Here is a 54406-nt window from a genome sequence, read left to right as displayed (position 1 = left end):
ATGATTCGCCATGTCCCATGGTCCCACCCCAACAACCGCTGAGGAACTTCAACCCCTAGGCACTAGGTAACGCCGGTTGGCGCATCATGGTACGCATGGCCCATCACCCCGGACGCGAACCGCTGGACGTCGCGGCCGCCCGCCTGCTGACCGAAAATCCTAACGGCACGTTCAGCATCCGCATACCCTGCGAAGGCAATCGAATCGTGACCGTCTCCGAGAAGGGCAACGCCAGGATCATCGCCATGGCCGCCGCCGCGCATCTGCGACTGCTCGAGTTGGAGGATAAGGAGTAGACGCCCGCTGTCACGACCCTGCGTCAAACTCGTCGTGAGCTGCGTTCAGCAGCAGTTCAGGTTCATCGAGACGATTCATCAGCTCGTCCTGCTGCTCAAAGTACGACGAAGGGACCAGCAGCCACAGCAATGCATCCTTCTCGGGAACGCCGGCCGCACGCGCAAGGTCGCGCATCACTGCAGTGCGTGGATCCAACAACAGTTCTCGGTGCGCCTCTGCCAGGTGACGCCACTTCCTTTCAGCGGCCCCTGGGTCATCCATGCGTCACAGTATGCGTCCGCGGGCAGGCACGTCTGTGAGCGGAAGCCGACGAAAGCTAGTCGAGCGCGTCAGCTGCCAACCGGTCCGCCTCATTGACGAGATGGCCGTAAGTGTTGACGGTGGTGGTGATGGACTCGTGGCCCAACCGCGCGGACACGACATGAATAGGCACGCCGGCAGCCAGCAACCAGGACGCATGCGTGTGACGCAGGTCGTGCAAGACGGGCCGCGCCAGAAGCACGCCCTGTCCGTCGAGCTCGACCATGGTTGGACCCCAGACATTCTCGTGGAACCACCCGTTGCGCAGATGCGCCCCTCCGGGACGGGTGTAGACAAGTTCCTGACGGCTCACGCCCTTCAGGTCGTTCTGCAAGCGAGCCGTGGCCGTCCGCGAGACGGTGACCTCGCGGTGAGATCGCGGTGACTTCGGAGTGCCCAGCTTCTCTCCGTCATCGGTTCGCTTCCACGCACGATGGACGCTGATCATAGCCCGCTCGTCCTTGAACCGGATGTCGCTGGGCCGCAGAGCGGTGGCTTCGGCGTAGCGCAATCCGGAAGCAGCGAGCAGGTGGATGAAACCGGACCAGCGCGGGTCGATGGTCTCGGCGATGACGTCCACCTCCGGGCGCGTGAGAAAGACGGCAGGACGACGAGGAGCGGACTTCGGCCCACGGATGCCCTTGGCCGGATTCTCGCTGATGAGGTGGTCCCCGACCGCTGTCTCCAATGCCGCGGACAGCAGGGCGTGGATGTTCTTACGCGTCTTGGGCGCTACTTCCAGGGCGTTGAACCAGGACGCGACGTCGGCGCGGGTCAGCCTGTCGACCGGCCGGGCTCCGAGAGCCGGGATGATGTGCTTGATGGCCATCCGGCGATATTTGCTGCGCGTTCCGGACTCAACGCCGGTCAGTCGTTCGATGTGTCCGGTAAGGACATCGCGGACCGCCGGGGACTGGGAACGCAGTTCGGACGCCACTCTGACGGCCAGCCGGAAGGAATTGTTGTTCGCATCGAGGAAGTCCTTGAGCATCTGTGCCTCGCGCCGATCGTCGAAGGTGCGGGACGTCTGGGTGCCGGTGTCCATGTCGCGCCACAGCACCGCCCAGGTCGTCGACCCGTCCTTGCGCACACGCTCTCTGATGCTTGCCATGAGGACGACAATAGCCCCGCCGTCAACAGGATTCGTTCTCCTGTCAACGACGGGGCTACCGTCTCCGGCCTGACCAGGCCGTTCCCTGTGCGCGAGGGGGGACTTGAACCCCCACCCTCTAATACGAGGACTAGCACCTCAAGCTAGCGCGTCTGCCTATTCCGCCACCCGCGCGAGTGGATCCAGGTCCGGTCCGCACCGTTTCCGGCCGCCTTCGCTGAACGCAACAGGAAATAAGTTACCACATGTACCTCGGGAGTTCACATCGAGCGCCGGCGGACGAGGCGGCCCGGCTGTCGGCCGTTCGGCGGGCACAACGATTCGGCCGCGAAGCTCCTGCACATCTTCCGCTGGGGACCCGAGGTCGGGTTGAATGTGGGGCGAGCAGCGCCCGGGTTTTCCAGCTGACCTGGTGCGATGCTCCCCCGTAAGGCCGTGCGTGCGCAGCCGGTGCGATTCCCCTCCACCGTGGCGCCACCGGCTCGCGGGGTGGCCGGGGACCCCCCTCCCCTGTGCCGGCGGCGGTCGTTGCCGACCCGCACCCCCTGGGGGTCCCCGGCGACCGCCGCCTCCTCCCGCGGACGCTGCCGCAGTCCGCGGGAGGCACGGGGCGTCACAGCACGGAGCCGTAGACCTCCACGGTCCGCTCGGCGATCGACGACCAGGAGAAGTGCTCCTCGACGCGGCGTCGTCCTGCCTCGCCCATGGCGCGGGCGCGCGCCGGGTCGGAGACGACCTCGGTGAGAGCGGCCGCGAAGTCGGCGACGAACCGCTCCGGGTCGAGCGGGGTGCCGGTGCCGTCCTGGACCTGTTCGAGCGCCACGAGCCGGCCGGTCTCGCCGTCGACCACGACCTCCGGGATGCCGCCGGTGGCGGAGGCGACCACGGCAGTGCCGCAGGCCATGGCCTCGAGGTTCACGATGCCCAGCGGTTCGTAGATGGAGGGGCAGGCGAAGGCCGTGGCGTTGGAGAGGATCTGGACGATCTCGCGGCGCGGCAGCATGCCCTCGATGAGCACCACCCCGGAGCGGGTGGCCTTCAGGTCGTGGATGAGGGCGTTGACCTCCGCCCCCAGCTCGGGGGTGTCGGCGGCGCCGGCGCACAGCACCAGCTGGACGTCCTCGGGCAGCAGCGCGGCGGCGCGCAACAGGTAGGGCACGCCCTTCTGCCGGGTCACCCGGCCCACGAAGGCCACGGAAGGCTTGGCCGGGTCGATGCCGTGGGCCTCGAGGACGTCGGTGTTCTCGTCGCGCTCCCAGCGGGTGACGTCAATGCCGTTGTGCACCGTCCGGACCCGGTCGGGGTCGACCTCGGGGTAGGCGCGCAGGATGTCGTTGCGCATCCCGTCGGAGACGGCGATGATCGCGGCGGCGGCCTCGTAGGCGGTCTTCTCCACGAACGAGGAGATGGCGTAGCCGCCGCCCAGCTGCTCGGCCTTCCACGGGCGCAGGGGCTCGAGGGAGTGGGCGGAGAGGACGTGCGGGATCCCGTACATCAGCGACGCCAGGTGACCGGCCATGTTGGCGTACCAGGTGTGGGAGTGCACGAGGTCCGCCCCGCCGATGTCCCCCACCATGGCGAGGTCCACGCCCAGGGTCTGCACCGCGGCGTTGGCCGAGGCCAGCTCGGCCGGGACGGGGTAGGCCCTGACCTCCGCCCCGTCGACCACCGGATCGCGCGGCGCGCCGAAGCAGCGCACCTTCAGATCGACCAGCGGGGCCAGGACCCGCGAGAGCTCGGACACGTGGACTCCGGCGCCGCCGTAGATCTCGGGCGGGAACTCCTTGGACAAGATATCGACTCGCACGATCCCGAGCGTACTGCAGGGGGCTCCGCACGGCGCGGGCGGCGCGGCGGGAACCGTCACCGGCTGTCATCCGGAGGACACGTGCGACCTTCCGTGGCACGGCTCACCTTCCTTAGCTGCTGTTAAGACACAATGAGAGCGCCCCCGGAGCGCGCCGGCGCCTCCAGCCGGCCGTGCTGCGACTGTTGCCGAAGAAGTCAGAGAGGTAGTCATGCCCCAACGAAAGAAGGTTCTCGCGATCGTGCTGGCCGGGGGCGAGGGCAAGCGCCTGATGCCCCTGACCGAGGACCGCGCCAAGCCTGCGGTGCCGTTCGGCGGGAGCTACCGGCTCATCGACTTCGCGCTGTCCAACCTGGTGAACTCCGGATACCTCCAGATCGTGGTGCTCACGCAGTACAAGTCCCACTCCCTGGACCGTCACGTGTCCGAGACGTGGAGGCTGTCCACGCAGCTGGGCAACTACGTCGCGACCGTGCCCGCGCAACAGCGTCGCGGCAAGGAGTGGTACCTCGGCTCCGCCAACGCGATCTACCAGTCGATGAACCTGATCGACGACGCCAAGCCCGACATCGTCGTCGTCGTCGGCGCGGACCACGTGTACCGGATGGACTTCTCGGCCATGGTGGACTTCCACATCGCCTCCGGCGCCCGGGCCTCGGTCGCCGGCGTGCGCCAGTCCATGGACATGGTGACCTCGTTCGGCGTCATCGAGACGGACCCCGACGACGTCACGAAGATCACCCGGTTCGTGGAGAAGCCGGAGTCCACCGCTCCCCTGCCCGACGACCCGAACGCGTTCCTGGCCTCGATGGGCAACTACGTCTTCGACACCGACGCCCTGGTCGAGGCGCTGCGGGTGGACTCGGCCCGGGATGACACCGCCCACGACATGGGCGGGGACATCATGCCGTGGTTCGCGGATCGCGGGGAGGCCGCGGTCTACGACTTCACGCACAACGACATCCCGGGCTCCACCGAGCGCGACCGCCAGTACTGGCGGGACGTCGGCACGCTGGACTCCTACTACGACTCCCACATGGACCTCATCCGTCCGCTGCCGGTGTTCAACCTCTACAACTACTCCTGGCCGATCTACACGCACGCGGTCCAGGCCCCGCCGGCCAAGCTCGTGCGCGGCCCCCACGGCGAGGGCGGGATCACCACGGACTCGATCCTCTCGGCCGGTGTCCTCGTCACGGGCGGGCGGGTGAGCGAGTCGGTGCTCTCGCCGAAGGTCCTCGTGCAGAACGACGCCACGGTCAACCAGTCCATACTCCTGCAGAACGTCCAGATCGGCGAGGGCGCAGTGGTCGATCGCTGCATCCTCGACAAGAACGTGGTCGTCCCGCCGGGAGTGCGCGTGGGCGTGAACCGCGAGGAGGACAAGGCGCGCGGGCTCACGGTGACGACCTCCGGCCTGACGGTGGCCCCGAAGAACTACCGCTTCGAGCAGTAGCGGCGCCCCGGCACCGCTCCACGAACGACGACGGCGCCGCCCCACCTCGCGAGGTGGGGCGGCGCCGTCGTGCTGTCAGGCGATCGGGCCACGGGTCGGCGGCCGCCGCGACGGGAACGTCGGCGCAGGACGTCACACGGCATCGATACGGCCCCCCTCCCTGCTGCACATCGGGGGACAGAGCGCTGGCGGTCCGGCGCACATCGGGGGACACGAGGGTGGGCCGGTGCCTCAGCCAGAGAGCAGCAGCGCGGCGTCGCGCCACGTCAGGGACCTGAGGCGACCTGGCTGCCCGCTACGACGAGGCGTCCTGGACTGAGGGCCGTCGGACTTTGTGTGTACATCATTTCGCATGTTCTTTGCTTAGATTAATGACTGATCAGTAACGCCCCTCAGACTTGACTGGAGAACACAGTGAACACTCATCTGGCCCGGGCCCTCTTCGTGGCACCGACGGCGACAGCCCTCACGTTCATGGGATTCACCGGCGCCCTTGCGGCTCCTCCCACCGCATCTGCCGACTCCTTCACGGGGACGCCTCAGGTGACCGTCGCCCCCGCCTCGGCCGAAGCCGCGGGCCTCCTGGTCGAGAGTTCGGCCCAGAACGGCAACGGCGGGGTCGGCAACGGCAACGGCGGCGGGAACACCGATGTCGGCGGCGGCAACAATGGCGTCGGTAACGGCAACGGCGGAGGCAACACCGATGTCGGCGGCGGCAACGGCAACGGCGGCAACAACGGCAACGGTAACGGCGGCGAGAACGGCAACGGCGGAGGCAACGGCAACGGCAACAACGGAGGTGGGAACGGCAACGGTGGCGGGAACGGGCAGGAGGGTCCGCCGGTCGTCGAAGAGCCGGTGATCGACCAGCCGCCGGTTGTCGACGAGCCCCCGGTCGTGGAGCCCCCGGTCGTCGAAGAGCCGGTGATCGACCAGCCGCCGGTTGTCGACGAGCCCCCGGTGGTCGAGCCGCCGGTCGTGGACCAGCCGCCCGTCGTCGAGCAGCCCGAGGTGCAGCCTCCGCTCCCCGAAGCCCCTGTGCTGGAGGAGCCGGCCGTGCAGCCCCCTCTCCCCGGATCCCCTGTCGTCGAGCAGCCCGAGGTGCAGCCCCCGCTCCCCGAAGCCCCTGTGCTGGAGGAGCCGGCCGTGCAGCCCCCTCTCCCCGGATCCCCTGTCGTCGAGCAGCCCGAGGTGCAGCCCCCGCTCCCCGAGGCCCCTGTGCTGGAGGAGCCGGCCGTGCAGCCGCCGCTCACCGAGGCCCCGGCTGCCGAGCAGCCCGCGGTGCAGCCGCCGGCCGCCGTCACGGTCGAGCGGACGCCGGCCCCGGTCGAGATCCCGGTGATCCAGCAGCCCGCCGCGCCGACGGCTCTTCCCGGGACGGCGGCCCCTGCTCCGGTGGCCACCTCCGTGGTGCCCACGAGCGTGAGCGTCCTGGCCGCGCCGGCCGGCATGCACGCCGTCGCCGCACCGACCACCGCACCGACCACCGTGCCGGTCAGCGCGCCGGCAGGCGTGCCGACCGCCGAGGACGCCGCACCCGCCACCGTGTTCGCCGACGTGCCCGGCGAGCATCTGGCGGACACCGGCGTCGGGAGCAACGTCCTGGTCGCCGCGGGACTGGGCACGCTCCTCCTGGCCCTCGGGATGATGCTGCGCCGGAGGACGGCGTGACGCGCGGGCCACGGCCGTGGAAGTGCTCGAGGACGGCGCCCGACGCGCGCCACGGCGTGCTGCGGACGAAGGACGTCCCGTCGGATCGGACGGTCCGCCCGGAGGGGGAGGAGCGCACGTGCTCAGGAAGGCCCGGGCGCCTCAGGTAGCCGCCCGGCAGGGGTCGAGCCGGTCCCCCGCTCCGCACGTGCCGGGTGCGTGGGGCCGGATCGCCCGGGCGGCGGGGGAACTGCTGATCACGATCGGCCTGCTGGTGGTGCTGTTCGTGGTGTGGCAGCTGTGGTGGACGAACATCGACGCCACCGAGACCCAGCAGGAGGTGGTGGCGCAGGTGGCGCGGGAGCTGGACGGCGCACCCGCTGCTGCTCCCCCGGCGGGTGCGGAGCCGGCCGGTGCGGAGCCGGCCGGTGGAGAGCCAGCAGATGGAGCACCCCCGGAGACCGCCCCTCCCGGCTACGGCGAACCGATCGGCATCGTCTACGTGCCGCGCTTTGGGAAGGACTACGCCCGTCCGCTGATCCAGGGCACCGGGGCGGACGTCCTGGACACCCTCGGCCTCGGGCACTACCCCTCCACGGCGATGCCGGGCCAGGTCGGCAACTTCGCCGTCGCCGGCCACCGGCAGTCCAACGGCAAGGTGCTGGACCTGATCCACACGCTGGAGCCCGGGGACAGGATCCACGTCCGCACGGCAGAGGGCTACTACACCTACGCCTATCGGAACGGCGAGATCGTGGCGCCGACCGAGACCCGGGTGCTGGCCCCGGTCCCGTCGGACCCGGGCGCAGCCGCCACGGAGCGCCTGCTGACCCTGACCACCTGCCACCCCCGGTTCGGTGACACGGAGCGGTTCATCGGCTACGCGGTCCTGGAGTCCTGGCGGCCCGCCACGGCCGGCCCGCCGGCCGAGATCACCGGCACGGTCGCCGCCGGGACGGAGACACAGACCGGGACACAGGCTGGAACACAGACCGGGACAGAGAGGAGCTGAGCCCCGTGTACGCGTGGATCTTCGCCCGGCTGCCCGGCCCCCTGTGGGTGCGGGTCCTGATCACGGCGCTGCTGGTGGCCGGCGTCGTGCTGGCGCTCATGGAGCTCGTCTTCCCGTGGGCGGCCCAGTACTCACCGCTGACCCGCGACGTGACGCTCGGCAGCGGCTGAGCGAGGGCCGAGCCTCAGGCGGTCTGCGTGACCTCGACCTTGACCAGGAGCGCGGAGGTGCCGCCCCCGCCGGTGACCATGCCCTTGAGCGGGGGCACGTCGGTGTAGTCGCGGCCGCGGCCCACGGTGACGTGGAAGTCGGTGAGCTTGGTGTGGTTGGTGGGGTCGTAGGCCCACCAGCCGTCGTTCCACCACTCCACCCACGCGTGGGACTCCCCCGGCACCGTCCGGCCGATCCCCGCCTCGTAGTCCGGGTGCAGGTACCCGGAGACGTAGCGGGCCGGGATCCCGATGTGGCGCAGCATGCCGATGCCCACGTGGGCGAGGTCCTGGCACACGCCCTTGCCCTCCCGCCACGCGGCCTCGGCGTCCGTGTGCACGCCCGTGACGCCGGGCACGTACTGCATGTGCCCGGCGATTTTTGCGAAGACCGCCGTGGCGGCCTCGGCCGGGTTGGCCGCGGAGGCGCGGATCTCGTCGGCGGCCGCATCGAGGTCGGGGCCGAGCCGGGTGAGCGCGGTCTGCGGGACGTGGTCGGACACCGCGTCGAGCACCTCGGGCACCGCGAGCTCCTCCCACGTCAGGCCGTCCGGCTCGTCGCCGGAGGCCCTGCGGTGCACCTCCACCGTGGAGGTCGAGTGGATCTCCAGGTGCTTGTGCCGGCCCTGGATGTCGAAGGCCGCGACCCGCGAGCCCCAGTAGTCGCGGTAGTTGCTGACGGTGGCGGTGCCGGGGCTCAGCGTCAGCTCCGCCTCGAGCACCACCTGCTCGTCGTCGGAGATCGGCGTCATCCGGGCCTCGTTGTAGGACTTGGAGACGGTGTCGTTGTAGTCGTAGCGGGTGATGTGGTCGATCTTGAGCCGGGTCACAGGATCCCTCCGAACCATGAGGCCTCGATGGCGTGCGAGAAGTACTTGGCGCCCACGGCCTCGGAGGCCTGCGCGCACGCCGCCTGGACGTTGTTGAGGTGCTCGGGCAGCACCGAGATGAGGTCCTCCGCGTGGTGGAACTCCAGCGCGGTGCGCGCCTCGCCGATGATCCGGCGGGCGTCGTCCTTGAACCCCACCCGCTGGATGCGCGGCTCCAGCTGGACGAGGATCTCCTCGGCCGTGGTCAGCGCGTGCAGGATCGAGCGCGGGAAGAGCCGGTCCAGCAGCAGGAACTCGGTGGCGGACTCGTCGCTGAACGTCCCGTAGCGGGTGCGCAGGAACGCCTCGTAGGCGCCGGCGCAGTGCAGGATCGACACCCAGGACATCCCGGCCGTGGTCGTAGAGCGCGTCCACAGCAGGCGGGAGGTCATGTCCGCGCGCTCGATCGCCGCTCCGAGGGACAGGAACATCCAGGACTCGTCGTAGGCCATGGTCATCTGGATCTGACCGCGCACCGTCGCCATCCGCTCGACGGTCCAGTGGCAGACCCGGAAGGTGCCGACGACGTCGCGCCGGTGCTGGCCCAGGCCGTAGTAGGTGGAGTTCAGCGACTCCCACATGGCCGAGGACACGGTCTCCCGGGCGCGGCGGGCGTTCTCGCGAGCCGCGTGCAGGGACCCCGAGATGGAGGTCAGGCAGTCCTTGTTCCAGGCGAGCTCGTGGATCAGGGACTTCACGCTGTGGTCGCCGTCCGCCGGCTCCACGCCCATGACCGCCATGATCCGGCGGACCTCCGCCTCCTGCTCCCCCAGCGGGAGCTGCGTGATCCGCTCCAGGTGCACGTCGAGGATCCGCGCGACACCGTCGGCCCGCTCCACGTAGCGGCCGATCCAGAAGAGGGATTCGGCGATCCGGCTCAGCACGAGGACTCCTTCCGGGCACGGGGCGCGGCGCACTGCCGCTGCTCCTGCACCTGTTGTTGCTGCTGTTGCTGTTGCTGTTGCTGCCCGCTGTCGCCCTCGTCCTGCCACGACGCGGAGACGGGCCAGGTGTGAACGGACGCGTCGGGGTCGGGGTGCCGCGCCTGTCCGGGGTCGAGGTCCTGGGTCTGCGGCTGGCCCAGCACCCAGGTGTCCTTGGAGCCGCCGCCCTGCGACGAGTTCACGATCAGGGAGCCCTTCTTCATGGCCACCCGGGTCAGCCCGCCGGGCAGCACGTAGACGTCGTCGCCGCTGTTGACCGCGAAGGGCCGCAGGTCCACGTGCCGGGGGCTGAACTCCCCCTCCGCGAAGGTCGGCACGGTGGACAGCTGCAGCACGGGCTGGGCGATCCACCCGCGCGGGTCCGCGAGGACCTTCGCCCGCAGCTCCTCCAGCTCCGCGGCGGTCGCCTGGGGGCCGATCACGAGGCCCTTGCCGCCGGAACCGTCGACGGGCTTGACCACGAGCTCGTCCAGGTGCTCGAGCACGTAGGCGCGCGCGTCGTCCTCCTCGAGCCGGTAGGTGTCCACGTTGGGGAGGATGGGCTCCTCCCCGAGGTAGTAGCGGATGAGGTCGGGCACGTAGGAGTAGGTGAGCTTGTCGTCGGCCACGCCGTTGCCGATCGCGTTGGCGATGGTCACGTTGCCGGCCCGGGCCGCGTTGACCAGCCCCGAGCAGCCGAGGACCGAGTCGGAGCGGAAGTGCAGGGGGTCCACGAACTCGTCGTCGATCCGCTTGTAGATCACATCCACGCGCTGCTCCCCGTCGGTGGTGCGCATGTAGACCTTGTCGCCGCGGACCACGAGGTCGCGGCCCTCCACGAGCTCCACGCCCATGAGCCCCGCCAGCAGGGTGTGCTCGAAGTAGGCGGAGTTGAACACGCCCGGGGTGAGCACCACGATGACGGGGTCCTCGACCACCTCGGGGGCGGTGGCGCGCAGCGCGTTGTAGAGGTGCCGGGGATAGGCCTCGACGGCGCGGATGGACTGGGACATGAACGCCTCCGGGAGGCCCTTGGCCATCGCCCGGCGGTTCTCGATGACGTAGGACACCCCCGAGGGCACCCGCACGTTGTCCTCCAGGACCCGGAAGACGCCCTGCTGGTCGCGGACCACGTCGATCCCGGCCACGTGGATCCGCACCCCGCCCGGCGGGCGGAAGCCCCACACCGCCCGGTGGAAGTGCGCCGACGACGTGATGAGCGAGCGCGGCACGATCCCGTCGGCCACGACCCGCTGCGCGCCGTAGACGTCGTCGAGGAAGCACTCGAGCGCCGTGACCCGCTGCTTCACGCCGCGCTCGATGACGTCCCACTCCGGCGCGGTGATCACGCGCGGCACGATGTCCAGCGGGAACGGGCGCTCCTCCCCCGCGAAGTCGAAGGTCACGCCGCGGTCGAGGAAGGACCGGGCCATGGAGTCGGCACGGGCGTTGACGTCGCTCAGCGAGAGCTCGCCCAGGACGTCGCAGACCTGGTCGTAGCCGGGCCTGAGCTCCAGGCCCGCGGCGAACATCTCGTCGTAGGCCGCGGCCGTGGCCATGTCGGCGGCGTAGTTCTCGAACAGATCGGACATGTCGGGCGATCACGCGCCTTTCCGGGGCTTCGGCGGTCTTTCCGTGAGTATGGCTCGACCACATTTCGCAGCCGTAACCAGATTGTGTCACGCGGCACCGCCGCAGGCCGGGGATGACGTGCCCCTACGATGGGTCGCGGGTCCGCACCCGCGGGCCGCGCCGCCGCCGACCGCGTTCCCGGAGGTTCCCCTTGCGCACCCGACCCGCCCCCGCCCGCCGCCTCGACGCCCAGGACGTGCCGGCCCGCGTCACGGTCGTCGTGGCCACCCGCAACCGCCGGGACGAGCTCGTCGCGTCCCTGGGCCGGCACGAGGCCCCGGTGATCGTCGTCGACAACGCCTCGACGGACGGCTCCGTCGAGGCCGTGCGCGCCGCCCACCCGCACGTGCACGTCGTGGAGCTCCCGCGCAACATCGGCGCGGCCGCCCGCACGATCGGCGTGCGCCTGGCCCGCACCCCGTACGTCGCCTTCGCCGACGACGACTCCTGGTGGGCCCCCGGCGCGCTCGCGCGGGCCGCCGCCGTCTTCGACGCCCACCCGCGGCTCGGGCTGATCGCCGGCTCCATCGCCGTGGGGCCCGAGGAGCGCCCGGACCCGCTCAACGCGGTGCTCGCCGCGTCCCCGCTCGGCATTCCCGCCGGCTGTCCCGGCCCCGCGCTGCTGGGCTTCGTGGCCTGCGGGACGCTCGTGCGCCGCTCGGCGTTCCTCGAGGTCGGCGGCTTCGACGACGTCGTCCGCTTCCCCGGCGAGGAGGAGCGCGTGGCCCTCGACCTGCACGACGCCGGCTGGCGCCTGTCCTACGTCCCCGAGGTCCGGGCCCACCACCACCCGTCCCCGAGCAGGTCGAGCCCCGGCCTGCGGCGCTCGGCCCTCGTGCGGAGCAGCGTCCTGACCGCCCTGATGCGCCGGCCCTGGCGGGTGGTGGCGCACGAGCTCTCCGCCGCGCTGCTCGGCGGGCGCGTCGGACGCCGCGGCCTGCGCCGCGCCCTCCCGCAGGTCCCGGCGGCCCTGCGCGCCCGGAAGCGGCTCACCCCGGCGACGGAGGCCGCGCTCGCCGTGCTGCGCGCACCCGCCCCGGCGGCTCCGGGCGCCGCCCCGGTCGCCGCTCCGGAGGCGACCCCGTGACCGACCCCGCCCCGCACACGCCGCAGCCCCCGGAGGACGTCCGACCCGACCCGCGCACGGCGGTCGTGATGATCACCCACAACCGCCGGGACGAGGCCCTCCTGGCGCTGTCCCGGCTGCGGGAGCTGCCGGAGCGCCCGCACGTCGTCGTCGTCGACAACGGCTCGGCGGACGGCACCGCCGAGGCGGTCCGGGAGCAGCACGCGTGGGCCGAGCTCGTGGCGAGCCCGGTGAACCTGGGCGCGGTGGGGCGCAACGTCGCCGTGGAGCGGGTGGACGCCCCCTACGTCGCGTTCTGCGACGACGACACCTGGTGGGAGCCCGGTGCCCTGCGCCGCGCCGCCGACGCCCTCGACGCCCACCCCCGGATCGGCGTGGTCACCGGCAGGATCCTCGTGGAGCCCGGCGCGCGGGAGGACCCCATCAACGCGGAGCTGCTGCACTCCCCCGTCGAGGGACCCGAGTGGCTGCCGGGACCGGCGCTGGGCAGCTTCCTGGCCGGCGCCTCCGTGGTCCGCCGCGCGGCCTTCCGCCAGGTGGGCGGGTTCAGCGAGCGGTTGTGGCTCGGCGGTGAGGAGGAGCTCCTCGCCGCGGACCTCGCGACCGCCGGCTGGGAGCTGTGCCACCTCCCGGACGTCGTGGTCCACCACCGGGCGTCGACGGTCCGCGACCCGGACCTGCGGCGGCGGCACGGGCTGCGCAACACGCTGTGGTTCATCTGGCTCCGGCGGCCGTTGCGGGCGGCGCTGCGCCGCAGCCGCGACGTCCTCGTCGGCGCGCCCCGGGACAGGGTGACCGCCCTGGCCCTGCTCGACGCCCTGCGCGGGGCGCCGTGGGTGCTGCGCGAACGGCGTCCCCTGCCGGACCGGGTCGAACGGCGGTTCCTGGCCCTGGAGGAGTCCCAGCGCACCAGCACGGCGCGCCGCTACGTCAGTTGACCCGGTCGCGGACGGCCCGTGCCAGGGTGCGCCGGCCTGCCGCACAGGACGAACTATGATCAGGATCAGCTCGTCCCCCGGCGCCGCGCGACGACGTGACGGGCCCACGCCCCGCCCGGCGCCCGCGCCGCGCCCCCCAGTCGCCGAGGAGCAGACATGACCGACGCCCACCGCTTCTTCCTCGACAAGGCCGACCCGGGCAGCTGGCGGGCGCTCAACGGCCTGTCCCGGAAGGTCCACGCCGCCGCCGAGGGCGCGGGGCTCACCCCTGCGGTGGTGGAGCTGATGAACGTGCGGGTCTCGCAGCTCAACGCCTGCGCGTACTGCCTGGACATGCACGTCCGCCTGGCGCTCAAGGCCGGCATCAGCGGGCAGCAGCTGGCCGTGCTGAGCGCCTGGCGGGAGGTGGACCTGTACACCGAGGTGGAGCGGGCCGCCCTGGCCATCGGCGAGGCCGCCACGCTGCTGCCCGACGACGAGACCCGGCTGGAGGAGCTCGCCACCGCCCGCGACGCCCTGACCGACGAGCAGTACTCGGCGCTGCAGTGGGCGGCGGTGACGATCAACGCCTTCAACCGGGTGTCGATCCTCTCCCGCCACCCGGTGCGGCACGACCCCGACCTCCGCTGACCGCGCCCGTCGTTTCCCGCACCGCACCGCCCGCACCGCCCCGCGCCCGTCCGGGGCCGACCCAGGAGACCGCCGTGGAGACCGATCCCAGCATCACCGTGCGCCACAACCCCGACCTGCTGCGCTACGAGGTCGTCGACGGGGACAGTCCCGTGGGCTGGACCGAGTATGTGCCGTTCGACGACCCGACGGGCCCGCAGCGGATCTTCTGGCACACCACCGTCGACGACGCCTACGCGGGGCGCGGTCTGGCCTCGAAGCTGGCCCGCTACGCGCTGGACCGCACCATCGAGGCCGGGCTGCCGGTCGTGGTGGTCTGCCCCTACATCAAGGGCTGGCTGGGCAAGCACCCCGAGTACGAGCCCCGCACGGTCCCCGTGCGGCCTGAGCACCTGGCGGTCGTCCCGCACGAGTGAGCCCCCGCTCGATCCTCCGCCGCCGGAGCGTCCGACCATGACGCCCCGGTGGGCCGCGAAGTGCACCGCCTGGCCCGAATGCGCACCGGAGGCGGTGGCCTGTTGCGTCCCGGCCCGGCCCGTTCCCATCATGAGCCTCAAGGAGGTGCCGCCGCGCCTCCGGGGCGGGTCGGGGCCGCACTGCCGGCCCCGACCCGCCCCGTTCAGAACCGACGCACGGTGGGGGGAACCGATGAGCGCGTGGACGGTCGAGGCGACGATCCGCACCGTGTGCCGTGTGGACGAGACCGCGGTCCGGGCCCTCCTGGACGACAGCTCGCCGGGCGCCTGCGTGCTCCGCAGCAGCGGGTCGCGGGGAGCCACCGTGGTGCTGCACGTGCAGGCGGACACGCACACGGCCGCGGGATCGGCCGCCCTGACGCTGCTGGCCGCCCGGGTGCTGCCGGTGCTCGAGGGGGCCGACCTCGTGGACCTCCGGATCACGGCGGAGGAGCCGGCCCCGGAGCCCGTGAGCACGGCCTGCCGGCCTGCGGGCACGTAGCCGGATCCCCGCGACGCAATTCCCGCTTCCGTCAGAAGGCACCTGTCAGCGACAGGGCGCCGCTCCCGGCCTGCGCCCGGTCGCCGCGCCGCGGTGCGCAGGGAGGGCTCGCCCCGGGCAGGCGGAGGTGAGCGTCCGCCCGGGAACGCTGTCCGGCGTGGTGGGTCACCAGGACGACGATCCGGTCGGCCAGGGCCGAGCGCAGATCCGCGATCAGGGAGTCGGCGGCGGGGGCGTCCAGGTGGGCGGTCGGCTCGTCGAGGAGCACGACGTCGGCGCGGGTGAGCAGCGCCCTGGCCACGGCGACGCGCTGGCGCTGTCCCCCCGAGAGGTTCCCGCCGCCGGGCCCGACCGGTGTGTCCAGGCCGTCGGGAAGGCCGTCCAGGAACGGGGCCAGCCCCACGCGGGCGAGGACCTCGTGCATCTCCTCGTCGGTGGGCCGGTCGTCCCTCCCGCGGGCGAGCAGGAGGTTGCCGCGGATCGTGGAGTCGAACAGGTGTGCCTCCTGCGGGCACCAGGCGAAGCGCTGCCGCAGCCGGCCGGCGTCGAAGGCGGTGCTGTCGAGGCCGTCGACCCGCCACGAGCCCTCCGCGGCGGGCAGGTGGCCCAGGAGGGTGGCCAGCAGGGTGGACTTGCCGGAGCCGGAGGGGCCCTCGACGACGAGCCAGTGGCCTCGCCGTACGGTGGCCCGGAGGTGGCGGAACGCCGGGGCCAGTGCCTGGGGCCAGGCCACGCCCAGGTCGTCCAGCGCCAGCTCCCGGATCGGGGGCGGGGCCGGCCCGGGAGAGGTCCCGGGCGCTTCCTGGCGGGCGGCTCCCGCGGTGACGGCACGGACCCTCCGCAGCGCCTCGGCCAGCGCGGGCCACTGCTGCACGGCGTCGACGACGCCCAGCAGCGGGTCGATCAGCCCCAGGGGCAGCAGCACGAGCGCGGCGACCACCGGTGCGGAGATCGTCCCGCCGGCGACGGCCCCTGCGGTCGCCGGCAGCATCAGCACGCTGGAGAGCGAGCAGGCCAGCACCACGACGGCCTCGCCCAGCCCCCGCGCCCAGGCGCCGGCCCGGGTGGCCGCCACCGCCCGCCCCTCGAGGTCGTCGAGGCGGGCGAGCACGTCCTCGGCCCGGCCGTTGGCCCGCAGCTCCCCGGAGGCGGCGACCATCGCGGCGAACCGGCGGATCACCCCGGAGCGCACCACGGTCAGGCGGCGGGCCGCGGAGCGGTCGGCCACCAGCGCCGTCAGGGGTCCGGCGCCGAGGCCGCCGACCACGGCGACCCCCAGCGCGGGGAGGGCCGGCGGGCACAGGATCCCCACGGCGAGGACGGCCGCGAGGGCGGTGCCGGCGCCGACCACCGGCGGCTGCAGCACCCGGGGCACCAGGTCGCGGACCCGGTCGGCCGCCGCCACCAGGTGCTCCAGCGCCGCGGCGCCGGTGGCCATGGCCCGCGAGGCCAGGCCGCAGGCGGCCAGCCCGGCCCACAGCCGCGCCCTGAGCTCGGTGGTGGCGGACAGGACGGCGTCGTGGGTGGTCAGTCGCTCGGCGTAGCGCAGCACGGCGCGGCCGATGCCGAAGAAGCGGACGCCGACGATCGCGACCATCAGGTACATGATCCCCGGCTGCTCGGCGGCGCGCACGATCAGCCAGCCCGAGAGCATGGTGAGGGCCGCCGCGAACAGGGCCGCCGCGGTGCCCAGGGCCGCCGCCCCGAGCCAGCGCCCGCGGGCGGGCGCGAGGAACACGGCGAGCTCGCGCAGGGCACCGCCCGAGGACCCCGCCGGTGCGGGGTGGGGCGACGGCCCGCGGTGGTCGGCGGGCGCCGGTCCCTCCGCGGCCCCGGTGTCGTCCTGGGGCGGGTGGGGCCCGCCGCCGTCGCGGGGGGCGGCAGGCGCGCCCAGCAGCACCTGCTGGTCGGCGAGGGCTGTGACCCCGGTCTCGTGGGAGGCCAGGACCACGGTGGTGGTGCCGCGCAGGCCGTCGATCAGAGCTTCGACGCGGCGCGCGGCGGCGGGGTCGAGGTGGGCGGTGGGCTCGTCGAGGAGCAGGAGGCGGGCTCCGGCGTCGAGGCGGACGAGCCCGCGCGCCAGGCCGAGCCGGCGCAGCTCCCCGGGACTGAGGCGGTCCGGGTCGGTGCCGGCCAGCGGGTCGAGACCGACCCGGCGGAGGGCGTGCTGGGCGGAGGCCGCGCTGGGGGCGTAGAGCCGGATCTCGTCGAGGACGGTGGCGCCCACGGTGTGGATGTGCTGGGGCACCCAGGCGAGCGAGCCGGGAACGACGCCGTGGACGGTTCCGTCGTGGGCCTCGACGGTCCCGGCGAGGACGCCGAGCAGGGTCGACTTGCCGCTGCCGCTGGGGCCTTCGACGCTGGTGATGGTGCCGGCCGGGAACTCGGCGTCCAGGCCGGCCAGCGCCGGGGCGGGGCGGTGCGGGTAGCGCACGACCAGTCCGCTGATCCGCACCGTGGGCGCGGCGGTGGCGGTGGGGACGGTGGGCGCGGCGGCGGTGTCCCGGCTCCGTTCGCCGGCCCGCCGGATGTCGGCGGGCGGTGGCGCGCTGACGATCTCGCGGGAGCGGTGCAGGGCCGCCATGCCGTCCTGGGCCGCATGGAAGGCCGCCCCGAGGTCCCGGAGCGGGGCGAAGCACTCCGGCGCGAGGATGAGGGCCACGAGTCCCACCAGCAGGTCCAGCTCGCCGTGGACGAGGCGCACGCCGACGAACACGGCCACCACTGCCACGGAGAGCGTGGCGATCAGCTCGAGCACGAGCGCGGAGAGGAACGCGGTGCGCAGGGTCGCCATGGTCGTCCGCCGGTGCTCGTCGGAGATGCGGCGCAGCGCGGGGGCCTGCTCGTCCATCCGCCCCAGGCCCACGAGGACGGGCAGGCCACGGGCGAGCTCGACCAGGTGGTGGGAGAGCCGCTGGAGGGCGGCGGAGGACTCCGCGGCCCTGTCCTGCGTGTGCCGGCCGACGAGGACCATGAACACCGGGATCAGGGGCACGGTGAGCACCACGACGAGGGCGCTGACCCAGTCGGCGGCCAGGATCCGGACCCCGACCAGCAGGGGCACGGTGGCGGCGGCGGTGGCCGCGGGCAGCACGCGCGCGTAGTACTCGTCCAGGGCGTCGAGGCCGACCGTGCCCACGGTGGTCGTGGCGCCGACGTCGTGGCTGCCCCCGGCCAGGACGCGGGCGGCGAGCGCCCGGCGCAGCCCCCGCTTCGCCTGCCCGGCGGCGCGGGCGGCGACGACCTGGGTGGTCCAGGTCGTCCCGGCGCGCAGCAGCCCGGCCCCGGCCCCCAGCAGGAGGGCCTGCTGCCAGGCCGCCGTGTCGCCGGCGATCGCTCCGACGACGCCGCGGGCGAGCGCCTCGGCCATGCCGATCAGGGCGAGGGCCTTGAGCGCGCCCAGCAGGCCGAGGACGAAGACCGCCGCGGGACCGCCCGGGCCCAGTGGGGGGCGCCTCATGCGCGCCGCGTCCCGGTGGCGCTCGCCCCGGTGCCGCTCGCCCCGGTGCCGCTCGCCCCGGTGCCGCTCGTGCCGGTGCCGCTCGTGCCGGAGGGGCCGGCGGCCGGCGCGGGCGTGCGCGCGACGGCGGCCGCGACCGGGTGGGGGGCGGGAAGGTGGTCGGTCGTCAGGCGCCGGCGGAACACCCAGTAGCTCCAGCCCTGGTAGAGGAGCACCAGCGGCAGCCCGATCCCGGCCACGACGGTGAGCACCCCCAGGGTGTAGTCGCCGCTGGACGCGTTGGTCACCGTCAGGTCGTTGGCGGCGTCGAGGGTGGAGGGCAGGACCACCGGGTGGACGTTGGCGAAGACCGAGGCGAGGCCGCAGCACAGGAACGCGGCGGAGCCGGCGAAGGCGCGGCCCTCGCGGCCCAGGCGGGCGCTGGTCCACCCGAAGAGCGCCGCGACGGCCGCCGCGCCGAGCAGGGGCCAGGTCCAGGTCTTGCCGTTGAGCAGCTGCACCGCGACCACCCAGCCCACGAACGGCACCAGCGCGGCGGGCCCGAGGCGGACGAGGAGACCCCGGGCCCGCAGCCGCACGGGGCCGTCGGTCTTCAGGGCCAGGAAGGCCGAGGCGTGCACGAGGCAGAACCCGACCAGGGCGAGCCCGCCGAGCACGGCCCAGGGGGTGAACCAGGCGAAGGCGCCCCCGACCCGGTCGCCGTTGGCGTCGAGCGGCAGGCCCGTGGTGGTCAGGGCCAGGGCGGCGCCGAGCCCGAAGGCGACCAGGAACGAACCCCCGCCCAGGGCCCGGTCGGCCCAGCGACGCCACCGGTCGCTGCGGCCCTTGCCCCGGTACTCGATGGACACCGCCCGCAGGATCAGTCCCACCAGGACGAACACGAAGGGGATGTAGAGGGCGGAGAGCAGGGAGGCGTACCAGTCCGGGAAGGCGGCGAAGAGGCCTGCGGCGGCGGTGATCAGCCACACCTCGTTGCCGTCCCACACCGGTCCGATGGTGTTGAGCATCTGGCGGCGCCGGCGCTCGTCGCGGGTGCTGGTGAGCATGAGCATCCCGACGCCGAGGTCGAAGCCGTCGAGGACGATGAAGCCGGTCCACAGCACCGCGATGGCGATGAACCAGATGGTGGGCAGAAGTTCCATGTCAGGGCCGTCCTGTGGTCGTCGGCGTCAGTAGGCGAAGGCGAGCACGTCGTCGCGCCGGCCGGGGGTGCCGTGGGGGTGGTCGGGGTCGTCGTCGCGGTGGGCGAGCTCGGGCATGGCCGAGGCGACCCCGCCGCGCACGTAGCGCACGAGCAGCATCGTCTCGATCACCAGCAGGACCCCGTAGATCAGCCCGAGGGTGACGAGGGAGAAGACGACCTCCTCCCCGCTGACCCCCGGCGAGACGGCGGCGGCGGTGTACATGTACACCCCGTCCACCCCGCCGGGGGTGGGGTTCGGGGCGACGACGAAGGGCTGGCGGCCCATCTCGGTGAACACCCACCCGGCGATGTTGGCCCCGAACGGCGCCAGGATGCTCGCCACCGCCACCCACATCAGCGCCTTGGAGGCCGGCACAGTGCCCTTCCGGGTGAGCCACAGCGTGAGGGCCGCGAACGCGGCGGCGAGCACGCCGAAGCCGATCATCATGCGGAAGCCCCAGTAGGTGACCTCCATCAGGGGCAGGTAGTCGATCCTCTGGCCGGCGCGCTCCCCGTACAGGGGGTCGTCGGGCAGGTGGGTGCCGTAGGCGGCCTCGTACTCCGGGATGAGCGTGTTCACGCCCTTGACCTCGGTGTCGAGGTCCCCGTGGGCCAGGAACGACAGCAGGCCCGGGATCTCGATGACGTTGGTCACCTGGTCGCAGTCCTGGCCGCCCAGCGGGCCCACGGACAGCACCGAGAAGCTGGTGCCGTCGTGGCAGGCCGCCTCGGCGGCGGCCATCTTCAGCGGCTGCTGCTCGAACATCAGCTTGCCCTGCAGGTCCCCGGTGGCGGCCACCCCGCCGAAGGCGACGACGGCGACCACCGCACCGATGCGCAGGCTGGACAGCCACACCCCGTGGTCGGCCCGGTCCCGGCCGGGGACGTCGGGGCGCTCCCCCACGACCACCGCGCCCCGGGCGTCGACGGTGTCGATGCCGTCCCGGCGGCGCTGCCACAGCTGGTACCAGGAGACCCCCACGAGGAACGCCGCGCCCACCGCCACGGCCCCGGCCAGGGTGTGGCCGTAGGCCACCAGGGCGGTGTTGTTGGTCAGCACGGCCCACACGTCGTTCATCACCGGGCGGCCGTCCACCATCTCCACGCCCACCGGGTGCTGCATCCAGGAGTTGGCGACGATGATGAAGAACGCCGAGACCACGGAGCCGAGCACCGCGGTCCACAGCGTGGCCAGGTGCAGCCTCTTCGGCAGGCGGTCCCAGCCGAAGATCCACAGGCCCAGGAAGGTGGACTCGAAGAAGAAGGCCAGCAGACCCTCCATCGCCAGCGGCGCCCCGAAGACGTCGCCGACGAAGCGGGAGTACTCGCTCCAGGCCATCCCGAACTGGAACTCCTGCACGAGCCCGGTGGCCACGCCCACGATGAAGTTGATCAGGTAGAGCTTGCCCCAGAACTTCGTCATCCGCAGCCAGCGCTCGTCGCCGGTGCGGACCCACATCGTCTGCATGAGCGCCACCAGCAGGCCCAGCCCGAGGGTGAGCGGGACCATCACGAAGTGGTAGACGGTGGTGATCCCGAACTGCCACCGGGCGATCTCCAGCGGATCCATGGGCTGCTCCCCCAAATCGTCGACACGGCACGGAAGCAGTTCTACGGGTCGTAGAACTACTTCTACGGGACTGTAGAACAAGTGGACCGGTCGGCTACAATCGGCCGGTGGCAACAGACGAAACACGACGCGCGAGCCCCCTGGGCGAACTGGAGCGATCCGTCATGGAGATCCTCTGGCGGACGGACACCCCGCTGTCCGCCTACGACCTCCTGGAAGAGCTCCCCGAGAGCACCGACAGCGGCCGCCCCCGCGCCGCCACCACCGTGCTCACCGTCCTGTCCCGCCTGGAGCGCAAGGGCTTCGTCCGGCGCGAACGCGCCTCCCGCCCCCACCGCTACCGCGCCGCGGCCTCGCGCGAGGAGCACATGGCCAACCTCATGCACGACGTCCTCGGGGCGGCCGACGACCGGACCGCGGTGCTCGCACGCTTCGTCGGGGGTGTCAGCCCCGAGGAGGCGGAGACCCTGCGGCGCCTCCTCGGCGACCACTGAGCCCGTGTGATCAGCGCCTCGATCGCCCTCGCGGGCCTCGCCGTCGTCCTGGCCTGGCCCGCCCCGATCCTCCTGTCCCACGCCGCGTGGCCCGACCGCGCACCCGCCACGGCCCTCGTGCTCTGGCAGGCGATCGCGCTCGCCGGCGGGCTGTCGATGCTCGGGGCCCTGATCACCTTCGGCCTGGCGCCCTTCGGGCAGGACCTGGTCGGGGGCGGCATCGGCCTCGCCGCCGGCCTCCTGGGGGACCAGCCGTGGAGCCCCGCGGGCCCGTGGCACGTCCTGGCGCTGACCGGAGCCGTCCTCCTCGGGGGTCACCTCCTGCTGAACCTGCTCGTCACGGTCGTGCGGACCGAGGGGGAGCGCCGCCGGCACGCCCAGCTGGTCCGGCTGCTGAGCACACCGCTGCCCGACGCCCCCGGCACCCGGCTCCTCGACGACCCCGCCCCGGTCGCCTACTGCCTCCCCGGGGCGTTCACCCCGATGACCGTCCTCTCCGCCGGGCTGCTGTCGCTGCTCGGGGAGGACGAGCTGGAGGCGGTGATCGAGCACGAACGGGCCCACGCCACCCAGCGCCACGACATCGTGCTGGTGCTGTTCCGGGCCTGGCGGGCCTCCCTGCCCTGGTTCCCCATCGCCCACCGCGCCCAGCACGAGGTGGGCCTCCTCGTCGAGATGCTCGCCGACGACCGCGCCCGCCACAGCGTCGACGACCGCTCCCTCGCCCGGGCCATCGCACTGGTCAGCACCGGGTGCCCGCCTGCCGCCCAGCACCGCGTCGACGGCATCTGGTCGGCCGCGGCCCCCGCCGAGGAAGCACGCCACCGCATCCTCCGGCTCGAGGCGGCGCCCCTGCCGCCGGGCCCGCGGGCCGCGGTCGTCGGCGCGGCCGCCGCGCTCGTCACCGTGCCGACCGTCCTGCTGCTCGCCCCCGGGCTCGCCGACCTGCTCGGCTGACGGCGGGCCCGGCCGGGTCCGGCCCGGCCCGGGTCCGCCTATCGGCGCCGGGCCGCGGCGGACACCGGGTCCGTGGCCGGCGCCTCCCGGAACCAGTCGACGGTCCGGGCCAGGCCCTCGGTCCAGGGCACCTCCGGCTCCCAGCCGAGCACGGCGGTGGCCAGCGTGGTGTCCGGGCGGCGGACCATCGGGTCGTCGACCGGGCGGTCGACGAACTCGATCTCCGAGGTCGAGCCCGTGGCCGCGATCACGTCCCGGGCGATCTGCAGCACGGACAGCTCGTGCGGGTTGCCGATGTTCATGGGCCCGCTGTGCCCGCTCCCGGCCAGCGCCAGGATCCCGCGGACCAGGTCGGAGACGTAGCAGACCGAGCGGGTCTGGGCGCCGTCGCCGGTCACGGTCAGCGGCTCCCCGGCCAGGGCCTGGCGGACGAAGGTGGGGATGGCCCGCCCGTCGAAGGGCCGCATCCGGGGCCCGAACGTGTTGAAGATCCGCACGATCGCGGTGTCGACGTCGTGCTCCGAGCGGTAGGCGACCGTGAGGGCCTCGGCGAAGCGCTTGGCCTCGTCGTAGACCCCGCGCGGGCCCACCGGATTGACGTGGCCCCAGTAGCTCTCGGGCTGCGGGTGCACCTGCGGGTCGCCGTAGACCTCGGAGGTGGACGCCAGCACGAACCGCGCGCCCTTGTCCTTGGCCAGGCCCAGGGCGTGGTGGGTGCCGATGGAGCCCACCTTGAGGGTGTGGATCGGCAGCTTGAGGTAGTCGATCGGGGACGCCGGGGAGGCGAAGTGCAGCACGAGGTCCACGTCGCCGGGCACGTGCACGTAGTCGGTGACGTCGCACTGCACCAGCCGGAAGCCGGGGTCCCCGACGAGGTGCTCGATGTTGGCGGCCGAGCCGGTGAGGAAGTTGTCGAGGCACACGACCTCCACCTCGCGGCGGCGCAGCTCCGTGCACAGGTGGCTGCCGAGGAAGCCGGTGCCGCCGGTCACGACCGCCCGGCGGAACGGGCGGCCGGGGACGGGGCCGGCGGTCGCGTCGGTGGTGGGGTTCACGATGCTCCTCAGGGTCGGTCGGGTCGGGTCTGGTCGGAACGGCCGGCTGCGGCCGGGAGTGGTCGGCCGGGGTCAGGGACGTCCGGGCAGCGCGGCGTCGTGGGCGGGGGCGGGGGCGGGGGCGGGACGGACCTGGCTGAGCTGGGCCCGGGCCGCGGCCAGCACCTCGCCGGGGGTCACGGCGCCGAGCCGCTCGTCGAGGACGTCGGCGTGCGGGTCCCCCCACGCGCCGGCGGCCGGGTCGCCGTGCCACAGCACGGTGTGCAGCTGCGGGTCCACCGCGGGGCCCCACCACGCCGGCGGGGTCGGCCCGAAGAGCACCACGGAGCGCACGGCCAGGGCGGTCGCCACGTGGGCCACGCCGGTGTCGGTGCTCAACACCGCCGCGGCCCCGCCGACGGTCTCCGCCAGCTCCGCCAGGGACAGCGCGCCGCAGCGGTTCTCCGCGGCGTCCAGTCCGTCGGCCACGGCCGCCGCCAGCTCCGCCTCCGCGGGCGAGCCGGTCACGACGATCCGGTGCCCGTCCGCGGCGAGGGCCTCGGCGACGGCTCGCCAGCGCGCGGCGGGCCAGCGGCGGGAGGCGGAGGCGGCGCCGGGGTGGAGCACGACGGGCGCGCCGGCGGGCGCCGGGACGTGCTCCCGCAGCAGGAGGTCCTCCGGCCCGCACGGCCCGCCGGCGGCCCGCACCAGGCGGCACCAGCGGTGCACCTCGTGCTCGTCGGCGCGCCACGCGGGACCGTCGTGGCCGGCCGTGCCGAAGGCCACGAGCCGCTCCGGGCCGGTGGCCAGCAGCACCTCGTGGCTCAGGGGCCCGCGCCCGTGCAGGTTGACGGCGGCGTGCCCGCCGGGCATCCGGGGCAGCGGCCCGAGACCGGAGGCCGGCAGGACGCCGTCGACGACGCCGAGCCCGGCCAGCCACTCCCCGACGCCCGCGGGCGCCGCGAGCACGAGCCGGCGCTCCGGGAACAGCCGCCGCACCCCGCGCAGGGGCGCCACGCCGGTGAGGGCGTCCCCCAGGCCCAGCGCCCGGAGCACGAGCACATCGCCGGGCCCGATCGTCGCCGGGTCCACGACCCCGGGGGCGCGGGGCTCAGCGCTCACGGCCGGCCCGCTGCAGGATCGCGGTGGTGGAGCGGCCCGAGAGGTACGGCAGGACGGTCACCTCTCCGCCCCAGCCGCGGACGTCGGCGGCCTCCGGCAGCTGTTCGGGGGTGTAGTCCCCGCCCTTGACCCAGATGTCGGGGCGCAGCAGGTTCAGGGCGGCGCGGGGGTCGTCCTCGTCGAAGACCACGACAGCGTCGACGCTGCGCAGGGCCGCGAGGACGCGGGCGCGGTCCTGCTGGCCGACGACGGGCCGGCCGGGGCCCTTGAGCCGCCGCACGGAGCCGTCCGCGTTGAGCAGGACCACCAGGGCGTCGCCGAGCCGGCGGGCGGCGTCGAGGGAGGCGATGTGCCCGGCGTGCAGGACGTCGAAGCACCCGCCGGTGGCCACGACCTTTCCGCCCCGCGCGCGCACGCCGGCGAGCAGGTCCTGGACGTCCCGCGGCAGCCGCTCGGCACCCGGGTGCAGGCCGGGCCCGTCCGCGGCGCCCGCCGCCCGGCGGGTCCGCCAGGTGGCGGCGCCGCCGGCGGCGACCCACTGCCCGGCGGACTCCACGGCCGTCTCCACGGCGGTGGTGACGTCCGCGCCGGCGCCGAGGGCCAGGGCCGCGGCGGACGCGAAGCGGTCCCCCGCCCCGCACGGGTCGGTGTTGCGCACGGGGGCGGCGGGGACGAGCTCGGTGCCGGCCGCGGTTGCCAGGTGGGCGCCCTCGGCCCCGGCCGTGACGGCCACGGCCCGGGCGGACCACCGCTCGCGCAGGGCACCCGCGAGGTCCCGCGGGGCGGTCGTGCCCGGCGCACCCAGGGCGTGGGCGGCCTCCGCGGCGTTCGGGGTGACGAGCGCGCACCCGGGCACGGGCGGCCCGCCGCGCGGGTGCGGGTCCCACACGACCGTGCCGGTGCGGGCGTGCGCCTCCAGCGCCGCGCGCACGGCGGGGTCCCGGGTGACCCCGCCGCCGTAGTCGGAGACGAGCACGGCGTCCGCGCCGGCCAGGACGGCGGCGACGTGGGAGGCCGAGACCCCGACCGGTGTGCCGGGGCCGCCCTCGTCGACGCGCACGAGGGTCTGGCCGGCGCTGCGGACGCGGGTCTTGGTGCGGGTCCCGCCCCGGTGGCCGAGCCGTTCCAGGGCGACGTCCCCGAGGGCGGCGGCGAGCTCGTGGCCGGCGGCGTCCGCGGCCACGGGGGCCAGCAGGGTCACGGAGACCTCGCCGGGGACGGTGCCGGCGGCGGGCGGCTCGGCGCACAGCAGGGCCGCCAGGCCGGCGCCGCCGGGGCTCGCGAAGACGTCGTCGACGTCGACGACCGGCACCGGGGCGTCCGGGCTCAGGCGCGTGGAGTGGCCGTCGACGTCCCGGTCCAGCAGCGCGTCGCCGACGACGACGATCCGGGCGGCGCTCATGCCACCCCCGCCCGGACCGCCGCGGCCGGGTCCTCGGCCGCGCCCGGGCGCCCGCCCGCCGGGGCGGACCGCGCCGCGGCGGCACGCGGGCCGGCGCGTCCGGCCCCGGTCCGGGGGGCGAGGCGGGCGTCCACGGCAGCGCACACGGCGTGCAGGAGCATGAGGTGGACCTCCTGGATGACCGAGGTGGTGGGCGCGTCGACCGTGAGGGACTCGTCGGCGAGCTCGCCCAGCGGGTTGGGGCCGGGGCCGGTGAGGGCCCAGACGTGCAGGCCCTGCTCGCGGGCCCGCTCGGCGGCGGCCAGGACGTTGGGGCTGCGCCCGGACGTGGACAGCAGCACCAGGACGTCGCCCGGGCGGCCGTGGGCCTGGACCTGGCGGGCGAAGACCTCCTCGGCGCCGTAGTCGTTGACGATCGCGGTCAGGCTGGAGGTCTCGGCGGACAGGCACACCGCGGACAGCGGGCGGCGCTCGTCGACGAAGCGGCCGACGAGCTCCGCGGTGAAGTGCTGCGCCTCGGCGGCGCTGCCGCCGTTGCCGGCGGCGAGCACCCGGCCCCCCGAGGCCAGCAGGCCCGCGAGGCGGGCGCCCCAGCGGTCGACGACGCCGGCGTGCTGGGCGGCCTCCCGCGCGGCGATGGCCAGCTCGTCGAGGTGGCTGCCGAGCCAGCGCTCGGTCTCGGCCAGCAGCGGCGGGTGCTCGCGGCGGTGGCGCTCGAGGACCCGCTCGTAGGAGCGCTCGGTCTGCTCGGCCACCTGCGCCCAGCCGAACAGCCGCTCCACCCGGTCGCGGCCGGCCCGGCCCATGCGGGCGGCGAGCCCGGGGTCCTCCAGCAGGGTGCGCAGGGCGGCGGCCGTGCCGGCCACGTCCCGGGGCGGGACGAGCAGGCCGGTCACCCCGTCCTCGACGCTGTCGAGCAGCCCGCCGACCGCGCTGCCCACCACGGGCCGGCCGCAGGCCATGGCCTCCAGGGGCACCATGCCGAACGGCTCGTACCAGGGGGTGCAGGCGACCACGTCGGCGGTGGCGAGCAGGACGGCGGCGTCGTCGTGGTCCACGCGGCCGAGCAGCTCCACGCGGTCGGCCACGCCGAGCTCGCGGGCCAGGGCGCGCAGCCGCAGGGCCTCGGGGTCGCGGTCGAGCTCGGAGCGGTCGGGGCCGCCGGCGACGACCAGCTCGGCGCCGGGCAGCTGCGCCAGGGCGCGGACCACGACGTCCACGCCCTTGCGCTCCACGAGCCGGCCCAGGGCCACGACGCGGGGCCGGTGCGGGTCGGTGCGCGCCGAGGCCGGCTCGAAGGCCTCGAGGTCCACGCCGCACGGCACCACGTCGATCCGGGACGGGTCCCCGCCGAGGGCCAGCAGCTCGGCACGCTCGTCCCGGCACGTGGCCAGGACGAGGTCCGCGACGGCGATGGTCTCGTTCTCCGCGGCGAGCCGGCCCGCGGGGCTGGTGTCGGCCGCGCCCTGGTGCCGGCGCTTGACCGCGCCGAGGGCGTGGAAGGTCTGCACCACCGGGATCTGCAGGGCCTCGGCCGCACGGCGGGCGGCGAGCCCGGACATCCAGAAGTGGGCGTGCACGAGGTCGGGCACCCCGTGGCGGACCCAGTCCCGGGCGAGCCAGCGGCCGAAGTCGTCCATGTACGGGGCGAGCTCGTCCTTGGGCAGGAGGCTCGGGGGCCCGGCGGGGACGTGCACCACGCGGGCGCCGGGGACGAGGTCGACGACCTCCGGCAGCCGCGCGTCGTCGCGGCGGGTGTAGACGCTCACCTGGTGGCCGCGGCGGGCCAGGCCCGCGGCGAGGGCGGCCACGTAGACGTTCTGTCCCCCGGCGTCCACCCCGCCGAGGGCGGCCAGCGGGCTGGCGTGCTCGGAGACCATTGCGATTCTCATGCTGTCACCTTCCCAAGGATCCGGTCCCAGTCCGCCAGGAAGCGGTCGGAGCCGAAATGTGTCAGGGCGTGCTCGCGGGCGGCGGCGCCCGCGGCGGAGGCCGCGCCGGGGTCGTCGAGCCACTGCCGGGCCTGCGCGGCGAGGGCCTCCGGGTCGTTGGAGAGCAGGCCCGCCTCCGGGGGCACCGCGCGCGGGGCCTCGGTGGTGGACAGCCCCAGCACCGGCATCCCGAGGGTCATGGCCTCCAGCAGCGCCAGGCCCAGGCTGGTCCACCGGTACGGGTGGAAGTAGGCCCGGTGCGCGCCGAGAGCGGCGTGCAGCTCCTCCTGCGGGTAGTTCTCGTGCAGCCGCCCGGCCATGTGCGGGGCGAGGGCCGCGAGCTGGTCCATGCCCATGCCGTAGACGTCCACGGGCAACCGCTGCGCCATGGCGGTCACCAGGTCGGTCCCGGCGATCCGCCCGCGGCGGACCGGCTCGTTGACGACGACGGCGAGGCTGCCGGTGGTGCCCGTGTAGAGCGGGCCGGGGTCCAGGATCCCGTGCTCGACCACCTCGGTGGGGGCGTCCCCGTTGTCCCACATCATCCGGTTGAAGTGGGTCACGTGCACGACCGGGACGTCGGAGCGCTCGGCCATCGGGTGACGGGTGCCGACGGGGGTCCCGCGCGGGGTGTCGTGCTCGACGTAGACGGCGGGGACGTCGACGCCGGGCCGGCGGCCGGTCCAGCGCTCCACGAGCTCGAGCTCGTGGGGCCGCTGCAGCAGCACGACGTCGAACGCCGCGTCGGCGAGCTCCTCGGGGGTGAGCTCCCGCGCGGCGGCGGGCCACTCCCACGTCTCGGCCCGGCCCCGGCCGTCGGGGCCGCGGCCCTCGACCACGGGGATCAGGTACTCGTGGGGTCCGTGCACGAACGTCGTCGTCCACGACCCGTGGACGTGCCAGGTCAGGATGCGCACCCGGGTCCTCCTTCGGTGGCGGTGGCGGGGACGGGCCCGGTCGTGGCCAGCCGTTCCACGGCCCCGACCACGGCGGCCGGGGGGACGGAGGACAGGCACGGGTGGCCGGGGACGGGGCACTCCCGCGCCCGGGAGCCGCGGCAGGCCGCGCCCTGGTCCCCGAGCAGCACGACGGGCACCCCGTACGGCGCCCACCGCTCGGGGGGCACCACGGGGGAGAACAGGGAGACGACCGGGGTGCCCACGGCGGCGGCCAGGTGGGCGGGACCGGTGTTGCCGACGACGACGCAGCGCGCCGCCGCCAGCACCCCGGCCAGGCCGGGGAGGTCGGTGCGGCCGGCCAGGTCCAGCACGGTCCCGCCGGGGACCGCGGCGCGGGCGGCCGCGACGGTCGCGGCGGCGAGCCCGCGCTCCCCCGGCCCGCCGGTCACGACCACGGCGTGGCCCGCAGCGGCCAGGCCGGCCGCCAGAGCCCCGGCGTGCTCCGGGGTCAGCCCGCGGGAGGGGACGGAGGCGCCGGGGTGCAGCACCACGAAGCCCCGCCCGCCGAGCCGGTCGGCGAGCTCCCGCGGCAGGGGCGGCAGGGGCCGGCGCACGGCCAGGCGCAGGTCCTCCTCCGCGGACTCCGGGGCGCCGGCGGCCACCGCGACCTCCATCGCGGCCTCCACCTCGTGCCCGCCGCCGGGCGGGTCCGCGCGGCGGTGCCGGACGTCCAGCAGCGAACCGGGGTAGTCCTCGCTCGTGGCGACCACCCGGCCGATCCCGGCGAGCCGGGCCAGCAGCGCCATGGGCAGGGGGCTCTGGTGGAAGGACGTGAACACGACGGCGAGGTCGTAGCCGCGGGCCGCGAGGTCGTCGACGAGGCCCAGGGTCGCGTCCCGGTCCACCGCCGGGGGCCGGAAGCCGGACCACGGGGCGGAGTGCACGAGGACGTCGGCCACGTCCGGCAGCAGCCGGGCGGCGGCCGCCCCGGAGGGCGAGGCCAGCACGTCCACGGGGTTCCCGATCCGGGCCAGGGCCCGGATCGCGGGGCCGGTCAGCAGCACGTCCCCGTCCGAGTCGAGGCGGACGGCCAGGGTGCGCCCCACGCTCAGCCCCCGGCCACGGCCGTCGCGGCCGGGCGGTCGGCGGCGCGGGGGTCCCGGTCCCCGCCCAGGACGGCGGCGACGGCCTCGAGCAGGGTCGCCGCCACGGCGGGGGCGTCGGCGACCTCCTGGCCGCGGGTCACCGGTGTGGGGACCAGGACGCTGCGGGCGCCGGCGGCCTGGGCGGCCTCGACGTCGGCCCCGATGTCCCCGATCAGCACGCACTCGGAGGAGTCCACGCCCAGCTCCGCGGCGGCGGCCAGCACCATGCCCGGCCGCGGCTTGCGGCACGCGCAGGCGTCCTCGGGGGCGTGCGGGCACACCTGCCACGTGTCGAACGGGCCGAGCAGCTCGGCCACCCGGGCGTTGACGGCGTCGACCTGCTCACGGGTGAGCAGGCCCCGGCCGATCCCCGACTGGTTGGACACCACGCCCACCCGCAGGCCCGCGGCGCGCACGGCGTCGACCGCCTCGCGCGCCCCGGGGACGAGCTCGACCTTCGAGGGGTCGCCGTTGTAGGGCACGTCGTGGACCAGGGTGCCGTCCCGGTCGAAGAGCACCGCGCGCACGGGCACCGGCCAGGGCCCGGTCCCGCGGTGCCGCCACCAGCCCCGGGCCCTGTGCCGCACGGCCGCCACGGGGATCGCGACGCTGGTCCGGACCATCCGGTCCAGCTCCGGGCCGAACTCCGGCTCGCCCGGCCCGGGCCCGGGGGCCATGCGCAGCGCGACGAACCGTCCGGTCAGCCAGCCCCAGGCGGCCGCCCCGGCCCCGGCGACGGCCAGGGCGCCGCGGCCGGCCGGGCGGTGCCCCAGCGCCGTCGCGGCCAGCGCGGTCCCGGCGCCGGCGGCGGCGACCGCCAGGGCGGAGACGGTCGCGACGTGCCACCGGAAGCCGCCCGCGGGGGCCTCGGCCTCCGTGCGCCAGTCCGGCCCGTGCAGGCGGCGCATCAGGGCGTCGTCGGCGTTGCCGGCCTGCACCCGCAGGCTCACCAGGTCGTCGGCGGGACGGACGGGGTGGGTGATCCGCCGCCGCCCGCGCACCAGCTGCCACCCGGCGCGCCGCACGCGCAGGGCGAGGTCCGCGTCCTCGCGGTAGGCCCGCGGGAAGCGCTCGTCGAAGCCGGAGACGGCCTCGAGGGCCTCCAGGCGGTAGGCCATGTCCGCCGTCGCCCAGTCGGCGTCCTCGAGGGAGGCGGTGTTGCGCTCCCAGTCGGTGGGGGCGCGGTGGGCCGGCAGGGGGACCTCGATCCGGCCCTGCGTGGCCCCCGTCCGGGGCCCGCACGCGGCGAGGTCCTCGGCCAGGCGGCGGCACCAGCCCGCCGGCAGCTCCACGTCGTCGTCCAGGAACGCGATCCACTCGGCGCCCGAGGCCCGCGCGGCGCGCCAGCCGCGGTTGCGGGCGGCGGCCGGGCCGCGGCCCCAGCCGCGCACCGTGCGCACGGCCCAGCCCACGGAGGCCGGGACGACCGGCTCGAGCGGGGCGGGGTCCCCGCGCCGGTCGTCGACCACGACGACCACGAGCGGACCGGGGTGCCGGGCGTCGACCTCCTGCGCGGCGAGGGTGTCCAGCAGCCGCTGGAGCGTGGGCCGCCCGACGGAGGGGACGACCACGGCGTAGCGGGCGGGCACGGCGGCCGGGGTGTGCTGCGCGGTCATCGGGCCTCCTGGAAGAACGAGGCCCGGCGGACCAGGTGCGGGCCGAGCACGAGCGCGGCGACCGGGGCCGAGCCGAACAGCTCGAGGGCGTCGCGGGGGTCGTCCACCATGGGCCGCCCGGCGGTGTTCAGCGAGGTGTTGACGACGACGGGCACGCCCGTGCGCTCGTCGAAGGCCCGCAGCAGCGCCGCGATCCCGGCGTTGTCCTCGTCGGTCACGGTCTGGATCCGGGCCGTGCCGTCCACGTGGGTCACGGTCGGGATCCGCTCGCGCCACTCCGGGGCGACGTCGTGGACGAAGAGCATGAAGGGGCTGGGGATCGGCCCCCCGGCGAAGATCTCCCCGGCGCGCTCCTCGAGCACCATCGGCGCCACGGGCCGGAACTGCTCGCGGCCCTTGACGTCGTTGAGCCGCTCGAGGTTCTCGGGGTGCATGGGGTTGGCGATCAGGGAGCGGCGGCCCAGGGCGCGGGGGCCGAACTCGCTGCGGCCGTCGAACCAGGCGATCACGCCGTTGTCCGCGAGGATGTCGGCGACCTCGCCGGCCAGGTCCTGCGGGGTGGTGAAGGGCACCTGGGCGGTGCTCAGCCACTGCGCCAGCTCCTCGCCGGACCAGCTGCGGCCGAGCGCCGCGGTGGGCTGGGGCTCGCCCAGGTCCCCGGCCTCCTGGGCCAGGTGCAGGGCGGCGCCGAGGGCGGTCCCGGAGTCGCCGGAGGCGGGCTGGACCCAGACCTCCTCGAACGGCGTCTCGCGCCAGATCCGGGAGTTGGCCACGCAGTTGAGTGCGGTGCCGCCGGCCATCGTGAGGACCCGGTCCCCGGTCTGTTCGTGCAGCCAGGTGGCCAGGTCCACGAGGACCTCCTCCACCACGGCCTGCACCGAGGCGGCGAGGTCCGCGTGGTCGCCGCCCCACGTCCCGTCGTCGACCCGGCGGGGCGCGAAGCGGGTCCAGTCGGGGGCCTGCGCGCGGAAGCCGCCGTCGCCCGTGGCGCGGACGATCTCGCGCAGCTCCGGCAGGAAGCGGGGCTCGCCGTAGGAGGCCAGGGCCATGACCTTGAACTCGTCGCTCGAGCGCAGGAAGCCGAGGTGGCCGGTGAGGGACTCGTAGAGCAGGCCCAGGGACTCGGGCAGGGCCTGGCGGGCCAGGATCTCCAGCTCGCCGTCCCGGTAGCGGCCGGCGAGGTGCGAGTGGGCCTCGCCGCGGCCGTCGACCACCAGGACGCTGCTGGTGCGCTGCGGGGCCGCCAGGCCGGCGGAGGCGGCGTGGGCCACGTGGTGCTCCACGAAGCGGACCCTGGCGCGGTCCAGCCCCGGCAGTGCCTCGGCGATGAAACCCGGGGCCCTGCGGGCGTAGTCCACGCGGACCGGGTCGTAGGGGTCGTCCGGCATCTGCGCCGCGATCGAGGGGTCGAAGGAGTAGCCCACCGCGTCGAGGTCGGCGGGGCTCAGCCCCGCCTCCTCCAGGCACCAGCGCATGGCCTGCTCGGGCAGCTCCCACGCCGAGAACGGCACGGGCCGCTTCCCGTGCTTGCGCCGGGAGAACCGCTCCTCCTCCGCGGCGGCCACCACCCTGCCGTCCACGACGAGCGCCGCCGCGGGATCATGAAATATCGCGTTGATGCCGAGGTAGTTCATAGGCCGGAGTATTGCACAAAGTCGTCAGGGGACTGACGTTGTTCCGGGCGCGTGTCAGCGACCCGGGGAGGCGGGGACCGGCCCCGGACACGGACTGTAACGACTCCGCAAAACGTCTGGTGGGACCGGGTGTCCGGGTCCTAGGCTCATAGGCACTGGTCAAGCAGCCGGCCATGGATTGCTGTGGTGGAAGGACGAACTTCATGGAGCACACCCTGTCCGTCGTCGTGCAGGTGGACCCCGAGGCCAGGTTCGTGCACCTGCTCGTGACGGGGAGCCTGACCGAGCGGAACCACCGGGCGCTGTGCCCGCTCATCCACCGGGCGCGGGGGCTGGCCCCGGACGCGACGGTCGACGTCGACCTCTCGGCCGCCCACCGCGTGGAGACCGCCGCGCTGGACCTGCTGCGGTGGTCCGTGGACCACGACCGCGAATGGCAGGGCGGCGGGCCGGTGCGGGTGCTCACCCAGCCGGCCCCCTACTGGTCCCCCGAGGGACCGGCCCTGCTGCCGTCCGCGCGTTCCTGGACGCCCGGCCACCGGGACGAGGTGGCGGCATGAACCCGGTCGCCGCCTTCCGGAACCGGGCCGGGCGCGCCGCGGCCTCCGAGGACTGCGACACCTGCCTCGCCCCGGAGTGCGAGTTCCCGGCGGAGCTGTCCGGCCTCCCCCTGGTGGAGCTGCAGGTGCTGCACAGCCGGATCTCCTGCCAGCTGGACCGCGAGTACCTCGAGAACCCCGACGGCCCGCACCCGGTGACGCAGGACCGCTTCGAGGAGGTCGTCGCCGCGCTCGAGCAGCGCGGCGGGGCCCGGCACAGCGCCTGAGCCCGTCCCCCGCGCGGAGACCGGATGGTTCAATGGCACCGTGCGCAACGAGAACCTGACCCGCCGCGAGGCCGCGGACCGCTCCGAGCTGATCGGCGTGGAGAGCTACGACGTGCTGCTGGACCTCTCCGCCGCCGCGGACCCGGCCGTGGAGTCGTTCGGCTCGACCACGACCGTGCGCTTCACGGCGGAGGAGGGCGCCCAGAGCTTCCTGGACTTCGTCGCCCACTCGGTCGAGTCCGTGACGCTCAACGGTGAGGAGCTGGACCCGGACGACGTCCTCGAGGGCTCGCGGCTGCGCCTGCCCTCGCTGGCGGAGCGCAACGAGGTCACCGTGGCCGGGCGGGGCCTGTACTCGCGCTCGGGCGAGGGGATGCACCGCTTCACGGACCCCGCCGACGGCCAGGTCTACCTGTACACCCAGTACGAGCCGGCGGACGCCCGCCGGGTGTTCGCGAACTTCGAGCAGCCGGACCTCAAGGCCTCCTTCCGCTTCACGGTGCTCGCGCCCGCGGCCTGGCAGGTCTCCTCCAACGGGGTCCGCATGGCCTCGCTGCCCGCCCCGGACGCCGAGCGCCCGGACGCGGTGCGCCACGAGTTCTCCCCCACCCAGCGGATCTCCACCTACATCACCACGGTGCTGGCCGGGCCGTACCACCGGCTGACGGGCGAGTGGCGGCACTCCTTCGAGGACGGCACCCGGATGTCCGTGCCGCTGGCCCTGTACTGCCGGGCGTCGCTGGCCGAACACCTGGACGCGGACACGGGCGCGCGCGAGCTGTTCGACCTCACCCGCCAGGGCCTGACCTTCTTCACGGAGCTGTTCGGCCACCCCTACCCCTTCGGCAAGTACGAGCAGGCGTTCGTGCCCGAGTACAACCTGGGGGCCATGGAGAACCCCGGGCTGGTGACGTTCACCGAGGAGTACCTGTTCCCCGACGGCGCCACGCGCGCCCAGTACCAGGGCCGGGCCAACACGCTGATGCACGAGATGTCCCACATGTGGTTCGGGGACCTCGTCACCATGGCCTGGTGGGACGACCTGTGGCTCAAGGAGTCCTTCGCCGAGTTCATGGGCGCCCACGCCTCCGTGCAGGCGACCGACTACGAGGAGGCGTGGATCGCGTTCGCCGACCGGCGCAAGGCGTGGGCCTACCAGCAGGACCAGCTGCCCACCACCCACCCGGTGGTCGCGGACATCCCGGACCTGGAGGCGGCCCGGCAGAACTTCGACGGGATCACCTACGCCAAGGGCGCGGCCGTCCTGAAGCAGCTCGTGGCGTTCGTGGGCTACGGGGCGTTCGTCGACGCGTGCCGGGCCTACTTCCGCCGCCACGCCTACGGCTCCACCACGCTCCAGGACTTCCTGGCCGTCCTGGAGGAGGCCTCCGGGCGCGACGTCCACGGCTGGGCGGACGCGTGGCTGAGCACCAGCGGGGTCTCCACCCTCGCCCTCGACCTCGCCCGCGACGACGACGGCGCCGTCACCTTCGCGGCCCTGCTGCAGGACCCCGGCTCCGGCGTGCTGCGCCCGCACCGGCTGCTGCTCGGGGCCTACGAGCGCGGCCCCGGCGACGTCCTGGTGCGCACCGGGACCGTGAGCGTGGACCTGCCCGCGTCCTCCTCCGTGGAGGTCCCCGAGCTCGTGGGCACCACCGCGCCGCTGCTCGTGGTCAACGAGGAGGACCTCACCTACGCCAAGACCCGCCTCGACCCGCAGTCCCTGACCACCGCCCTGAGCTCCCTGTCCTCGGTCGAGGACGGCATGGCCAGGGCCCAGCTGTGGTCCGGGCTGTGGAACGCCACGCGGGACGCGGAGCTCGACCCCTCCGACTGGGTCGGCGCGGTCCTGGACCACGGGCTCCCCGAGCCGCAGCCCGGCATGTTCCAGAACGCGGTGGACCACGCCGTGCAGGCGGTGGAGCGCTTCGCCCCGCTCGGCCGACGGGACCGGCTGCGCGGGCGCCTGCTCGACGCCACCGTCCGGGAGCTGCGCCGCGCCGACCCGGGCGGCGACCGGCAGCTGGCCCTCGCCCGGCTCACCGCGCGGCTGGCCCGCCGCGACGCGAGCCACGCGGGCTGGCTGCGGGACCTGCTCGACGGCCGGGACGCCCTGCCCGGGCTGGCACTGGGCTCGGAGCTGCGCTGGGCGCTGTGGACCGCCCTCGCCGCGACCTCCCACGGCGAGGACCCCGGGCTCGCGGCGGCCCTCGAGCAGGAGCGGGCCGCCGACCGCACGCGCACCGGGCAGATCGGCTGGGCGCGCACCCGGGCCGCCCGCCCCACGTCCGGGGCGAAGGCCGAGGCGTGGGCGGCGATCACCGGCGAGGAGCTGTCCAACGACCTGCTCACCGCCACCGTCACCGGTTTCCAGCTCGGCCCGGCGGAGCTGCTGGACCCCTACCGCGAGCGCTACTTCACCATGCTCGAGGACGTCTGGGAGCAGCGCTCGATCGGCATGGCCACCCGCATCGTCGAGGGCCTCTACCCCGCCCAGTCGGACCTGGGGCCCGGTCACGACCCGGCGCGGCACCCGGTGCTCGTGCGCACCGACCTGTGGCTGAACAACCACGCCGGGGCCCCGGGCGCGCTGCGGCGGATCCTCCTCGAGCAGCGCGACCACCTGCTCCGGGCGCTGCGGGCGCAGGCCGCGGCCCGCGGCTGATCCACGCTCTCCCGACGGGGTCCGGCGGCCGGGCCCCGGGCCGGCGCGCGATGCCGTGCGGCGGCGTCACGGCCGCCCGAGGCGGCGCAGCAGGGCCCCGAGCCGTCGTCGGGCCGAGCCCCTCGGCGACGTCCCGCGGCCCGGTGCGCCGGGCGGGTGACGCCGTGGCGGTTCGCCGGCGATGGCCGACCAGGAGTCGAACATCGCGCTGCCCTCGGTGACCGTCAGGCGGTCCTGGAGCGTCGGGCGCCCGGCGGGGCCGCGGACCACCCCGGTGAACTTGTCGTAGGTGTAGCCGTCGTCGAGGGTAATGTGCTGCTGCGTCTCGGCGACCACGGTGTACCGCACCACGTGCTCGCCGGCGTCCGCGCCGGGATGGACGATGGCGTGCGCCCCGGGATGCGTGGCGCCGCCGTGGTTGAAGTCGAACAGGTCGGCCATGGGAGGGGTGGTCTCCTGGTGAGCTCGGTTTCTCCGTCATGCGCGGACGGCGGCGACGGCCTCGCCCGGGGCGCCGGGCGGGCCCGTCTCGGGGGCTGGTGGCCGATCCTACCGGGTCGACCGCCGGCCCCCGCCGGTGCCCGGAGCAGACCTCTCCTGTGGCGGACCTTACCGGCGGCCCGGTCAGGGCCGGCCGGCGGCACCGACCAGTTCACGCTCCGGCGCGTCGGGGACCTCCGTGACATCCGTGACGGCCGCGGCGTCGGGGGCGGCGGGGGCGTGCTCGCGCCGGAGGGCCTCGACGTCGACGTCGGGCAGGATCCGGTCCAGCCACCGCGGCAGCCACCAGGCCCTGTCGCCGAGCAGGTGCAGGGCGGCGGGGGTGAGCAGCATGCGCACCACGAAGGCGTCGACGAGCACCCCGAAGGCCAGCCCGAAGCCGAGCGGGCGGATCATGGCCATGTGGGAGAACATGAAGCCCGCGAACACCGAGATCATGATGATCGCCGCGGCCGTGACCACGGCCCGGCCCGCCCTGAGCCCCTCCCGCACGGCGGCGCGGGCGGAGTGCCCGTGGACGTAGGCCTCCCGCATGCCGGAGACCAGGAACAGCTGGTAGTCCATGGCGAGCCCGAACAGGATGCCCACGAGCAGCGTGGGCAGGAAGCTGAGCACCGGGCCGGTCTCGTGGACCCCGAAGACGGCCCCGGCCCAGCCCCACTGGTAGATGGCCACCACGCCGCCGAGGGCGGCGAAGAGGGAGAGCATGAACCCTGCGGTGGCGATCAGCGGGACCAGCACGGATCGGAAGACGAGCACCATCAGCACCAGGGACAGGCCCAGCACCACGCTCAGGTACAGCGGGAGGACGTCCGCGAGCTTCTGGGAGACGTCGATGTTGGCGGCGGCCTGGCCGGTGACGCCGATGCCGACGCCGAACCGCTCCTCCAGCGCCGGGGACAGGGCGCGGAGGTCGTCGACGAGGTCCTCGGTGGACTCGGCGGCCGGCCCCTCGGCCGGGGTGACCTGGAAGACGGCCGTGCGGCGGTCCTCGGAGAGCCCGGCGGGCACGACGGAGACGACGTGCTCGCGGCCCATCAGCTCCTCGCCGACGCCCGCCTGCAGGTCGGCGGCCTCGGCCGCGTCCGTGCCCTCGGGCAGGTCCGCGACCACCAGCACGGGACCGTTGGTGCCGGCCCCGAACTTCTCCTCCACCGTCTGGTAGGCCCGGTAGGCGGTGGACTCCGGGTGCTCGGACGAGGCGTCGGGCAGGCCCAGGCGCATCGAGGCGGCCGGCAGGGCGATGAGCGCGAGGGCGACGACCCCGAGCAGCAGGGTGAGGACCGGGTGGCGGGTGGCCACGCCGTCGCGGTCGGGCGCCCGGTGGGCCGGGGTGCGCCCGGAGGCGCTGCCGGCCAGCTCGCGGGCACGCCGGGAGAGCAGGCGGTGCCCGGCCAGCGAGAGCAGGGCGGGGGTGATGGTGACGGCGATGAGCACGGCCACGGCCACGCACACCGCCGCCGCGGTCCCCATCATGCCCAGGAACCCGATGCCGGTGACGTTGAGGGCAGCCAGGGCGATGATGACGGTCAGCCCGGCGAAGACCACCGCGTTGCCGGAGGTGCCGGTGGCCAGCCCGATGGACTCGTGCAGCCCCACCCCCCTGAGCAGCTGCTGGCGGTGGCGGTTGAGGATGAACAGCGAGTAGTCGATGCCCACGGCCAGCCCGAGCATGAGCCCGAGCATGGGCGTCACGGACGTCATCTCCACGACCCCGGAGAAGGACAGGGTCGCCAGGGCGCCGACGCCCACGCCGACCAGGGCCATGAGGATCGGCAGCCCGGCGGCCACCAGGGTGCCGAGCATGACGATCAGGACCACCGCGGCGATGGCCACGCCGATGACCTCGGCGGGGCCGAAGAGCTGGGAGATGTCCTGGGCGATCTCGCTCGAGTACTCGACCTGCACCCCGTCGATCCGGACGCCGCCGACGGCGGCCTGCAGCGCTTCCTTGTCCTCGGGCGTGACGGCCGCCTGCTGGTCGGTGAAGAGCACCGTGGCCACGGCGGCGGTCCCGTCCTCGGCGACCGTGCGGGTGTCCTCGGCCAGGGCCAGCAGCCGTTCGCCGCGCTCGACCTCGGGGCCGGCGGCCTCGAGCTCGTCCCGGTTGCGCTCGAGCTCCGCCCGGCCGTCGTCCAGGGCCTCCTGCCGGTCCTCGAGCTCCTCGAGCACCCGGTCCGGGGCCTTGGCCTTCTCGGCCTGCTCGCGGGCGGCGTCGAGCTTGTCCTGGTTCTCGTCGAGGGTGTCCTCGGCGGCGTCGAGCCGCGCGCGGCCGTCCTCCAGCTGCTGCCGGCCGTCGGCGAGCTGCTGCTCCTGGTCCTCGCGCTCCTCCTGCACCTGGAAGGGGTCGAGCACGCGGTCGACGCCGGAGGAGTCCTCGGCCGCCGTCAGGGCCGAACCGATCTGCTCGCGCTGCGCCTCGGTGAACGGCTGCCCGTCATCGGTCTCGAACACGATGTGCCCGGTGCCGTGCCCGGCGTCGGGCAGTTCGCCCTGGAGGCGGTCGGCGAGCCGCTGCGTCTCGGTGCCGGGGATCGTGATCGTGCTGGTCAGCTGGCCGCCGGCCAGCGCGAAGGCGCCGCCGGCGATGGCCAGCACCGCCGCCCAGGCCGCGATCACGGCCCAGGCTCGGCGGGCGGCGAGGCGCCCGAGTCGGTACAACAGGTGTGCCATGTCTCTTCTCTGTCGGATCAGTCGGGGAGGGATCGGGTGGGGCCGGACCGGTCGGGAGGGATCAGACCGGGGAGGATGGGGAGGATCAGGAGGCGAAGCCGTGCCGCAGGTGCTCGAGGGCCGTGCGCAGCAGCGCCTGCCAGCGCTCCCGGCCGGCGGGGGTCACTGTCGCCTCGGTCTCCTGGACCCACTCGACGAAGGTGACCTCCACCGAGTTGAGCAGGGAGCTCGCCAGTAGGGTCACGGTGAACGGGTCCGCCCCCGGGCTGCGCTCGGCGATCACGGCCGCCAGGCGCGCCGTGATGGTCTGGGACACCTCGTGGGTCCACAGCACCGCCGCGGGATGGTTCCCCTGCCCGCCGATGAGCCGGGCGATCTGCGACATCACCTGGATCAGCTCCGGGCGCTCGACCACCTCGATCAGCTGCTCCAGGACCGTCCCCGGGCCCGGGGCCCGGGGCGGCACCTCAGGATCGGAGATGCCCGCGAAGCTGTCCACGATCACTCCGAGCATCTCGCTGCACCGGGCGTAGACGGCGTCGTCGGCGGACGCGAAGTGGTTGAAGATCGTCCGCCGCGCCACCCCGGCCCGCTCGGCCAGGTCGGTGATCGTGAAGCTGCCCAGCCCCCGCTCCTCGGCCAGGGCCGCGGCGGCGTCGATGATGGCCCGGCGGTTGTGGAACTTCAGGGCCTCCCGACCGTCCGCCGGCGGCCGGTCGGCCGGCGAGGCGGGGAACGGTGGAGTCATGGTGGCTACACTAAGTGCAACGATGCACACAGTGCAAAAAGGGTTGCTGAGCCGGGAGGCGTCACCGGCGGGCGCCGCGGGCAGGTCCACCGTGCTGCGCACCATCACTGGGCGCCGGCACCGCCTGGTCGGGCAGGTGCACTTCACCCGGCTCGTCTAGGCGTGGAACCCGCCCACCGGCAGCCCTGGACAGGGGCAGGTCAGCGTCGGGGCAGCAGCCCGTGGGACCAGCCCGCCGCCACGATCACCAGTCCGGCCACGATGCCGACCGGGTGGTGCCGGTAGGCCCCGTGCCAGGCCAGGAGCTGGCCGGCGTAGCGCACGGCCATGGCCCAGGGAGGCATGTGGTGCAGCACGTACCGACCGCGCCCGGTACTGGCCAGTGGTGCGAGGTCACGACGGAGCACCACGGCCGAGCCCGCCGCGGCCATGGCGTGGGCCACCAGGACCGCCGCACCGGGACGCTTCCGCCACATCAGCCAGGTCGACACGGCACTGGCGGAGAGGTCCGTGGCCAGCTTGGCGGCGTGGACCTGATGGAGCAGAAGGGTCTCACGATCCATCGGGAAGCACCTCGCCGGGGCGGCACCGGAAGAACGGTGGGCTGCGCGTCAGGTGGCGGTGCGGCCCGAGCGGCGCAGGATGCGGTCGACCGCGCGCTGGGCGTCATCGTTGGACTTGAAGACCCGCCGGTCCAGGCTCTGGCCGAGCGACATGGACGAGTTGCCCATCTGCAGCACGTTCACCTTGGAGTCGTTGCGGGGAGCACGGCGGGGCTGGGGCTCCAGCGGGCCGGTCCGGGCGTCGTAGGCCATGGCGGATCCTTTCGGTGACACCCTCATTCTAGGAGACCCTCCCACCGGTGAACAGTGCGGCCCCGGGCGCTACCCACGGCGCCGCTCCCGCGCCGAGAAACGACCCCCGTCCACGGACCGCCGGACGTGCCAGGTCCGTGCCACCAGCACCAGGGACACCAGGTGCGCCAGCACGAGCAGGAACCAGTACGCCGCGGAGGCCACCGGGGTCAGGGGCACCGAGGCGGCGCCCGCCAGCAGCAGCATGACCACCGCCTCCAGGTTGAGCGCGTAGCGCAGCGGCCGCAGCACCCGGACCGCGATGTCGTGCTCGGGCTGGCGGTTGATCCAGGACAGCAGCACCGCGACCACCGACATCACGATGGACGTCGCCGCGGAGGGCACCTGCCAGCCGCCGGCCAGGACGTTCCCCGGGAACACCGAGACCAGGCCCACCAGCACCAGGACCGCGGTGATGACGCTGACCGCCACGGACGCGAACGCCGTGATCCCCTGCCGCGCCGGCAGGAGCACCATCTCGCAGAAGGCGTCGTCGAACCGGGAGGTGGGCCGCAGGGCGAGGTGGCCCCGGACCGCCCCGGGCCAGCGCTGCACCGCCCGGTCCTCGGCCAGCACCAGGTCGACCGCCCGGTGGGAGCCCATGGGTCCGGACGGCCGCCCGCCCTCGAAGGACAGCGCCGAGAACTCGTGCAGCCGCACCTCCGCCGGCACGGTGACCTCCAGGTGGAAGCTGCGGCAGGACGCCAGGTCGTGCAGCCCGACCCGCCCGACCCACGGCATCCAGCAGTGCCGCAGCCGGTCCCGCACACGGGGCAGGGGCCCCGCGGAGTACTCCTCGTCCATGGCGTACTTCAGCAGCACCCGGCGGCCGTCGGCGTCGGCCGGGAGCACGAACGTCAGCAGGAAGCCCCGGGCCAGCTGGTCGGCCACGGTGGTGAACAGGGCGAAGTCGCCCTCCCAGTGGGCCGCGTCCTCGGGGGTCAGCCGGTCCCGGTCGATGAGGTCCTGCACCACGGCCCGCAGGCGCTCGCACACGGCCCAGAAGCCGTCCAGGGCGTCCTCCACGAGCAGCTGGGGGGCGTGCACCAGGTCGGGGATGGAGCGCTCGGCCAGCTGCTGCGCCTCCTCGAGCGGAAGCTGCTCCGGGACCAGCCCGCGCAGCAGCAGCTCGGCGAGCGCCCCGTTGTCCTCGGTGGTGAGGACGGGGACGGGGTCGCCGTCGCAGGTGGCGTCGAAGTGGCGCAGGGGCTGCTTGGTCTGGATCGTCACGGGCAGCAGGAGCCGGCCCGAGGCGTCGGTGGGCCACGGCGCGGCGGCGGCGAGGTCGACGTCGAGCGAGACCTTGCGCCGGGTGACCCCGTCCGGGCTCATCTCCACGGCCTCGACGCGCCGGTGGATCCAGTCCGCGGGGCTGAGGAACAGGGCGCGCAGGACGTCGACGTCCACGCTCAGGCGTTCGGGCTCGGGCGGGGGGACCTGGCCCAGGCTCATCCGGTGCACCTCCTCTCCGACTCCGGCGGCACGCGGGCACCCCTCGGCGACCGCTCCTGAGGGACTTCTGCGGAAGTCCCGATCGGCCATCATTCCACCAGCCGACCCGGACACCGTACGGCCTGCGGCGATGGCCCGGACCCGGACGGAATCGTGAGAAGCTGGTGGCAACTTCAGCCCCCCAGCTCCACCGAGGAAGACCATGACCGACTACGCGCTCAACGACCGCGGTTCTCTGGAGATCGTGACGGAGAACTTCTACGACACCGAGATCATGCGGGTGTTCGGCGGGCTGTCCTTCGGCAAGCTGCGCACCTGGACGGGCAACGCCGCGCTCGTGCCGGAGCCGGACAACCCCTTCGACCCGCACACCGTCTCCGTGCGGATCGGCCCGAACAAGATCGGCCACCTCGCGCAGCAGGACGCGCAGCGGTACTGGCCCTACATCGCCCGGGTCGTGGCCTCCGGCTACACCCCGGTCGCCCCGCTGAAGCTGGAGGCCACCGTGCTGCGCCAGGACGGCCAGGCCGAGGTGGACGCCACCGCGCGGCTGTCCATCGCGGCCCCGGACCTCCTGTTCCCCCTCAACACGCCCCCGACGCACGCGGCGGTCCTGCCGCAGGGCCCGTCGATCAAGGTCCTCGACGAGCAGGAGTTCGCGGAGTACCTGCACACCGTCGTCCCGCAGTCCGGGGAGGGCCGCGTGATGCTCACCCTGGAGACCAACAAGGTCCGCAACCACCACGGGCACACCGTGGACACCGTCGACGTGCTCTACGAGCGCCGGCAGGTGGGCCGGCTGTCCACGCAGATGTCCCAGCAGTTCATCCCGATCATCGACCACGCCTTCCAGCACGAGCGGCTCACGGCGGTCTGGGGCACGATCCGTGGCTCCGCGTTCGAGGTCTCGATGACCCTGCAGGCCGCCCGCCCGGAGGAGATCCCGGCGGAGTGGTTCGAGACGCTGCCCAACGACGTCCCGGAGCTGCTCCCGCCCGCGGAGAGCTACCCCGTCCCGGACGCCTACGTGCCCGCCGAGGCGGACCGGTCCCGCAGCGCCAAGAAGTGGCGCAAGGGCTTCGCCGTGGCCGCCCCGGCCGCCGGCGGGTCCACACCGCCGCGCCCGGACGCCGACGACGCCGTCACCGCCCGGCGCAGCTCCTCCCCCGGCCGGCCCTCCGGGCTGGGGCAGGTGTCCGTGGCGGTGTGGGCGCTGCTGGCCATGACCCTGCTGCTCGGCGTGGTGGGCGTGGTCTTCCTCGGCGTGGAGCCGCTGGTGAGCGCACTGTGCTTCATCGTGGCCGTCGCCACGGGCTTCATGTCCTTCTACCTGGCCCGGATGAGCACGGGCGTGCCCACCCGATGATCAGCCGCCGCGAACGCTTCCTCCAGATCCTCGAGGTGCTCTCGAAGCACGGCTTCGGCTTCGCCCTCGGCGGGATCAAGGAGGAGTGGCGGGCCCCGCTGGCCCGCGTGCGGCTCATCGACCCGGAGAAGGTCTACAGCCAGCCGGTGCACCTGCGCCAGGCGCTGGAGGAGCTCGGGCCCACCTTCGTGAAGCTCGGGCAGGTGGTCTCCACCCGTCCGGACCTGCTCCCGCCCCGGTACGTCCGGGAGCTCACCAAGCTCCAGGACAACACGCCGCCGGTCCCGCCGGACCAGATCCGGGCGATGATCGAGTCCGAGCCGGACTCCGCGGCGGAGGAGATCCTCGCCCAGATCGACCCGACCCCCCTGGCCACCGGCTCGATCGGCCAGGCGCACGCGGCGGTCTACAAGGGCGTGGACGTCGTCGTGAAGGTGCGCCGCCCCGGTGTCGTCGAGGAGGTCAACCGGGACCTCGAGATCCTCGCGGAGCTCGCCAAGCTGCTGACCACCTACTGGCCGGCCGTGGAGCACTTCGACCTCGAGGGCCTGGCCAACGAGTTCGCGGAGTCCCTGCGGGAGGAGATGGACTACCTCACCGAGGCCCGCAACGCGCAGCGGATGGCCGAGAACTTCATGGGCGACCCGCAGATCCACATCCCGGAGATCTTCTGGGAGGCCACCACCTCCCGCATCCTCACCATGGAGCGGATCTACGGGATCAAGATCAACGACTACGCCGCCCTCGAGGAGGCGGGGCTGAGCCGGCACATGCTCGCCGTGGACTCCACCGAGGCGATCTGCAAGATGATCTTCGAGCACGGCTTCTTCCACGCCGACCCCCACCCCGGGAACCTCTTCGTCGAGTCCGGGGGGCGGATCGGGATCATCGACTTCGGGATGATGGGCACCCTCTCGGACGAGTTCCGCGACCACCTGGTCACCGTCATGCTCGGCGTGGTGCAGCAGAACCCCCGCCGGGCGGCCACCGGCCTGCTGGGGCTGACCACCCAGGAGCTGGACGTCAACAAGCGCGAGCTCGAGCGCGACGTCGCGGCCCTGCTGCGCCGGTACTCGAACAAGCCGCTGCACGAGGTGCGGGTGGGCCAGCTCATGGGCGAGCTGATCGGGCTGCTGCGCCGCTACCGGATGCACCTGCCCATGGAGTCCGCGCTGTTCCTGCGGATGCTGGTCACCGCGGAGTCGGTGGGCACCGGCCTGGACCCGGAGTTCGACCTGGTCTCCGCCCTGACCCCGTACGCCGAGCGCTTCGTGCTGCACCGCCTCTCCCCCGAGATGCTCGCCAAGCGGGTCCGGGACATCCTCCAGGACGCCGTGCAGATGGGCGTGGAGGCCCCCGAGTACCTGCGCCGGCTGATCGTGGTGCTCGAGCGCGGCGGCTTCGACGTGCACCTGCGCGCCGAGGAGCTCGAGCCGCTGCTCAACCGCGGCGAGAAGATCGGCCGCCAGGTGGTCGCCGGCGCGGTGATCGCCGCGTCCATCAACGGCATGGCGCACATCCTGGCCTCGGACCCGGAGCGGTGGAGGAAGTACCACACCCCGCTCATCGCGGGCGGGGCCACCACGGTGGGCACCCTGGCCGGGTACCTCGTGCTCTCGACGAACGTCCCGAAGGTGCGCCGCTTCGTCAACGCCGTGCGCGTGCGACGACGCCTCTGATCCCGGCGCGGGCCGGTCCGGGCACGCCTCCGGCGTCCCCCTCCCGGCCGTTGCCTCCGGCACGGCACCGGGAGGACCATGGTGGTGACGACCGCAGAGAGGGGATCCTGCCATGTCCGTTCCCACCGAGAAGTACCCGGGCCGCGACCCGGCCCGCGAACGTCTGCTCCGGCAGGAGCTCCAGGCGCAGTTCGAGGCGATGAACGCCCACGACATCTCCGCCTTCGCCGGGTTCTACGCCGACGACGCCGTCGTCGTCGACCCGCAGTACCCCGAACCGCTGCGCGGGCGGGCGGCGGTGGAGCAGGACGCGAGGGCGTTCCTGACGGCCTTCCCGGACCTGCAGATGGTGCTCGTCAGCGCCCTCTTCGACGACCGGACGATCGCGGCCGAGGCCACCCTCAGGGGCACCCACGACGGCCCGCTCGCCCTCCCGGACGGTGAGCTCCCGCCGACCGGCCGGCGGCTCGAGTTCCCCATGGCGGTCTTCAGCCGGGTGAACGACTCCGGCCGGATCGTCGAGGAGCGGCGCTACTACGACATCGCGGGCCAGCAGCAGCAGCTCGGGCTGACGTAGCCGGGACCGGGCCGGCGGAACCATTGCGGGAGTGCGGAGGGCGCAGATGGCCGAGATCCACTTCGAGCACTGGGGCGAGGGCCCGCCCGTCATGCTGGTCCACGGCAGCATCGCCGGCGGCGCCTCGACCTGGGCGGCCCAGCGTCCCCACGCCGCACGGTGGCGGCTGGTCGTGGTCGACCGGCGCGGCTACTTCCCCAACCCGCCCGCGGAGCGCGAGGACTTCGAGGTCGACGCCGGGGACATCGCCGAGCTGCTGACCGAGCCCATGCACCTGGTGGAGCACGGACCGGGCGACCCGGCCGAGTTCCTCCGCGCCTTCATCGCCCACGTCGGCAGCAGCTTCACCCCTCCCGATCCGCTGCCCCCGCCCCTGCTGCAGAACGCGCGCTTGCTGCGCCACGAGCGCCCGACCGACGAGGCGCAGATCCCCCTGGACGCCCTGCGCGCGGCGCCGTTTCCCAAGCTCGTGGTCTCCGGCGGCCACAGCCCCGTCTTCGACGCGGTCTGCCACGCCCTCGAGCTCCGGCTCGGGGCCTCCCGCGCGGTCGTGCGCGGAGCCGGCCACAGCGTCCAGCGCACCGGGGCGGCCTACAACGACGTGCTCGAACGCTTCCTCAGCGGGGACCGCGTGCTTCCAGGCACGACGCGCACAGGCCGTGGAACTCCACCACCGGGGTGACGGCGACGAACCCGTGCTCCCGGGCCAGGCCGGCGACCCAGTCCTCCACGGGCCCGCCCGGAAGGTCCACGGCCGCCCCGCAGGCGCGGCAGACCAGGTGGTGGTGCCGGTCGCGACGCGGGCAGCGGCGGTAGAGGTGCTCGCCCTCCTCGGAGCGGAGCACGTCGAGGTCGCCGCTGTCGGTCAGCGCCTGCAGGGCACGGTAGACCGTGGCCAGCGCCATCGCCTGGCCCCGGTCGGCGAGCACCCGGTGGATCTGCTGGGCGCCGAGGAACTGCGCGGACTCCTCGAGCAGCTCCAGGATCACCGTGCGCCGGCGGGTGGCCCGCTGCACCTCAGGCCTCCGACCGCACCGGGACGCGACCTCCGCGCACGTCCCCGGGCGGGCCGCCCCGACGGGCCGGCAGCGCCGACAGGACCGGCGCCGCGACCGCCACGAGGGCGTAGACCCCGATGGCCAGGACGACGATGGTGGCGCCCGGGGAGAGCGCGTGGAACCAGGTGATCGACAGCCCGGCCACGCACACGAGCGCACCGAGGCCCATGGCCACGCCCATGGTGCCCGCGAAGGAGCGGGTCAGCAGCTGGGCGGTGGCCACGGGGACGACCATCACCGCCGAGACCAGCAGCACCCCGACCACCCGCATGGACACCGACACGGTCAGTGCCGCCACCACCGCCACCAGCAGGTTCAGGGCGTGGACGGGCAGCCCGGCCGCGCGGGCGGACTCCTCGTCGTGGCACAGGGCGAACAGGGCGTGCCGCAGCCCGATGCCGACCCCCAGGACCACGGCGCTCAGCCCCGCGGTCAGCCACACGTCAGCAGCCGTGACGGTGGAGATGGAGCCGAAGAGGTAGCCGGTCAGGTTCGCCGAGGTGCCCCCGGCGACCCCGATCAGCAGCACCCCGCCGGCGATCCCGCCGTAGAAGAGCAGCGCCAGGGCGACGTCGCCGCTGGTCTTCCCCCGGGTGCGCACCAGCTCGATGAGCACGGCCCCGGCCACCGCGGCCACGATCGCCCCGGGCACGGCCAGTGCGTCGGGAGAGGCCGGCCCGGCGGCGGCTCCGGCCAGCCAGCCCATGGCGACCCCGGTGAGGGCCATGTGCCCGATCCCGTCCCCGAGCAGCGCCATGCGGCGCTGGACGAGGTAGGTGCCCATCACCGGGGCGGCGAGCCCGATCAGCAGCGCCGCGATCAGGCCGCGCTGCATGAGCGGGCTGGCGAGCATCGTCGTCACGGGGTCCAGGAGGGACATCACCACTGCCTCTGCAGGTCGGGGGCGGTCGGCACCGCCGCGGGAGGTTCCGGATGGGGGTGGGCGTCGACCACGCCGGGGTCGGTGCCGCGGGACGAGGGAGGGGCGTCGTGGACGATCCGCCCGCCGTGCAGGACCACGGTGCGGGTGATCAGTCCGGCGAGCGGCCCGAGCTCGTGGAGCACCACGACCACCGTGGCGCCACGCCGCTGGAGGGCGGCCACCGTGGCGGCCAGGGCGTCCATGGAGGCCCGGTCCATGCCCGACAGCGGCTCGTCGAGGATCAGCAGGTCCGGTTCCCGCACCAGCGCCCGGGCGATGAGCACGCGCTGCTGCTGACCGCCGGAGAAGACCTGCACGCTCTCGTGCGCCCGGTCGGCCAGGCCCACCTGGGCGAGCGCCGCCAGGCACCGTGCCCTGGCGTCCCGTCCCGGGCGCAGCCGCCGACGGTGCAGCAGGCCGGAGGCCACGACCTCCAGGGCGGTGGCCGGCACCCCGGTGGTGGCGCCCGTGCGCTGGGGTGCGTAGCCGACCTTCTGCCATGGCACAGCCCGGGACGGCCCGGCCGGGTCGGCCCCGTAGAGCCGCACGCCTCCGGAGGTCGCAGGATGCAGGCCGATGAGGGTCTTCACCAGGGTGGACTTGCCCGAGCCGTTGGACCCGAGCACGGCCACGGTCTCCCCGGCGGTGACCGACAGGTCCACACCGTGGAGGACCCGTGCCGAGCCCAGGACGACGTCCAGCTCCCGCGCCTCGAGAATTGCGGATGCTGAAGACACCGCGGTCTCAGCAGCCCAGCGCGGTGCGCAGGACCTCGAGGTTCTCGCGCATGACCTGCTGGTAGTCGGAGCTCTCATCGACCAGTCCCTCCACCGGGTCCAGCACCGCGGTCTCGATCCCGTGCTCGGAGGCCAGGGTCTCGGCGACCTTGGGGTTGACCAGGGACTCGGAGAAGACCGTGGTCACGCCCTCCGCCTCGACGACGTCGCCGATCTCGGCCAGCCGGGCCGGCGAGGGCTCGGTGTCCGGCTCGAAGCCGGCGACGGCGACCTGCTCGAGGTCGTACTTGTCGGCCAGGTACCCGTAGGCGTCGTGGGAGACCACGACGGTGCGCCGGTCGCAGGTCTGGAGCCCCTGGGCGAACTCCTCGTCCAAGGCCGCCAGCTCCGCGGACAGCGTCGCGGCGTTGTCCTCGTAGGTCCCGGCGTTGTCCGGGTCCACCTCGGCCAGCTCGTGGGCGACCTCGGTGGCGACCGCGGCCAGCCGGTCGGGGTCCAGCCAGAAGTGCGGGTCCTCCCCGTCGTGCCCGTGGTCGTGCTCGTCCTCGGCGGCCGCCTCGCCGGCGTGCGCGTCGTCCGCGGGCTCGTCCTCGGCAGCCGCCTCCCCGTCGTGCCCGTGCTCGTCGGCCGGGTGCGGATCGGCCCCGTCCACCCCGGCCGGGCCGGCGTCGAGGACGTGCTCCGGTGCGGCCTGGGCCACCGCGTCGTCGACGGCCGGCTGGAAGCCGGAGAGGTAGACCACCGCGTCCGCGGTGCGCAGCTCCTCGACCGCCGCCGGCGAGAGCTCGAGGTCGTGCGGCTCGGCCCCCGCGGGGGTGAGGGAGCCGACCTCCACGAGGTCCCCGCCGACCCGCTCGGCCACGTACTGCAGGGGGTAGAAGGAGGCCTGCACGGTCAGCGCTTCCCCCGATCCGCTCTCGGTGGTGGCCGAGGGGTCGGCGGAGGAGGAGGTGCAGGAGGACAGTGCGAGAGCGGCCGTCAGGGACAGCGGCAGAGTGAGGGCGCGAGACAGGTTCATGCGAATGATTCTCAGGACAACTGAGAATCATTGTCAAATCGGGCGCCATGGGGGCAGAACGGAGGTGGCGACAGCCCTCTGGGAGCACTCGAGCATGCAACATCGCCCGGCACGAGGCGGAAAGCTCCGCGGAAGCCCCCATGGGCATCGATCCGAGGCGAACCGCAAGGCCCCGCCCCCGCAGGTGCACGTCAGGCGGCACTCAGGCGGGGCAGCGCCGGTCCTCGACCACGTGAGCCAGGACCGTGTCGAGAAGCTGGGCGACGTGGGGGTCGGCGAGGGAGTAGTGGGTTTCACGCCCGGTGCGGGTGAAGTTCACCAGACCGGCCTCCCGCAGGGTGCGCAGGTGCTGGGAGACCAGGGGCTGGGAGAGCCCGGAGCGCTCCGCCAGCTGGGTGACGGTGGCCGCCCCCTCCCTGAGCAGGCGCAGCAGGCCCAGCCGGGAGGAGGAGGAGAGGGCCCGGAAGAGATGGGCGGCGGCCTCGAGATCAGCGGTGTGCGACACAGGCCCATATAAGCAGGTTCTAATGCGTCCTGGGTGCAGATGACGCACCGGAGCCCCTGCGCGGCAGGGGCTCCGGTGCTGCGGGACGGCCTCAGTGCTCGTCGTAGTGGTCCTCGTGCTCGGCGTGCTTATGGCCGTCGTGCAGATAGTCCACGTGATCGTCGTGCTGGACGGCCTGGTGCCCACAGCTGTCCCCGTGGGTGTGCTCGGCCTTGGTGTGCTCGGCCTGGCTGTCGTGGTCGGCCATCACTGCCCCCTTCCGGTCACGGGGCCCGGGCCGGGCCCCGTGGATCCAGTGAAACACTGCCATAAACACATTGCAATGGGTTTATACGTGCAGGTGGAGCGACGGTGGCAGGTCACGGGCCGCACCTCCGCAGCCCGCGGAGGCGGCAACCGGATCACCCCGTGCTCTTCGCCGATCCGCAGCGGAGCGCGTCCCAACGGACGGGACCAACCCGTCACCCGCACCGGGGCCGCCCCTCCGCCGACGATCGGCGAGGCCCAGCAGGCCGGCCCCGCACCCCTCGCCCGGGACGAGCCCCCGTGATCACCCGAGAACTCCCCTGGCCGCAGGAACCTGAGCGGCGCCTTGCCGGTGACGTCGCCATGGAGCCTCGCGCCTCCATTTTATTTGAGAATCATTCTTATGTAGGGTGGCGGCATGCGCCTCACCGTCGTCAGCTCCCTCGATGCCCTCTGCCGCCAGCAGGCCTGCGAGTCCCTCGCCGATGCCTTCCCGGCCGCCGTGGTGATGGTCCACGACCTGCTGGACGGTGGTGTGGTCGTGCGCCGCATCTTCCGGCACGGGGCCCTGGCGCAGCGCCGGGAGTCGATGCTGGAGCACCCGTGCCCCAGCTGTGCCGTCCGGCTGACCATCGTGCCCAGCCTCGGCAGCCTGCTCGCCGCAGGGGAAGAGCACGTGATCCTGGGCCTGCCCCCGACGGTGCCGGCCTCCATGGTGATCCACGCCCTGGGCCGGCACCTGGATCAGCCGCCGACCGTGGACTCGGCCGTGCTGGCCTGCGCCCCGGGATCGGTCGAGGAGCAGATCTGGGAGGGGCAGAGCCTCTTCGAGGGCGGCTGCACCGTCCTGGAGCAGGACGAGAGGACGCCCGGGGAGTTCCTCGTCGGGGAACTGGACTTCAACGACACCGTGCTGCTGGCGGACCCGGACCTGGTACCCGTGGACGCGGCAGAGCGCACCCGCGGTGTCCAGCTGCTGCGGGAACTGGCCCGGCACGCCGACGTCCTCGAGCACGGTTCCGACCTCGTCCTGGGCCGGCACCGCCTGATGGAGGCCCTGCGCCGGGCGGCCACCGGGTGCCTGGAGCTGCCCTCGGCTCCGCCGGCCTCACCGTTCACCACCGTCGTGCACCGGGTGGAGCGGCCGCTGCACCCGGGACGCTTCCACCAGGCCCTGGCCACCCTGGCCGCCGGGTGCTGCTGGCTGCGCGGGCACCTCTGCCTGGCCGCAGCCCCGGAGTACCGGATCCTCCTCCAGGGCATCGGGCCGCGGGTGTGGCTGGAGAACACCGGGCCGTGGCCGGTGGACCAGCACGCCGACCTCCTCGCTGAGCACATCGGGCCTGCCCGGGACGAAGCCGGCCCCGCGGTGCCCGCCGGCCCCGGGGAGCACGCCACCGTCCTGGCAGCCACCGGGGAAGACCTCGACGCGGCCGAGATCGCGCGGCTGCTGACCGACTGTCAGCTCACCGAGGCGGAGATGAGGTCCGGGATCACCGGTCTCACCGACCCCTTCGGGCTCAGCGTCACCCACTGACGCACCGGAAGTCCACCACAGACCACCCACAAGACCACCACAGGAAAACACCACAGGAAAACACCACAGGAGGAAAGATGAAAGTACGCAACTCGCTGCGCGCCCTGAAGAAGGTCCCCGGTGCACAGGTCGTGCGCCGTCGCGGGCGCACCTTCGTGATCAACAAGAAGAACCCCCGGATGAAGGCCCGCCAGGGCTGAGCGGTCCCGCCACGGCCGAGCCGGCGGGGCTGCTGCGGGTGGGCGGGCGGCCACCCCGGCCCGGGGTCCCACGACCCCGTCGTGGTGAGAGCACGAGCCGCCGCCTCCGGCGCCCGTGTGGGCGCCGGAGGAGTCGACCAGCAGCCCCGCTCCCGCCGGCGACACTCACCGAGCCCAGGCCTGCCGCGGAGCCACGCGGTCGTGGGCCGATTCCGGATCCACCGCGTCACACCGTCAACCCGAGAGGACCGTCCGATGCCCAGGAGCAAGGTGCGCGCCAAGGCCCGGAAGAAAGCTGCCGGGGCCCGGACCGACAGGCAGGACGACAAGAGCGTCTGCCGGAACACCTGCTGCTCCAGTGCCGCGACGCCCGCAGCACCGCTACTGGCAGCGCCACCACCGCGTCGCCGGCCGTCGTAGGCGGCGACCACAGATGCAGACACCGCCCCTCCGACACAGGAAGCAGTCTCCGATGCCCCGCCAGAACACCCGAGGCCACACCCGCACCGATGCCAGCGGCCCGGTGGTCGCCGTGTGCCATGGACACCGCTGCGCCGGCCTGCGCCGCCTCCACGGCACCGCCGATCACGCCGACCGGATCCGGGAGGCGGTCAAGGCCACCCCTGGGGCGGTGCTGATCACCTCCCCGTGCCTGGGGCGGTGCGAGATGGCCTCGTTGGCCGCGGTGGCACGGCGGGACGGGCCCAGCGGGCGGGTGGGCCCGACCGTGTGGCTGAGCGGGCTCGAGGACGAGTGCCGCGCAGAGGCCCTGACGGCGTGGATCGCCTCCGGCGGCCCCCAGCGCCTCCATCAGCCCGACCACGGCCTCCCGCGCTCCCTCGGTGCCGCCGTGAGCGGATACGGGCCGCCCCCGGCCATCACCGGCCACGGTCGCTGAAAGCCCCGGCCTCCCACGTCAGCGCATCCGCTACCCGCTCACCGCACCGGGAGCGCCGGAGGCAGCTCATGGAGCCCCTGGTCGGCACCCCGGGCAGGAGGGCCCATCGGCTACCCGGGCGGAGCCGGAGGACAGCCCGCGGGTGGTGAGCCCACGACGTTCGGCACCGTGCCGGGTCCGGGAGGAACGGCACGGCGGCCCACCACACGCCGAGTTCAGCTACGAGAACGTCCGGCCACCGAGAAATGGACCGGCGGATCAGCCGGTGCGCTCCGACTCCGCGGGTTCGGCGTCGTGGATGCCGTCCAGTGACACCTGGCGGTCGGCCACCGCGGCCGCCAGGTCGAGGTCGTGGGTGACCAGCACCAGCGCCGCCCCGTGCTCGACGACCTGGTCCATGAGGCAGCCCACGGTCTCCTCCTGGGTGAGCAGGTCCAGGCGCGAGGTGGGTTCGTCGGCGAAGAGCACCCGCGGTTCCACGAGCATGGCGCGGATGATCGCCAGGCGCTGCAGCTCCCCGCCGGAGACCTCACCCGGCCGGCGATCCAGCAGTGCGGGGTCCAGACCCAGCCGCTCCAGCAGGAGGTGGACGCGGGCGGGGTCGGCTCGGTGGCGTCGG

Annotated in this window: 53 protein-coding genes and 1 tRNA gene (1 of these 54 running past the window's edge); 23 read left to right on the top strand and 31 right to left on the bottom strand. The window is 74.0% G+C overall.

Going from position 1 to position 54406, the window contains the following annotated elements:
- Positions 1 to 95 precede the first annotated feature (95 nt).
- On the top strand, positions 96 to 296 hold the full coding sequence (locus IEW07_RS13700) for a hypothetical protein (RefSeq protein WP_188538139.1): 201 nt from the start codon (positions 96 to 98) through the stop codon (positions 294 to 296).
- 10 nt (positions 297 to 306) lie between these two features.
- Here the strand turns inward: IEW07_RS13700 and IEW07_RS13695 are convergent, their stop codons facing one another.
- The 4 genes from IEW07_RS13695 to glgA form a co-directional block, all read right to left on the bottom strand.
- Entirely contained in the window at positions 307 to 558 is a 252-nt protein-coding gene (locus tag IEW07_RS13695) for a hypothetical protein (RefSeq protein WP_188538137.1), read from the bottom strand.
- A gap of 55 nt (positions 559 to 613) precedes the next feature.
- A complete protein-coding gene (locus IEW07_RS13690; protein ID WP_188538136.1) occupies positions 614 to 1708 on the bottom strand; it encodes a tyrosine-type recombinase/integrase in 1095 nt (364 codons plus the stop codon).
- An 88-nt stretch (positions 1709 to 1796) separates the two neighbouring features.
- Positions 1797 to 1882 (bottom strand) — tRNA-Leu (locus tag IEW07_RS13685).
- Between the two features lie 439 nt (positions 1883 to 2321).
- Positions 2322 to 3515, bottom strand: a complete 1194-nt coding sequence (gene glgA / locus IEW07_RS13680) for a glycogen synthase (RefSeq protein ID WP_188538134.1) — start codon at positions 3513 to 3515, stop codon at positions 2322 to 2324.
- Positions 3516 to 3726: 211 nt separating this feature from the next.
- On the opposite strand from glgA, the gene glgC reads away from it, so the two are divergent.
- From glgC to IEW07_RS13660, 4 genes are all read left to right on the top strand, one after another.
- Positions 3727 to 4971: a glucose-1-phosphate adenylyltransferase gene (glgC, locus tag IEW07_RS13675; protein WP_188538132.1), complete on the top strand. Its 1245-nt coding sequence runs from the start codon at positions 3727 to 3729 to the stop codon at positions 4969 to 4971.
- A gap of 543 nt (positions 4972 to 5514) precedes the next feature.
- Positions 5515 to 6642 (top strand): LPXTG cell wall anchor domain-containing protein, encoded by a 1128-nt coding sequence (locus IEW07_RS13670; protein WP_188538130.1) that lies wholly within the window; start codon positions 5515 to 5517, stop codon positions 6640 to 6642.
- A 187-nt stretch (positions 6643 to 6829) separates the two neighbouring features.
- The gene (locus IEW07_RS13665) at positions 6830 to 7633 is read left to right on the top strand and encodes a class E sortase (RefSeq protein WP_188538128.1); all 804 of its coding nucleotides are present in this window, start codon (positions 6830 to 6832) and stop codon (positions 7631 to 7633) included.
- Between the two features lie 5 nt (positions 7634 to 7638).
- Positions 7639 to 7803 carry a hypothetical protein gene (locus tag IEW07_RS13660; protein WP_188538126.1) on the top strand — a complete coding sequence of 55 codons (165 nt, stop codon included), beginning with the start codon at positions 7639 to 7641 and terminating at the stop codon, positions 7801 to 7803.
- 14 nt (positions 7804 to 7817) lie between these two features.
- On the opposite strand, the gene IEW07_RS13655 is transcribed toward IEW07_RS13660, so the two are convergent.
- From IEW07_RS13655 to IEW07_RS13645, 3 genes are read right to left on the bottom strand one after another with little or no spacing between them, the layout of a single operon-like run.
- Positions 7818 to 8672 (bottom strand): transglutaminase family protein, encoded by an 855-nt coding sequence (locus tag IEW07_RS13655; protein ID WP_188538124.1) that lies wholly within the window; start codon positions 8670 to 8672, stop codon positions 7818 to 7820.
- Positions 8669 to 9595 carry an alpha-E domain-containing protein gene (locus IEW07_RS13650; RefSeq protein ID WP_188538122.1) on the bottom strand — a complete coding sequence of 309 codons (927 nt, stop codon included), beginning with the start codon at positions 9593 to 9595 and terminating at the stop codon, positions 8669 to 8671. Before IEW07_RS13650 ends, IEW07_RS13655 begins: the two co-directional genes overlap by 4 nt.
- The gene (locus IEW07_RS13645; protein WP_188538120.1) at positions 9589 to 11226 is read right to left on the bottom strand and encodes a circularly permuted type 2 ATP-grasp protein; all 1638 of its coding nucleotides are present in this window, start codon (positions 11224 to 11226) and stop codon (positions 9589 to 9591) included. Before IEW07_RS13645 ends, IEW07_RS13650 begins: the two co-directional genes overlap by 7 nt.
- A 191-nt stretch (positions 11227 to 11417) precedes the next feature.
- Here IEW07_RS13645 and IEW07_RS13640 point away from each other — a divergent pair, with 191 nt between their 5' ends.
- The 5 genes from IEW07_RS13640 (at position 11418) to IEW07_RS13620 (ending at position 14878) form a co-directional block, all read left to right on the top strand.
- Positions 11418 to 12353, top strand: coding sequence for a glycosyltransferase family 2 protein (locus IEW07_RS13640; protein ID WP_229741849.1), 936 nt, complete (start codon positions 11418 to 11420; stop codon positions 12351 to 12353).
- Entirely contained in the window at positions 12350 to 13291 is a 942-nt protein-coding gene (locus IEW07_RS13635) for a glycosyltransferase family 2 protein (RefSeq protein WP_229741848.1), read from the top strand. Before IEW07_RS13640 ends, IEW07_RS13635 begins: the two co-directional genes overlap by 4 nt.
- A 156-nt stretch (positions 13292 to 13447) precedes the next feature.
- Positions 13448 to 13921 (top strand): carboxymuconolactone decarboxylase family protein, encoded by a 474-nt coding sequence (locus IEW07_RS13630; RefSeq protein ID WP_188538116.1) that lies wholly within the window; start codon positions 13448 to 13450, stop codon positions 13919 to 13921.
- Positions 13922 to 13995: 74 nt separating this feature from the next.
- Entirely contained in the window at positions 13996 to 14337 is a 342-nt protein-coding gene (locus IEW07_RS13625) for a GNAT family N-acetyltransferase (RefSeq protein WP_188538114.1), read from the top strand.
- A 232-nt stretch (positions 14338 to 14569) separates the two neighbouring features.
- On the top strand, positions 14570 to 14878 hold the full coding sequence (locus IEW07_RS13620; RefSeq protein ID WP_188538112.1) for a hypothetical protein: 309 nt from the start codon (positions 14570 to 14572) through the stop codon (positions 14876 to 14878).
- A gap of 31 nt (positions 14879 to 14909) precedes the next feature.
- On the opposite strand, the gene cydD is transcribed toward IEW07_RS13620, so the two are convergent.
- The 3 genes from cydD to IEW07_RS13605 are packed head-to-tail and all read right to left on the bottom strand — an operon-like array spanning position 14910 to position 21091.
- Positions 14910 to 18338, bottom strand: coding sequence for a thiol reductant ABC exporter subunit CydD (cydD, locus tag IEW07_RS13615; protein ID WP_188538110.1), 3429 nt, complete (start codon positions 18336 to 18338; stop codon positions 14910 to 14912).
- On the bottom strand, positions 18335 to 19480 hold the full coding sequence (gene cydB / locus IEW07_RS13610) for a cytochrome d ubiquinol oxidase subunit II (RefSeq protein ID WP_188538108.1): 1146 nt from the start codon (positions 19478 to 19480) through the stop codon (positions 18335 to 18337). The genes cydD and cydB overlap by 4 nt, the downstream gene beginning before the upstream one ends.
- 27 nt (positions 19481 to 19507) lie before the next feature.
- Complete coding sequence (locus IEW07_RS13605; RefSeq protein ID WP_188538106.1) at positions 19508 to 21091, bottom strand: cytochrome ubiquinol oxidase subunit I; 1584 nt, start codon at positions 21089 to 21091, stop codon at positions 19508 to 19510.
- A gap of 107 nt (positions 21092 to 21198) precedes the next feature.
- Between IEW07_RS13605 and IEW07_RS13600 the strand changes: the two genes are divergently transcribed.
- Positions 21199 to 21585 (top strand): BlaI/MecI/CopY family transcriptional regulator, encoded by a 387-nt coding sequence (locus IEW07_RS13600; protein ID WP_268235537.1) that lies wholly within the window; start codon positions 21199 to 21201, stop codon positions 21583 to 21585.
- Between the two features lie 6 nt (positions 21586 to 21591).
- Positions 21592 to 22542, top strand: coding sequence for a M56 family metallopeptidase (locus IEW07_RS13595; RefSeq protein ID WP_188538104.1), 951 nt, complete (start codon positions 21592 to 21594; stop codon positions 22540 to 22542).
- Between the two features lie 38 nt (positions 22543 to 22580).
- Here IEW07_RS13595 and IEW07_RS13590 read toward each other — a convergent pair whose 3' ends face one another.
- The 8 genes from IEW07_RS13590 to IEW07_RS13555 form a co-directional block, all read right to left on the bottom strand.
- On the bottom strand, positions 22581 to 23597 hold the full coding sequence (locus IEW07_RS13590; protein ID WP_188538102.1) for a UDP-glucuronic acid decarboxylase family protein: 1017 nt from the start codon (positions 23595 to 23597) through the stop codon (positions 22581 to 22583).
- Positions 23598 to 23669: 72 nt separating this feature from the next.
- Positions 23670 to 24698 carry a glycosyltransferase family 9 protein gene (locus IEW07_RS13585; protein WP_229741847.1) on the bottom strand — a complete coding sequence of 343 codons (1029 nt, stop codon included), beginning with the start codon at positions 24696 to 24698 and terminating at the stop codon, positions 23670 to 23672.
- The gene (locus IEW07_RS13580) at positions 24688 to 26100 is read right to left on the bottom strand and encodes a PfkB family carbohydrate kinase (RefSeq protein WP_188538101.1); all 1413 of its coding nucleotides are present in this window, start codon (positions 26098 to 26100) and stop codon (positions 24688 to 24690) included. Before IEW07_RS13580 ends, IEW07_RS13585 begins: the two co-directional genes overlap by 11 nt.
- The gene (locus tag IEW07_RS21635) at positions 26097 to 27992 is read right to left on the bottom strand and encodes a glycosyltransferase (RefSeq protein ID WP_188538100.1); all 1896 of its coding nucleotides are present in this window, start codon (positions 27990 to 27992) and stop codon (positions 26097 to 26099) included. The genes IEW07_RS13580 and IEW07_RS21635 overlap by 4 nt, the downstream gene beginning before the upstream one ends.
- Complete coding sequence (locus tag IEW07_RS13570; protein WP_188538099.1) at positions 27989 to 28948, bottom strand: glycosyltransferase; 960 nt, start codon at positions 28946 to 28948, stop codon at positions 27989 to 27991. The genes IEW07_RS21635 and IEW07_RS13570 overlap by 4 nt, the downstream gene beginning before the upstream one ends.
- Entirely contained in the window at positions 28936 to 30036 is a 1101-nt protein-coding gene (locus tag IEW07_RS21450; protein WP_188538098.1) for a glycosyltransferase family 9 protein, read from the bottom strand. Before IEW07_RS21450 ends, IEW07_RS13570 begins: the two co-directional genes overlap by 13 nt.
- Before the next feature lie 2 nt (positions 30037 to 30038).
- Positions 30039 to 31691 (bottom strand): HAD-IIIA family hydrolase, encoded by a 1653-nt coding sequence (locus IEW07_RS13560; protein ID WP_188538097.1) that lies wholly within the window; start codon positions 31689 to 31691, stop codon positions 30039 to 30041.
- Positions 31688 to 33325, bottom strand: coding sequence for a carbamoyltransferase family protein (locus IEW07_RS13555; RefSeq protein ID WP_188538095.1), 1638 nt, complete (start codon positions 33323 to 33325; stop codon positions 31688 to 31690). The genes IEW07_RS13560 and IEW07_RS13555 overlap by 4 nt, the downstream gene beginning before the upstream one ends.
- Positions 33326 to 33528: 203 nt before the next feature.
- Here IEW07_RS13555 and IEW07_RS13550 point away from each other — a divergent pair, with 203 nt between their 5' ends.
- The 3 genes from IEW07_RS13550 to pepN are packed head-to-tail and all read left to right on the top strand — an operon-like array spanning position 33529 to position 36816.
- Entirely contained in the window at positions 33529 to 33885 is a 357-nt protein-coding gene (locus IEW07_RS13550) for a hypothetical protein (protein WP_188538093.1), read from the top strand.
- Positions 33882 to 34151 carry a hypothetical protein gene (locus IEW07_RS13545; protein ID WP_188538091.1) on the top strand — a complete coding sequence of 90 codons (270 nt, stop codon included), beginning with the start codon at positions 33882 to 33884 and terminating at the stop codon, positions 34149 to 34151. Before IEW07_RS13550 ends, IEW07_RS13545 begins: the two co-directional genes overlap by 4 nt.
- A gap of 40 nt (positions 34152 to 34191) precedes the next feature.
- Positions 34192 to 36816: an aminopeptidase N gene (gene pepN, locus IEW07_RS13540; RefSeq protein ID WP_188538089.1), complete on the top strand. Its 2625-nt coding sequence runs from the start codon at positions 34192 to 34194 to the stop codon at positions 36814 to 36816.
- Between the two features lie 66 nt (positions 36817 to 36882).
- On the opposite strand, the gene IEW07_RS13535 is transcribed toward pepN, so the two are convergent.
- The 3 genes from IEW07_RS13535 to IEW07_RS13525 all read right to left on the bottom strand — a co-directional run bounded on the left by IEW07_RS13535 (position 36883) and on the right by IEW07_RS13525 (position 40738).
- On the bottom strand, positions 36883 to 37257 hold the full coding sequence (locus tag IEW07_RS13535; protein ID WP_188538087.1) for a hypothetical protein: 375 nt from the start codon (positions 37255 to 37257) through the stop codon (positions 36883 to 36885).
- A 183-nt stretch (positions 37258 to 37440) separates the two neighbouring features.
- Positions 37441 to 39990 carry an MMPL family transporter gene (locus IEW07_RS13530; RefSeq protein ID WP_188538085.1) on the bottom strand — a complete coding sequence of 850 codons (2550 nt, stop codon included), beginning with the start codon at positions 39988 to 39990 and terminating at the stop codon, positions 37441 to 37443.
- 85 nt (positions 39991 to 40075) lie between these two features.
- Positions 40076 to 40738: a TetR/AcrR family transcriptional regulator gene (locus IEW07_RS13525; protein WP_188538083.1), complete on the bottom strand. Its 663-nt coding sequence runs from the start codon at positions 40736 to 40738 to the stop codon at positions 40076 to 40078.
- A 22-nt stretch (positions 40739 to 40760) separates the two neighbouring features.
- Between IEW07_RS13525 and IEW07_RS13520 the strand changes: the two genes are divergently transcribed.
- Entirely contained in the window at positions 40761 to 40898 is a 138-nt protein-coding gene (locus IEW07_RS13520; protein ID WP_188538081.1) for a hypothetical protein, read from the top strand.
- A 40-nt stretch (positions 40899 to 40938) separates the two neighbouring features.
- Here the strand turns inward: IEW07_RS13520 and IEW07_RS13515 are convergent, their stop codons facing one another.
- The 3 genes from IEW07_RS13515 to IEW07_RS13505 all read right to left on the bottom strand — a co-directional run bounded on the left by IEW07_RS13515 (position 40939) and on the right by IEW07_RS13505 (position 43044).
- Entirely contained in the window at positions 40939 to 41301 is a 363-nt protein-coding gene (locus IEW07_RS13515) for a hypothetical protein (RefSeq protein WP_188538079.1), read from the bottom strand.
- Positions 41302 to 41349: 48 nt separating this feature from the next.
- Positions 41350 to 41553 carry a hypothetical protein gene (locus IEW07_RS13510; protein ID WP_188538077.1) on the bottom strand — a complete coding sequence of 68 codons (204 nt, stop codon included), beginning with the start codon at positions 41551 to 41553 and terminating at the stop codon, positions 41350 to 41352.
- A 69-nt stretch (positions 41554 to 41622) separates the two neighbouring features.
- Entirely contained in the window at positions 41623 to 43044 is a 1422-nt protein-coding gene (locus tag IEW07_RS13505; protein WP_188538076.1) for a hypothetical protein, read from the bottom strand.
- A 202-nt stretch (positions 43045 to 43246) separates the two neighbouring features.
- Here IEW07_RS13505 and IEW07_RS13500 point away from each other — a divergent pair, with 202 nt between their 5' ends.
- The 4 genes from IEW07_RS13500 to IEW07_RS13485 all read left to right on the top strand — a co-directional run bounded on the left by IEW07_RS13500 (position 43247) and on the right by IEW07_RS13485 (position 47348).
- A complete protein-coding gene (locus tag IEW07_RS13500) occupies positions 43247 to 44410 on the top strand; it encodes a hypothetical protein (protein ID WP_188538074.1) in 1164 nt (387 codons plus the stop codon).
- Positions 44407 to 46089: an ABC1 kinase family protein gene (locus tag IEW07_RS13495; protein ID WP_188538071.1), complete on the top strand. Its 1683-nt coding sequence runs from the start codon at positions 44407 to 44409 to the stop codon at positions 46087 to 46089. Before IEW07_RS13500 ends, IEW07_RS13495 begins: the two co-directional genes overlap by 4 nt.
- Positions 46090 to 46201: 112 nt before the next feature.
- On the top strand, positions 46202 to 46666 hold the full coding sequence (locus tag IEW07_RS13490; protein ID WP_188538069.1) for an ester cyclase: 465 nt from the start codon (positions 46202 to 46204) through the stop codon (positions 46664 to 46666).
- A 46-nt stretch (positions 46667 to 46712) separates the two neighbouring features.
- Positions 46713 to 47348: an alpha/beta fold hydrolase gene (locus IEW07_RS13485; RefSeq protein ID WP_188538067.1), complete on the top strand. Its 636-nt coding sequence runs from the start codon at positions 46713 to 46715 to the stop codon at positions 47346 to 47348.
- Here IEW07_RS13485 and IEW07_RS13480 read toward each other — a convergent pair.
- The 6 genes from IEW07_RS13480 to IEW07_RS13455 form a co-directional block, all read right to left on the bottom strand.
- Positions 47284 to 47682, bottom strand: a complete 399-nt coding sequence (locus IEW07_RS13480; RefSeq protein WP_188538065.1) for a Fur family transcriptional regulator — start codon at positions 47680 to 47682, stop codon at positions 47284 to 47286. The genes IEW07_RS13485 and IEW07_RS13480 overlap by 65 nt on opposite strands.
- 1 nt (position 47683) lies before the next feature.
- Positions 47684 to 48604: a metal ABC transporter permease gene (locus IEW07_RS13475; protein ID WP_188538063.1), complete on the bottom strand. Its 921-nt coding sequence runs from the start codon at positions 48602 to 48604 to the stop codon at positions 47684 to 47686.
- On the bottom strand, positions 48604 to 49383 hold the full coding sequence (locus tag IEW07_RS13470) for a metal ABC transporter ATP-binding protein (RefSeq protein WP_229741846.1): 780 nt from the start codon (positions 49381 to 49383) through the stop codon (positions 48604 to 48606). The genes IEW07_RS13475 and IEW07_RS13470 overlap by 1 nt, the downstream gene beginning before the upstream one ends.
- Before the next feature lie 7 nt (positions 49384 to 49390).
- Entirely contained in the window at positions 49391 to 50401 is a 1011-nt protein-coding gene (locus IEW07_RS13465; protein ID WP_188538059.1) for a metal ABC transporter substrate-binding protein, read from the bottom strand.
- A gap of 202 nt (positions 50402 to 50603) precedes the next feature.
- Positions 50604 to 50906 carry an ArsR/SmtB family transcription factor gene (locus IEW07_RS13460; protein WP_188538057.1) on the bottom strand — a complete coding sequence of 101 codons (303 nt, stop codon included), beginning with the start codon at positions 50904 to 50906 and terminating at the stop codon, positions 50604 to 50606.
- A gap of 91 nt (positions 50907 to 50997) precedes the next feature.
- Complete coding sequence (locus IEW07_RS13455; protein WP_188538055.1) at positions 50998 to 51153, bottom strand: zinc transporter permease; 156 nt, start codon at positions 51151 to 51153, stop codon at positions 50998 to 51000.
- Between the two features lie 417 nt (positions 51154 to 51570).
- Here IEW07_RS13455 and IEW07_RS21445 point away from each other — a divergent pair, with 417 nt between their 5' ends.
- From IEW07_RS21445 to IEW07_RS13440, 3 genes are all read left to right on the top strand, one after another.
- The gene (locus tag IEW07_RS21445) at positions 51571 to 52689 is read left to right on the top strand and encodes a GTP-binding protein (RefSeq protein ID WP_188538053.1); all 1119 of its coding nucleotides are present in this window, start codon (positions 51571 to 51573) and stop codon (positions 52687 to 52689) included.
- Between the two features lie 77 nt (positions 52690 to 52766).
- Positions 52767 to 52889, top strand: a complete 123-nt coding sequence (gene ykgO, locus IEW07_RS13445; protein ID WP_026544400.1) for a type B 50S ribosomal protein L36 — start codon at positions 52767 to 52769, stop codon at positions 52887 to 52889.
- Between the two features lie 472 nt (positions 52890 to 53361).
- Complete coding sequence (locus IEW07_RS13440) at positions 53362 to 53787, top strand: hypothetical protein (protein ID WP_188538051.1); 426 nt, start codon at positions 53362 to 53364, stop codon at positions 53785 to 53787.
- Positions 53788 to 54045: 258 nt separating this feature from the next.
- Here the strand turns inward: IEW07_RS13440 and IEW07_RS13435 are convergent, their stop codons facing one another.
- Positions 54046 to 54406, bottom strand: the 3' portion of a protein-coding gene (locus tag IEW07_RS13435) for an ABC transporter ATP-binding protein (RefSeq protein ID WP_188538049.1). The gene runs 1088 nt beyond the window's last position; 361 of the gene's 1449 nt are visible here — the last part of the coding sequence; its start codon lies off the right edge, out of view — the gene reads right to left on this strand; it ends in the stop codon at positions 54046 to 54048.

This window comes from Kocuria dechangensis (genome assembly GCF_014636775.1).
Lineage (GTDB): Bacteria > Actinomycetota > Actinomycetes > Actinomycetales > Micrococcaceae > Kocuria > Kocuria dechangensis.
The sequence above is the reverse complement of the archived record's forward strand: the minus strand, read 5'-3'. Positions and strand labels throughout refer to the sequence as shown.

Excerpts from the sequence above, each read along its gene's own strand:
- IEW07_RS13700 (WP_188538139.1), top strand. The coding sequence starts at position 96 with ATGGCCCATCACCCCGGACGCGAACCGCTGGACGTCGCGGCCGCCCGC.
- IEW07_RS13695 (WP_188538137.1), bottom strand. The coding sequence starts at position 558 with ATGGATGACCCAGGGGCCGCTGAAAGGAAGTGGCGTCACCTGGCAGAG.
- IEW07_RS13690 (WP_188538136.1), bottom strand. The coding sequence starts at position 1,708 with ATGGCAAGCATCAGAGAGCGTGTGCGCAAGGACGGGTCGACGACCTGG.
- glgC (WP_188538132.1), top strand. The coding sequence starts at position 3,727 with ATGCCCCAACGAAAGAAGGTTCTCGCGATCGTGCTGGCCGGGGGCGAG.
- IEW07_RS13645 (WP_188538120.1), bottom strand. The coding sequence starts at position 11,226 with ATGTCCGATCTGTTCGAGAACTACGCCGCCGACATGGCCACGGCCGCG.
- IEW07_RS13630 (WP_188538116.1), top strand. The coding sequence starts at position 13,448 with ATGACCGACGCCCACCGCTTCTTCCTCGACAAGGCCGACCCGGGCAGC.
- IEW07_RS13620 (WP_188538112.1), top strand. The coding sequence starts at position 14,570 with ATGAGCGCGTGGACGGTCGAGGCGACGATCCGCACCGTGTGCCGTGTG.
- cydD (WP_188538110.1), bottom strand. The coding sequence starts at position 18,338 with ATGAGGCGCCCCCCACTGGGCCCGGGCGGTCCCGCGGCGGTCTTCGTC.
- cydB (WP_188538108.1), bottom strand. The coding sequence starts at position 19,480 with ATGGAACTTCTGCCCACCATCTGGTTCATCGCCATCGCGGTGCTGTGG.
- IEW07_RS13605 (WP_188538106.1), bottom strand. The coding sequence starts at position 21,091 with ATGGATCCGCTGGAGATCGCCCGGTGGCAGTTCGGGATCACCACCGTC.
- IEW07_RS13580 (WP_188538101.1), bottom strand. The coding sequence starts at position 26,100 with ATGAGCGCCGCCCGGATCGTCGTCGTCGGCGACGCGCTGCTGGACCGG.
- IEW07_RS21635 (WP_188538100.1), bottom strand. The coding sequence starts at position 27,992 with ATGAGAATCGCAATGGTCTCCGAGCACGCCAGCCCGCTGGCCGCCCTC.
- IEW07_RS13560 (WP_188538097.1), bottom strand. The coding sequence starts at position 31,691 with ATGACCGCGCAGCACACCCCGGCCGCCGTGCCCGCCCGCTACGCCGTG.
- IEW07_RS13555 (WP_188538095.1), bottom strand. The coding sequence starts at position 33,325 with ATGAACTACCTCGGCATCAACGCGATATTTCATGATCCCGCGGCGGCG.
- IEW07_RS13550 (WP_188538093.1), top strand. The coding sequence starts at position 33,529 with ATGGAGCACACCCTGTCCGTCGTCGTGCAGGTGGACCCCGAGGCCAGG.
- IEW07_RS13545 (WP_188538091.1), top strand. The coding sequence starts at position 33,882 with ATGAACCCGGTCGCCGCCTTCCGGAACCGGGCCGGGCGCGCCGCGGCC.
- IEW07_RS13535 (WP_188538087.1), bottom strand. The coding sequence starts at position 37,257 with ATGGCCGACCTGTTCGACTTCAACCACGGCGGCGCCACGCATCCCGGG.
- IEW07_RS13530 (WP_188538085.1), bottom strand. The coding sequence starts at position 39,990 with ATGGCACACCTGTTGTACCGACTCGGGCGCCTCGCCGCCCGCCGAGCC.
- IEW07_RS13525 (WP_188538083.1), bottom strand. The coding sequence starts at position 40,738 with ATGACTCCACCGTTCCCCGCCTCGCCGGCCGACCGGCCGCCGGCGGAC.
- IEW07_RS13520 (WP_188538081.1), top strand. The coding sequence starts at position 40,761 with ATGCACACAGTGCAAAAAGGGTTGCTGAGCCGGGAGGCGTCACCGGCG.
- IEW07_RS13515 (WP_188538079.1), bottom strand. The coding sequence starts at position 41,301 with ATGGATCGTGAGACCCTTCTGCTCCATCAGGTCCACGCCGCCAAGCTG.
- IEW07_RS13510 (WP_188538077.1), bottom strand. The coding sequence starts at position 41,553 with ATGGCCTACGACGCCCGGACCGGCCCGCTGGAGCCCCAGCCCCGCCGT.
- IEW07_RS13505 (WP_188538076.1), bottom strand. The coding sequence starts at position 43,044 with ATGAGCCTGGGCCAGGTCCCCCCGCCCGAGCCCGAACGCCTGAGCGTG.
- IEW07_RS13500 (WP_188538074.1), top strand. The coding sequence starts at position 43,247 with ATGACCGACTACGCGCTCAACGACCGCGGTTCTCTGGAGATCGTGACG.
- IEW07_RS13495 (WP_188538071.1), top strand. The coding sequence starts at position 44,407 with ATGATCAGCCGCCGCGAACGCTTCCTCCAGATCCTCGAGGTGCTCTCG.
- IEW07_RS13490 (WP_188538069.1), top strand. The coding sequence starts at position 46,202 with ATGTCCGTTCCCACCGAGAAGTACCCGGGCCGCGACCCGGCCCGCGAA.
- IEW07_RS13485 (WP_188538067.1), top strand. The coding sequence starts at position 46,713 with ATGGCCGAGATCCACTTCGAGCACTGGGGCGAGGGCCCGCCCGTCATG.
- IEW07_RS13475 (WP_188538063.1), bottom strand. The coding sequence starts at position 48,604 with ATGTCCCTCCTGGACCCCGTGACGACGATGCTCGCCAGCCCGCTCATG.
- IEW07_RS13465 (WP_188538059.1), bottom strand. The coding sequence starts at position 50,401 with ATGAACCTGTCTCGCGCCCTCACTCTGCCGCTGTCCCTGACGGCCGCT.
- IEW07_RS13455 (WP_188538055.1), bottom strand. The coding sequence starts at position 51,153 with ATGGCCGACCACGACAGCCAGGCCGAGCACACCAAGGCCGAGCACACC.
- IEW07_RS21445 (WP_188538053.1), top strand. The coding sequence starts at position 51,571 with ATGCGCCTCACCGTCGTCAGCTCCCTCGATGCCCTCTGCCGCCAGCAG.
- ykgO (WP_026544400.1), top strand. The coding sequence starts at position 52,767 with ATGAAAGTACGCAACTCGCTGCGCGCCCTGAAGAAGGTCCCCGGTGCA.
- IEW07_RS13440 (WP_188538051.1), top strand. The coding sequence starts at position 53,362 with ATGCCCCGCCAGAACACCCGAGGCCACACCCGCACCGATGCCAGCGGC.